Origin of the sequence: Bacillus cereus group sp. BfR-BA-01309 (genome assembly GCF_022664315.1) — a bacterium.
In the GTDB taxonomy this organism is placed as follows: domain Bacteria; phylum Bacillota; class Bacilli; order Bacillales; family Bacillaceae_G; genus Bacillus_A; species Bacillus_A mobilis.
Genome location: NZ_JAKUHE010000005.1, coordinates 286403 through 340678, shown reverse-complemented (window position 1 = coordinate 340678; position 54276 = coordinate 286403). Strand labels below are relative to the sequence as shown.

The following is a 54276-nucleotide window of genomic DNA, read 5'->3' as shown; positions in this document are numbered from 1 at the left end:
AGCAGAAGAAAGTAGAAGAGCAGAAGAAAGTAGAAGAGCAGAAGAAAGTAGAAGAGCAGAAGAAAGTAGAAGAGCAGAAGAAAGTAGAAGAACAGAAGAAAGTAGAAAAACAGAAACAAGTAGAGACAGCTAAAAAGCCTGAGCAAGGAACTCATGAACAGACTACTGATCATAATGAGAAGCCATCAAAATAAAGTAGCCTCTGTAATAAAAAAGAATGATATATATGAGTGTGAGGGAGTATTTGCCCTCGCACTTATTCCGTTTCTTAAAATATACACATTTAAATTCAGAAAAATCAAAATAATATTGAGAAATAAAAATAATTGAAAATATTGATAAATATTTGTTGTATTTATAGAGTTCTGTTCGTTATAATGAACTTAAGGTTTTTAAAAGAGAACGAACGTTAGCTAAGCTAATATAGTTTTCTTTATGTCCCTTATTGAAAAATAAGGGGTGAAAATATAAAAAACAGCTAGGGGGAATTGATTGTGAGTCTGAAAAAGAAATTAGGTATGGGAGTTGCATCAGCGGCATTGGGGTTATCTTTAATTGGTGGAGGAACATTTGCATTCTTTAGTGATAAAGAAGTATCAAATAATACATTTGCAGCTGGGACGCTAGATCTTACATTGAACCCTAAAACGCTTGTAGATATTAAAGATTTAAAACCAGGGGATTCTGTTAAGAAAGAGTTCTTATTAAAGAACAGTGGTACTTTAGCAATTAAAGACGTTAAATTAGCGACAAAGTATAGTATTACAGATGCAAAAGGTGATAATGCCGGTGAAGATTTTGGTAAGCATATTAAAGTAAAATTCCTTTGGAACTGGGATAAGCAAAGTGAACCTGTATATGAAACAACTTTAGCGGATTTACAAAATGCTGATCCTGATCTTGTTGCTAAAGATATCTTTGCTCCTGAGTGGGGAGAAAAAGGTGGCTTAGAAGCTGGAACAGAAGACTATCTATGGGTACAATTTGTATTCGAAGATGATGGTAAAGATCAAAATAAATTCCAAGGCGATGCATTGAACTTAGAATGGACATTCAATGCTAACCAAACAGATGGCGAAGAAAAATAATAAATAAAAAAAAGCGGGGAATCCCCGCTTTTTTTTATAAAGAAAAAAAGAAGTGCCCGTATTAAGCACTCTTTTATATGTATTATTGTTGATTTTTCTTCCATTGTGTAAATTCAAGAAACTCACGAAATTGTTCTTTGGAGACACCTGAGCTCATTGCATCTTTAACGAGTTGTGTCCATTCGGAGTCTAAGTGATTTTCCTTTGTTGTTTCATCATGAAGTAAAGTATCAACTGGAATTTGTAGAACTGCTGCGATTTTTTCAAGAAACTGAATGGAAGGGTTTTTTTGTAAATTTCGTTCTATAGAACTAATGTAAGATTTAGCAACGCCAGCTTTTTCGGCAAGTTCAGTTAATGAAATACCTTTTTGTAAACGAAGGCGTTTTATACGTTCTCCAATCATATTTGCGCACCTTTCTATCAATATGTCGTCGTCTTATGATGTCATTATTATAACATAAACTTCGTTAAAAAGAACAAACCTATTGAGCCTGACTTGATGTCTTCATACGTTGGAAAAATTGCTCGATGTCTTGCATTGCGATACCAGCGTCTAGAGCTTCAAGTATTAAATCAATCCATTCTTGATCCAGTGCGTCTGTCTTATCTTTGTACAAGTATAATTCCTCCCTAATTATCGGTCATAATTGCTGCTACAGAATACATGATAATGCAATCGAATTTTGTGTTTTATGCATCGAATTATCAAATATTGTGTAGATGAAACAAAGATAAAATCCCCATTAAACTCCCTCTATGGAAATTATAAATTGTTCGATAGAAACTTTCAATATTTTCAGAAAACATTGTTGAATTGTGATATATTCGTATGCTAACTATGGAATTTTTACAAATATATTAAAAACATTACATAATATGACTAAATATTGAAAAAATATTGAATTTTTAATAAAATTCAATTTGTAATACATATTATTTATTAGGGGAGGAAATAAGGGATGAACAAGAAACCGTTCAAAGTTTTATCATCAATCGCTTTGACAGCTGTATTAGGTCTTTCATTCGGAGCAGGTGGCCAGTCTGCATATGCTGAAACACCTGTAAATAAGACAGCTACGAGCCCAGTTGATGATCATTTAATTCCGGAAGAACGTTTAGCAGATGCGCTAAAAAAACGTGGGGTAATTGATTCGAAGGCTTCAGAGACAGAAACAAAGAAAGCTGTCGAAAAATACGTAGAGAACAAAAAGGGTGAAAATCCTGGGAAAGAAGTATCAAATGGGGACCCACTTACGAAGGAAGCATCTGACTTTTTAAAGAAAGTTAAAGATGCAAAAGCAGATACGAAAGAAAAGGTAGATAAACCTGCAACAGGAACACCTGCAGCGACAGGGCCAGTTAAAGGTGGTCTAAATGGTAAAGTACCAACATCTCCAGCAAAGCAAAAAGCGTACAACGGTGATGTTCGTAAAGATAAAGTACTCGTTTTACTTGTAGAGTACGCTGACTTTAAGCATAACAATATCGATAAAGAACCTGGTTATATGTATTCGGAAGACTTTAACAAAGAACATTATGAAAAAATGTTATTCGGTAATGAGCCATTCACATTAGATGATGGAAGTAAAATCGAAACATTTAAACAATATTACGAAGAGCAATCTGGTGGTAGTTACACAGTAGATGGAACAGTTACAAAATGGTTAACAGTTCCTGGTAAAGCTGCTGATTACGGTGCAGATGCTGCAAGTGGCGGTCATGATAATAAAGGACCAAAAGGACCACGAGATTTAGTAAAAGATGCATTAAAAGCAGCTGTAGATAGCGGTATTGATTTATCTGAGTTTGACCAGTTCGATCAATACGATGTAAATGGTGATGGAAATCAAAATCAACCGGATGGTTTAATTGATCACTTAATGATTATTCATGCGGGTGTTGGACAAGAAGCTGGCGGTGGTAAATTAGGTGACGATGCAATTTGGTCACATCGCTGGACAGTTGGACCAAAACCATTCCCAATTGAAGGCACACAAGCGAAAGTTCCATATTGGGGCGGAAAGATGGCAGCATTTGACTACACAATTGAGCCAGAAGATGGCGCAGTTGGTGTATTCGCACATGAATACGGTCATGATTTAGGTCTTCCAGATGAGTATGATACGCAATATAGCGGTCAAGGTGAGCCGATTGAATCTTGGTCTATTATGAGTGGTGGTAGCTGGGCTGGTAAAATTGCAGGAACAACGCCAACAAGTTTCTCACCGCAAAATAAAGAGTTTTTCCAAAAAACAATCGGTGGTAACTGGGCAAATATCGTAGAAGTAGATTACGAGAAATTAAATAAAGGTATCGGTCTAGCGACGTATTTAGATCAAAGTGTAACGAAGTCAGATCGTCCAGGTATGATTCGTGTTAACCTACCAGATAAAGATGTTAAAACAATTGAACCAGCATTTGGTAAGAAATATTATTACAGCACAAAAGGTGACGATCTTCATACAAAGATGGAAACACCGCTGTTCGATTTAACGAATGCAACGACTGCAAAATTCGATTTTAAATCATTATATGAAATTGAAGCAGAGTATGACTTCCTTGAAGTGCATGCTGTAACAGAAGATGGTAAACAAACGTTAATTGAAAGACTTGGTGAGAAAGCTAATAGTGGAAATGCAGATTCGACAAATGGAAAATGGATTGACAAATCATACGATTTAAGCCAATTCAAAGGTAAGAAAGTAAAATTAACATTTGATTACATTACTGATGGTGGTTTAGCATTAAATGGATTTGCTCTTGATAATGCTTCATTAACAGTAGATGGTAAAGTAGTATTTTCTGATGATGCAGAAGGTACACCACAATTAAAGTTAGATGGTTTTGTTGTATCTAACGGAACTGAGAAGAAAAAACATAACTATTATGTAGAGTGGAGAAACTATGCTGGTGCAGATAACGCGCTGAAATTTGCTCGTGGTCCAGTATTTAACACTGGTATGGTTGTATGGTATGCGGACTCTGCTTACACAGATAACTGGGTTGGCGTACATCCAGGACACGGTTTCCTTGGCGTAGTTGATTCTCACCCAGAAGCAATTGTAGGAACTTTAAATGGTAAACCGACAGTTAAGAGTAGTACACGATTCCAAATTGCTGATGCTGCGTTCTCATTCGACAAAACGCCAGCTTGGAAAGTTGTATCTCCAACGCGTGGAACGTTTACGTATGATGGCTTAGCAGGTGTACCGAAGTTTGACGATTCAAAAACGTATATTAATCAACAGATTCCAGATGCAGGACGTATTTTACCGAATCTTGGCCTGAAGTTTGAAGTAGTAGGACAAGCTGATGATAATTCTGCAGGTGCTGTTCGTTTATATCGTTAATACAGTAAAACTACCGAGAGATTTTCTTTCGGTAGTTTTTTTGTGAGCAATGAATTTTATATAAAAGAAGAAATTATATATAATGTAACTTTACGAATAGAATTTTATTATATATGAAGTCTATATAAATAATGAAAGAATTGGATAAAAATAGTGGGAGAAGGTGAATGAATGAGTGTTTCTTCTATTGTAAATAAACAAAAGGCATATTTTTATAATGGCCATACGAGAAGTATAGAAGTGAGAAAGAATAACTTGAAGATGCTTTATGAAGGCATTCAGCGCTTTGAAGAAGAAATATTTCAGGCATTGAAATTAGATTTAAATAAGTCAGTTCATGAGTCGTTTACAACGGAAGTTGGATATGTATTAAAGGAAATTTCCTTTCAATTGAAGCATATTTCATCGTGGAGTAAACCGAAGCGAGTTCGAACAGCACTTACTCACTTTGGATCAAAGGGGAAAGTCGTGCCTGAACCATACGGTGTGACACTTATTATTGCACCGTGGAATTATCCGTTTCAATTAGCAATTGCCCCACTTGTAGGAGCGCTGGCAGCTGGAAATACAATCGTTTTAAAGCCGTCAGAGCTAACGCCAAACGTTTCCAAAGTGCTTACGAGAATGTTAGAAGAATTATTCCAAGAAGAGCTTGTAGCGGTAGTAGAAGGCGGCGTTGAAGAGAGTACAGCTTTGCTGAAGGAACCATTTGATTATATTTTCTTTACAGGTAGTGTGGGCGTTGGGAAAGTTATCATGGAGGCAGCAGCAAAACAGTTGACGCCGCTTACGTTAGAACTTGGCGGAAAGAGTCCATGTATTGTACATAAAGATGCAAAAATAGATGTAACAGCAAGACGAATTGTGTGGGGAAAGTTTTTAAATGCAGGGCAAACGTGTGTAGCGCCTGATTATATGTATGTGCATGCTTCGGTGAAAGAACAGTTAATCGAGGCATTACGACACGAGATTGCGGAGCAGTATGGAGAAAATCCACTGAACAACGACAATTATGTACGAATTGTGACTGAACGTCATTTTGAACGTTTATGTACATTTTTGAAAGATGGTAAAACGGTAATCGGCGGGAATTATAAAAAAGAAACGTTACATATAGAACCAACAGTGTTAACGAATGTTACATGGCAAAGTACTGTTATGGAAGATGAAATTTTTGGTCCGATTTTACCAATTATAGAATACGACAATATAGAAGAGGTAATTGGCACAATTCAGCAACATCCGAAGCCGTTAGCGTTATATGTATTTTCTGAAGATAAAGAAGTACAAAAGAAAGTGACGAGTAATATTTCATATGGTGGAGGCTGTATTAATGATGTTGTCTATCATCTTGCAACGCCATATTTACCTTTTGGAGGCGTCGGAAGTAGTGGATTAGGTAGTTATCATGGGGAAGAAAGTTTTCGGACTTTTTCACATTATAAAAGCATTTTAGCCCAATCTACGGCATTCGATATGAAAATTCGTTACTCTTCTACAAAAAGTGCTTTAAAATTCATACGAAAGTTGTTAAAATGATGATGGTGTTTATCAGTAGGCGTAGCCGTATGATAATAGCCCCTTCGCAATGGAAGGGGTTTTTCTGTTCGACACATGTATCGTGCGAAAATGAATCAAACATACTACATAAAGAATAGAAGAGAACGCTGTTAAACAATCATTTTTGTTTGGATCGAAACAAAAAATAGTCTATAGAACATAAATATTTATTCATGAATATAAAAATTAAAATTTAAGGTAGATAGGACGGGAAAATGAAAAAGATTATTAAAGTTGAAGCAGTAGAAAAACATTTTGGAAATCAAGTGATTATCCCACCTCTTTCTTTAGACATTAAAGAAGGGGAATTTTTAACGATTTTAGGGCCGAGTGGTTGCGGGAAAACAACGTTACTTCGTATGATCGCAGGTTTTGAAACGCCAACTAAAGGGAATCTTTTATTAGATGATGAAAAGATTAACGATTTGCCACCATATAAGCGTCATATGAACTTAGTGTTCCAACATTATGCGCTATTCCCACATATGAATGTGGAGAAAAATATTTGTTTCGGTATGAAAATGCAGAAAGTACCGGCAGCAGAGCAGAAAGAGCGTGCTGAAGAGGCAATGCGTTTAACGCAGTTACTTGAGTTCCGTAATCGTAAACCTGCAAAGCTTTCTGGTGGACAGCAGCAGCGTGTAGCAATTGCGAGAGCGATTGTAAATAACCCGCGTGTATTATTACTAGATGAGCCACTTGGAGCGTTAGACTTTAAGTTAAGAAAAGATTTGCAACGTGAATTGAAAAACTTACAACGTAATTTAGGAATTACGTTCATATACGTAACGCACGATCAAGAAGAAGCGATGAGCATGAGTGATCGTATTGTCGTTATGAATAAAGGACATATTGAACAAATTGGAACGCCGAAAGAAATTTACAATAAGCCGAAAACAATGTTCGTTGCGACATTTATCGGTGAAAATAATATTGTGAAAAACGGGGAAGGCTATGTAGCAATTCGCCCTGAAAACGTAAAAGTACGTTCGGTTGAAGAGCCGATTTTAAAAGAATACCATCTTGGACATATTGAAGACGTTGAGTTTGTTGGAAATATGGAAAAGCTGTATGTACGTGACGAGAAAACATCAGAATTACTAATGGCATATCAAACTGCTGAAGAAGCAGCGCAGTGGAGCATTGGAGATAATGTATACGTAGGCTGGGAGCAAGAGGACGAGGTGACCTTAAATTGAAAAAAGGGAAATTACTCGCACTACCGACAGTCGCGTGGCTGTTAATCTTCTTCCTAATTCCCCTTCTGTTTGTATTGGCATTTGCCTTTATGCAGCGCGGGGCATATGGGACAGTGGAAATGCAATTTACATTAGAGAACATAGCGCGTGTGTTTGACCCATTATATATGGGGACGTTATGGGAAACAGTGAAAATTGCGGTTATTACGACAGTACTATGTTTACTGATTGGTTATCCATTTGCATATACAATTACAATTGTTGATCGTAAATATCGTTCCATTCTTTTATTATTGGCAACGATCCCGTTTTGGATTAACTTCCTTGTTCGTTCATACGCATGGATTGTTATTTTACGTTCACAAGGTCTTGTAAACACATTGCTATTGAAACTAGGCATTATTAGTGAACCTTTAAATTTACTATATAATACACCTTCTGTAGTACTCGGAATGGTTTATTCTTTATTACCATTTATGATTTTACCGGTGTATGCAGCGATTGAGCAGCTTGATAAGCGTAAGCTAGAAGCAGCTTATGATTTAGGTGCAACACCAGCAAAGGCATTTTGGAATGTAACAGTACCAATGACGATGTCAGGGATTGCTACTGGTTCTATTTTAGTGTTTGTTTCTTCTATCGGAATGTTTGTTGTATCAGACGTTATGGGTGGATCGAAGGTAGCATTAATCGGAAACGTAATTCAAAATCAATTCTTAGGAGCGCGTGACTGGCCGTTTGGATCTGCGTTATCTATGATTGTTGTTCTATTCTCTGTTCTGTTAATTTACTTATATTATCGTGCAACGAAAGTATATAAATATGATGGGAACGGAGGGGAATAGGCAAAGATGAAGAAGTTTTTAGTTTCTTATTCTTGGTTAATTTTATTGTTCTTGTATTTTCCAATGATGGTTTTAATGGTATATTCCTTCAATGATTCTCGCATTAATGCGGAATGGGAAGGCTTTACACTCCATTGGTATACAGATTTATTTCAAAAGCAAGATGTTATTGATGCGTTTATAAATAGTATGACGATTGCGATCGTAACGACGATTGTAACGACAGTTCTTGGTGTGATTTTTGCAATTGCATTACATCGTTATAAGTATCGTTATGAAGGGGCTATTAACGGTCTTGTGTATTTACCAATTTTAATTCCTGATATTTTAATGGGATTATCTTTACTTATCTTATTTAGTCAATTAGGTATGGAACTTGGCAAAACAACAATTATTATTGCGCACATTACATTTAGTATTTCATTTGTTGTCGTTATTTTAGCAGCACGTCTTTCTGGTATGGGACGTGATTTAGAAGAGGCTGCAAATGATTTAGGAGCAACGCCGTGGCAAACGTTCCGTTATGTAACGTTCCCAGCAATTGCACCAGGAGTTATTTCAGCCGCATTATTAACATTCACATTATCAATTGATGATTTTGTAATTAGTTTCTTCGTATCAGGACCAGGATCAACAACATTGCCATTATACATTTACAGTATGGTTAAGCGCGGAGTATCACCAGAAATTAATGCACTTTCTACAATTTTAATTGTAGCTATCGTAGGATTAATGGTTCTATCTGAAATCTTCCGTAACAAAGGTACAGATGGTGAAGAAAACTCTGGAGGACACCTTCCTTTATAATACGAACGATATAGAAAGTACGAGGGGGTAATAAACCGATGAAATTAATGAAAAGATTAGCCGGCGCAGCAATTAGCTTTAGCCTTGTTGCCGGTGTACTTGCTGGTTGTGGTGAAAAGAAAGAAGAATTAAACATTTATAGCTGGGCTGACAATTTTGATGAGCAAGTGCTAAAAGATTTTGAAAAGAAATATAACGTGAAAATTAACTATGATAAGTATGCAAGTAATGAAGAAATGCTTGCGAAATTACAAGCAGGTGGCGCAAAGTATGATTTAATTCAGCCGTCTGATTACATGGTTAAAACAATGGCGAAAATGGATTTATTAGCGCCGTTAGACAAAAAGAATATCCCGAATATCGAAAATATGATTTCTAACTTCAAAACACCGGCGTTTGATCCAGAGAATAAATATTCTTTAGTATATACTTGGGGTGTAACAGGGATTGCATATAATAAAAAGTATGTGAAAGAAGCTCCTACAAGCTGGGCTGACCTATGGAATGAGAAATATAAAGGGCATGTAACTTTATTAAATGATTCTCGTGAAGTGTTAGGAATGGGTCTTAAAAAGCATGGATTCTCAAACAGCACGAAAGATGATGCACAGTTAAAGACAGCAGCAGATGATTTAAAGAAGCTACTTCCAAACTTATTAGCATTTGATACAGATAATATTAAACAAAAATTCATTACAGAAGATGCTTGGATCGGAACAGTTTGGTCTGGAGATGCAGCATTTATCGCAAAAGATAATAAAGATGTAGAATATGTTGTACCAAAAGAAGGCGGCACAATTTGGGCTGATACGTTAGCAATTCCAAAAGGTGCGAAAAACAAAGAGCTTGCAGAGAAGTTTATGAACTACTTATTAGATGAAAAAGTAAGTGTGAAAAACTACGAGTCAATTGGATACAGTAATCCTAATGAAAAAGCTCATCCTCTACATAGTAAAGAATATCGTGACAACCATATGATTTTCTTAACGAAAGAGGAATTAGATCGTACAGAATGGCTTGTTGATGTAGACGATAAGCTAAAAGACTATGATCGTTACTGGACAGAGTTAAAAACAAAAGGTAAATAAGTAAGGAAATGCGGTTTCTAAAGTAGAAATCGCATTTTTTCATAGTAGGAGGAACTCGTTTGAACAAGAAGTTACATCAATATGAGGTAGTATGTATCGTTTTATTACTTGCTGTATTTGGCATTGTTGCTTGGCGAGTACATGTGGGTGGCGTTACAGTGATGGATACATATGTCCGAGGATTAGTAAAAGGATTACAAACAGAAGATTCGCTTACATTTTTCTCATACTATACAAAAGTAGGGTCTGCAATTGGGATCGTAACTACGCTCGTTATAAGTTTACTTGTTTTTTGGAGAAAACGTTATTACGCTGCGATGATCGTGTATCCAGTTGGTATTTTAATAACGCATCTTGTGAATAAAGGGATAAAAGAAATTGTGAAAAGAGAACGTCCGTCGTTAAATGAAGCATTGGATGCACTTGGATATAGTTTCCCTAGTGGGCATGCAATGTTATCTATTATGACATTCGGGTTTCTGGCTTATATCATTGCGGCAAATTTGAAGAGTGTAACAGGAAAATATGTTATAACGATCTTGATGGGAATAGTCATTGTATCGATTGGGTTAAGCAGAGTTATTTTAAATGTACATTATCCAACTGATATTTTAGCTGGTTATTGCGTAGGTGGTATTTTGTTAATTATAGCGATTTACTGTCATCGTTTACTTACCGAGAGATTGGGGCTTAATAAAGAGAGATAAAGTGAAACTTTAATCAGTGGGAGTTTTCTTCATCCCCTACTGATTATCAGCCCCACCAATCGGACTTTAATGGGCAGCCACCCCCGCCTAAATTCTTTGCTTTCGCTGAATTTTGAGGTGGGGGTCTTACTGCCCATTAAAGCGGGATAAAAAAACGTCTAGAAAAACTATCATTATAGTGTTTCTAGACGTTTTTTGTTTGTCTGAAGATGTGATACAGTATAAATGACAATTGAATTATTTAAAGTAGGTGAAAATGTGTGAAGACAAATGTACATAAAGTAGATAAGTGGGGGAAGTTAGGAGCTTTTTTGTATCAGTTTCGTTATACAGTAATTGTAGCGTTACTATTGCTTGCGATCGCACTTGGTATTTTTGCTCCAAAGCTACCAGGAGTATTAGGTGGTGACGGTTTCCAAACAGAAGGGGACTATCAAAAAACGAAAGAAATTTTAGATAAAGATTTTAAGAGGTCTCAAGATACACTTTTACTCGTTTTTGAGAAAAATAAAGGTGTTTCACATGAAGAATTTCAAAGGCAGGTAGAGGGAATTGTAAAAAATGTACAAGAGAAAGAGACTTATGAATCTTTCCATCACCCAGTGCAAAATAAAGAAATGTTACAAGATGATATCGGCTATGCGACAATTTTATTTTCCGGGAAAACAAATAAGGAACGAATGGAAAAGACATTACAATTTGCTGATAAAATCGAAAAGGAAAGTAATGCAGCGTTAAAAGTAACGCCTACAGGGTTTCCAAAAATTAATAAAGAGATTAATGAAAGAACGCAAAATGATTTAAAAGTAGCAGAGATGATTGGGTTACCGATTGCATTTCTCGTATTACTATTTTCATTTGGTAGCCTTTTGGCATCTATTTTACCAATTGTAAATGGGGCACTTAGTGTTATTAGTACGATGGGCATATTATACTTTATAGGTGTCGATAAGGAACTATCTATCTTTGTGTTAAATGTTGCACCGATGATTGGACTTGCGCTATCTATTGATTTTGCGCTATTATTTGTAAATCGTTTTCGAGAGGAAGTTGCAAAGCGAACGGTAAAAGAAGCGATAGCAATTACATATCAGACAGCAGGGCGTGCAATTGTATTTTCAGGATTATGTGTATTTGTTGGGTTATCGGGTTTGTTCTTCTTTAAAATTGATTATATTCAGTCTGTCGCAATTAGCGGAATGATTGTTGTGATTATGAGTATTTTATTCTCACTCACACTTCTTCCAGCGCTATTATCATTAATTGGGAAACGAATATTAAAAAAGAATCAAGTAGCACATACACCGGCAAAGGCGTGGCGTAAATTTGCACAATTTGTAATGAAACATCCAATTGCGATGATTATTGTTGTTACAACATTTATTGTTATTTGCTTATTACCATTACGTACAGCTAATTTGCAGTTCCCTGACGTGGAAGCTCTACCTAAACAAAGCGATACAAGAATTGCATATGAGAAGTATGAAGAAGCATTTAATAAAACGGCAAAAATACATGCTGATGTTACGTTAGTGGTAGAGACGAAAAAAGATATGAAAGAAAAAGAAAGTTTACAAAAGGTTGAAGAAGTCGTTCAAAAGTTAAAAGATGATAAGAAAGTGCATGAGGTAAGAAGTTTATATGACGGGTTAACAGATATGAAAGCAGATCAAGTTGCTGGAATGTTAGAGTTACCAGAAGCAGCGAAACTAGCTCCTGTATTTGAAGCATATACAAAAGGGAATAAGACGACGATAGAAGTCTTTCTAAAAACGAAACCACGTACTGAAACTGCTAAACAGTGGGTTCGTGATTTTAAACAAAATTATAAAGAAACAGATGTTACGTATTATTTAGGTGGGATGACGACGTTCCAACAAGAGTTAGAAGATGAAATTAAAGATAAAGTTGCAATTGGTATGTCTGTTATATTTGGATCGACCTTTGTTATATTATTATTTGCATTCAGATCTATACTCATTCCGATTAAGGCAATTATTATGAATATACTTAGTTTAAGTGCAACAATCGGAATTGTTGTTTGGTTATTTGAAGGTGGGCATTTTGGTTTAGAAGCGAGTCCGGTTCTATTTGTCTTACCAATCTTCATTTTCGGTCTCGTATTCGGGCTTAGCATGGATTATGAAGTCTTTCTTATTTCACGTATTCATGAATTGTATGAAGAAACAGGAGATAACGATCAAGCAACGTTAGAAGGACTTGTGTCAACAAGTAGGATCATTACATCAGCTGCGTTAATTATGATTGTTGTAACTGGTGCGTTCGCCTTTACTGATATCCTACCAGTAAGGCAAATGGGGCTTGGCGTTGCATTAGCGATATTCCTTGATGCAACAATTATTCGTCTTATGCTCGTACCAAGTTTAATGAAATTGTTTGGAGACTGGAACTGGTGGTTACCATTTCGAAAGAAAAGAGAAGAGAAAAATCATCGTAAAAAATACTCATCTATAAGATGAGTATTTTTTTATGAATAGCAAGGCCTACATTTTGCAAATAGTATGTGATAAGAAGATTACATATAAGTAGGTGAAGGCAATGTTTCGTTATTTTAAGTTTAAGCTAAATGATACAGTACAGTTTGCAGAAAACGATGGGCATATGTATCGCATTGTCGGTTATCGGTTAGAAAAAGGATTTTATCCAAAAGATGAATGGACTCATATTATTTATGAATTACTGAGAGATTTTGATGGATATACGATGGATGCGGAAGAGGAGGAACTTGTAAAGGTCATTCAAGTAGAGGATGAGTATTACAAAATACAAGAGGTATCGGGCTATCGTTATCCAGTAAAAATGAAGCAAAAACAACACGTGATGAAAGTAGAAAAGATGGATGATTTATTAGATACGTATAATGATTATAAAAGACTGGCGGATTTCTTTAAAGATTTATCGTATGAACAAAAAGCGGAAGAAGTATTGCAAGAAATGAAAAGGCGTAGAGCGTGAGGGGCAGTCTACTATAAGACTGCCCTCTATTTTTGACGGTGCATCAAAGTGTATTTTCCGTTACAATGAGAGAATCAATAGAAATAAGGTGATACAGTATGGAAACGAAGAAAAAGGGCGAATGGTGCGAAATTACTGTTCCAGCTATATGGAATGGCATAAGTATTGATTCGTTATTAAAAATAGAATGGGAAATACCGAAAAAGTTGTTACATCAGCTTCGTATGGAAAAAGGTGTTACCGTTAACGGAGAACAAAGAAGATGGAATGAGCTTTTAAATGAAGGCGATAAGTTGCAAGTTCATATGTTTGTGGAGGAAGAATACGATGTAGAGCCTGAATATGGTGAATTACATGTAGTATATGAAGACGATCACGTACTCATCGTAAATAAGCCTGAGAAGATGGATACACATCCTGCTGAAAAAGGTGGAACGGGAACACTTGCAAACCTTGTTGCCTTTCATTTTCAAATGCAAGGTTTAGAGACGAAGGTTCGTCATATTCATCGGTTAGATAAAGATACGACAGGCGGTGTCGTGTTTGCTAAACATAGAATTGCTGGTGCAATTATGGATCGTTTATTAATGGAACGAAAGATTAAAAGAACATATGCGGCGCTTGTGGAAGGAAAAGTAAAAGGTAAGCAAGGAACCATTGATGCAGCGATTGGAAGAGATCGTCATCATGCGACGAGACGACGTGTTTCTCCAAAAGGAGATCAAGCAATCACATATTATAAAGTAGAGAAGTATTTTAAAAAACAAAATGTTACGCTCGTAACGTTACAATTAGAAACTGGTAGAACTCATCAAATTCGTGTTCATATGAGCTATAATGGTAATCCATTAGTTGGAGATGTATTATATGGTGGACAAACGAAACATATGACAGGGCAAGCATTACATGCGATGAAGATTCATTTCTTACATCCAATTATGAAAGAAGAGATCGAAGTGGATGTACCATTTCCTGCAAAATTAAATAATACAATGAAAGAATTTCAAAGAATGAATGCGTAAAGTGTAAGTTTAAGTTTGAGAAAAGTAGATTTTTGCAGGAATTTCTCTAAAAGAAGCGAAGCCGTTAAGAGAAAAGAGAGGTGAAAATCACTTGATCAAATATAAATATATATTAGGAATAGCTTTCGTTTGTCTTTTAGTTACTCTATGCCTCTATCCATATTTACCGGATCTTATGGCAATACATTGGAATGAAAATGGTGAGCCAAACGAGTTTATGAGTAAACAAGTTGTTATAGCATTTATTCCTTGTCTTATTATTTTTTTACATGGCTTCGTGTATATTATTTCACATAATATATATAAATTTAATGAAGGTGAGCATGTCATTATAAGTGGATTTCTAAAGACGATTACTTTATTTATGGTGTTTATCCATACGCTCATTCTCTTTATTAATTTTGGAAGTAGGATAGCCTTTCAGACAGGACTAACGATTGGAATTAGTATGTTTCTTTTTATGCTTAGTAAAGGCTTTAAAACAGTTAAGAGTAAGGAAAAAGACCCAATTAAATTACAAAAAATTCGTTTAGTGAGTAGGCGGATTTTTCAAGTGATGGCATGTAGTATATTGTTTTCATTGTTTTTGAACTTGAAATGGGGATTTTATGTGTTACTTAGTGTAATAAGCTGTGGCTCTATTTTGTTTATGTTTTACATAATGTACTCATACATAATAGAAAGTTATGAAACGTAAAAAAGAGTCTTCTCATTATGAGAAGACTCTTTTAATCTATTTACTTCGTAATAAATTGTTGTGTCCAGTAGTTGCCGCTTTCTACATAGCCAACACCGATGTGAGTGAAGCTGTTATTTAAGATGTTTGCACGGTGTCCAGCACTGTTCATCCAAGCTTGTACTACTTCTTCAGGTGTACGTTGGCCTTGAGCGATGTTTTCACCTGCAGATGTATAAGAAATACCAAATTTCTTCATCATGTCAAACGGAGATCCGTAAGTAGGGCTGTTATGATCAAAGTAGTTGTTTTTTTGCATATCTTCAGATTTAATACGTGCTACTTTGCTTAATTCAGTGTCGATTTTTAAAGCTGATAAACCTTGTTTTGCACGCTCAGCGTTTGTTAATTCAACAACACGTTGTTCGAACTCGCTTAAAGATTTTGCTTCTTCAGCAGGCTTTTGCTCAGCTGGTTTTTGTTCAGCCGGTTTTTGAGTATTGTTGTTTTCAGCCGGTTTTTGAGCTTCTGGTTTTTGAACTTCTTCAGCAGGCTTTTGCTCAACTGGTTTTTGCTCAGCAGGCTTTTGAGTTTCTGGCTTAGCTGTTGGTTGCTCAGTTACAACATTTTCAGTAGGTTGTTGACCAGGAATATAGCAATTTGGTTGGAAGTTTCCTTGTTGCCATTGTGCTAATGATTCTACGCCCATAGATTGTAAGAATGCTTGTAATTCTTGTTGGCTCATTTGCTTCATCATCACTTTTGAATGCTGAATATTTTGAACCTTTATGTTGGATGGTTGTACTGTTGCAGCTTGTGCATCTAGAGAAGATACTCCTAATGTAAGAGCTGTTGCAGCAGCTACAGATAATAAAACACGCTTTTTCATGATGTGTGTCCCCCTATGTAAAGTTTTAATTTGTTTTCACACGATTTGTTTTTGACAGCCTGTCTGACTGACAAATTCATCGTAGCATAAAATTTGCGAGAAAAAAGATGGAAAAAAATTCATAGTCTTTAAAATTACCTAATTTATCCTAAGAAGGGAAAAGAGAAAAAATAAGAGAAACATAGAGTATAAAAGGAATTTTCAGCATTTTTATACTATGTTATAGGAGGGGATTTTTGGATGGATTTACCTAAATAGAAAATGAAGAATCCTATTGTATCAATGGTTTGAGAGGTTTTTTGAGGAATATACTGGATTGTTTTTTACAAAACTGTAATGTTTTTGTTGTTCTTTTTTATAATAAAGTAACATATTTTTAATGTTGTAGAGGACAAAAAAGCGGCTATCTCTTTACGTAGACGAAGGAGATAGCCGTTTTCTTATTATTACGTATGTTACGAGTTATTACGAGTTGGTTTCAATTGCTTCTAATAATAAATCTACAATGTGAATTCCTCTCATTTTATGAGAAAGACCTTCTCGTTCAATGCCTAATTTCATTTGTAATAAACAACCTGGATTGGCAGTAACAATGGTTGCTGCTTCTGTTTCATGCACGCGATCCATTTTATAATCTAGAAATTCCATGGATAACTCTGAATGAACAATATTGTAAATACCAGCAGAACCACAGCAGCGATCCGCATCTTTCATTTCACGGTATGTTGCGCCTTGAATTGCTTCTAGTAACATACGAGGTTCTGAAGATGTTCGCATAACATTGCGTAAATGACAAGAGTCTTGATACGTAATAATTTGCGGCTGGAGTCGTAAATTATTACGTTTATGGAAATCTAGTTCTACTAGAATAGCAGTAATATCTTTAATTTTAGAAACAAACTGCTTTGCACGTTCAGCCCACTGAGGATCGTCTTTTAAAAGATAATCGTAGTCTACGAGGTAAGCTCCGCAACCACCAGCATTCGTAATGATATAGTCGATGTTTAAATCTTCGAAGGCTGTTATATTACGTTTCGCTAATTCTTTTGCTCCACTTTTCTCACCAGCATGTCCATGTAATGCCCCGCAGCAACTTTGTGTTTTCGGAATAACGATATCACAACCAGCTAACTGAAGTAGTTTCATCGTTGCATTATTTGTTTCTAAAAACATCGTATCCATTAAACAACCTGTGAAGAATGCAACTTGTTTCTTCTTTGTACTTTCAGCAGGTAAAAATGCAGGACGATCTTTCATTGCTTTCATTTTTGGGACTTTTGGTAAAACGAGATCCATCGTTGCAAGTGTTTCAGGGAATAACTTCATAATCCCTGTTTTATGTGTTAGTGTTTGTAAACCGGAACGTTGGTAAAATCCGATTAATCCTGTTAATGTTCTCATTCGATTTTGATGCGGGAATAGTCCTTCAAAAACGACTTTACGAACAGCTTTCACTGGCATGGAGAACTTTTTGTTTTGATTTATAATATCACGAGTTTCTTCTAATAAATGTCCATAATTCACACCTGATGGACAAACAGGTTCACAAGCGCGGCAGCCAAGACAAACATTTAATGTGTTTTCAACATCTTCATCTGGCTCAATTAAACCGTCAACGACCGCTTTCATTAATGCGATACGTCCACGTGGTGAATGTGATTCTTTATATCCAGATTGAATATAAGTAGGACAAGTTGGTAAGCAGAAACCGCATCTCATACAGTTTAGTAGTTCATCTTCACTTAATCGTTCTTTAAATTCCTTTTGAATGTTTTCTTTATTTAATGTTGTCATCGCTCAACCACCACTCTTTTACGAGTGTCCTTCGCGAACATCTTTCCTGGATTCATAATGTTATTTGGATCGAAGGCTTGTTTAATCCCCTGCATAGCAGCAATACCTTCTTTACCTAATTTCATTTCTAAATACGGAGCTTTCATCGCACCAACACCATGTTCACCAGTAATCGTGCCGCCAAGTTCAATTGCTTTTGCAAATATTTCAGCAAAAGCTTGTTCAGCCCGGTGCATTTCTTCTTCATTACGAGCATCTGTCATACAAGTAGGATGTAAGTTACCATCACCAGCATGTCCAAATGTACAAATAGGAATATTATATTTTTTTGCAATGGCATTAATCGCTTCAACCATTGGAGCGATTTGTGAACGTGGTACCGTTGCATCTTCCAGTATTGTAGTAGGCTTTAATCTTGCAAGTGCTGATAGTGCACTACGGCGAGCTGTTCGAAGCGCATCTGCTTCTGCTTCATCTTTTGCAACGCGAACATTAACTGCATTCATAGAGCGGCAAACGTTGGCCATTTTTTCAATATCTCGATTGACAACTTCAGGCGGACCATCTTGCTCAATTAATAAAATTGCTTTTACGTCAGTTGGTAAACCGATTTGAGCAAACTCTTCTACTACTTCAATTGTCGGTTGGTCTAAAAACTCAAGTGTCGCTGGAATGATTTTATTTGCAATAATAGAAGAAACAGCACGTGCAGCTTCGTTAATATCTTCATAGAGCGCAAGCATCGTTTTCTTCGTTTCAGGCATAGGAACAAGTTTTAATATTGCTTCTGTTACGACGCCAAGTGTTCCTTCAGAACCGATAAATAACCGAGTTAAATCGTAACCAGCTACATCTTTTGCTAATTTACCGCCAGTGCGAATAATATCGCCATTTGGTAAGACAAGTTCAAGACCCATCACATAATCACGTGTTACGCCGTATTTTAATCCGCGTAATCCACCTGAGTTTTCATTAATGTTACCGCCGATTGTAGAAATTTTCATCGAGCTTGGATCTGGTGGATAAAATAAACCTTTTTCTTCTACCGCTTTAATAATATCAAGCGTAATCACACCAGCTTGTACTGTGATTGTTAAATTCTCTTCATCAATTTCTAAAATGTTATTCATATGACGGAAGATAAGGACGATACCGCCCTCAAGTGGACATGTTCCTGCGCAAAGGTTTGTTCCAGAGCCACGAACATATACAGGAATGTTGTGAGTGTTACATACTTTTAACACTTCTGCTACTTCATTTGTATTACGAGGAGCAATGACTGCATCAGGCATTGCTTGGAAGTTTGGAGTGGCATCATAACTATACGTTAAACGCCCCATATTGGATGTATCTACATTATCTTCGCCAACAATGGATACGAATGAATGAATAATTTGCTTTTCTAACATTGGAAATCCCCCTCAAACTGTTAACGTATTTAGTCATTATAAAAAACGTTGTCACAGTGCTTTCATTATAATGATAAAAAAGTTGGGGGATTCTTTCTATGTATAATCATCTAAAGATTACTCTATTTTATCGTTCTTTTTTGTGTGATTATCTAATAAGAGGAGCGAGAAGTATAGAATATGTAAGTCTTTGAATTGTTTCGGATCAAGTCCTGTATGCTCCTCGACCTTTTTAAGTCTGTAATGCAATGTGTTAATGTGTATATGTAATTGTTCAGCTGTTTGTTTATAGGATTGGTTATAATCGATAAATAAGCGTAAAGTGTGCATAAGCTCAGGAGATGATAGTAAGTTTTCAATCGTGCGCCTTAGAAACTGTTCCCGCGTTTCTGCAGAAATATCTTGTAAGCACATTTCTAAACGTAAATCTTCATTAAATACAATTTGTTTCGTTTCAAGTGATACGGAAAGAGCTTGCAATGCTTGTTCGTACGATAAGTTCATATTGCTTGGCGTAACGGACTGTCCAATCCCGATATATAAAGGAATAGAAAACGAATTTTCACAGTCTTGTTTTAATCGTGTTAAAAATTGATACGTTTGTTCTTTGGAGCCCGTGGCTGTAAATAAAATGAACCGATCATTTCCCCAGCGAACAAATAGATGCTCCTTTGTTAATAGATTGCGTACGTGTTGCCAAATTTTACGCTGAAGCATCGTGTCATTTTGATCGATAGAGAACAAAATAAGTTGTTTCTTCTTATATAAATCAATACCAAGTGTTTTTGCGCGATCGAGAAAGCTTGGAGACCAGTCTGTATTTTGAAGCCAATCAAAGACAAATGCTTCATAAGAACGGTGTTCAAGTTCTAGTTGTTCTAAAAAGTAGTTTTCGTGAATGAGTAGTTCGGTCATTTTACGTAATATTTCTCCGTATTGTGAAATGTTTTCAGGTTCGCCTGTAATTCCAATGACACCAATTACTTCGTCATGGAATAGTAAGGGGAGGTTCATACCCGCCTTTACACCTTGCAAACGTCGTTCATCTTCTTTTGTAATAATGACAGTTTTCTTTTGTTTTGCACAGCGGAGTGCGCCTTCATGAAATTGACCGATTCTTTCTACATCTGTACTTGCGATAATAACGCCTTCTATATTAATGATAATAATATTTTCTTTAATTAGTCTGCGTACTTCTCGTACAATTTTATTCGCTAAATCAGGAAAAAGCATAATTTGCACACCTCAAATTCTATTTGTTGTACATTATATATGTAAATGAAGTAAGAAAGGAAAATTTCACACTTTCCACACATTTATTTGTTATTTTACAATTATAACGAAATCATCCGAAGATGGAGGGAATCTTTTGAGAAAGTATGTTTTTCTTCTCTGTTTTTTATTTCTATTAGTAGGGTGTCAAGGAAGTACATATACACCGATTGCTAAAGATAAAAGTGTTATGATAACAACGAATATAAAAGAAGGTAGTATAAGTTTTGTTGATAAGCAAACTAAAAAGTTAATTACGACATGGGAACTTAATGAACCAATGGCAGGAGTTGCACTACTTCCAAACGGCGAGGATATACTTGTATATGGCAAGCAGTTAGAGTATATGTATGTATATTCACTAGCAGAAGGAAGGCAAGTGGACAAGTATAAAACTGGAAAAGGCATTGTAAATGTGATTGTATCCGAAGATAAAAAGCAATTATTTGCTGCCGATCAAACTGCTCAAAAGGTAAGGTTCTTTACGATAAAAGGGAAAGAGACAGGGGGTGTATCAACAGGAAAAGGACCGATATCGATGGTAGAGTACCATAACCAGTTATCTGTATTAAACTTTTATGATACGAAGCTAACGACAATTGATACAAAGAAAAAAGAAGTGATACAATCCTTTATGATTCCCCCAGCATCAACAGGAGCGACAATTAGCCCAGATGGGAAAGAAATATGGATTGGCGGACATGGTGATGGAAATCAAGTCAATGAAAAAGTATTAGTATATTCATTGCAGAGCGGAGAAATGGTACGTTCTTTACATGCTCCGTTTATGCCTGTGAATATAACGAAGGATAATAAGTATGTATATGCATTAAGTCACGGTTCGAATACGCTTAGACAGTTTGATGTTAGCACGTATAAAGAGGTAGCTTCTGTAGAAATAGGGTCGAACCCATTTGCATTTTTGAAGAGCGGAGCAGAAGGATACGTAGCAAGCTATGATAGTGATGAAGTGTGTGTCATAGATATGAAGAATTTGAAAATAAAACAAACAATTAAAGTCGGAAAAGGGCCGTTTCAACTCATAGAGAGGGAAGGGAAGAACAATGAGTAAATATAGGGTGCTAGTTGTAGATGATGAAAGTGATATGAGGCAGCTCGTTGGAATGTATTTAGATAATTTCGGATACGAGTGGGGAGAAGCTGAAAATGGAAAGGAGGCGCTAAAAAAATTAGAGACGGATCATTATGATTTCGTTGTATTAGATATTATGATGCCAGAGATGGATGGACTTTCAGTTTGTAAAGAAATTAGAAAAACATCAGATGTACCAATTATATTTTTAACAGCAAAAGGTGAAGAGTGGAATAGGGTGAACGGCTTACGTATGGGAGCAGATGATTATATTGTAAAGCCATTTAGTCCTGGAGAACTAATTGCTCGTATGGAAGCTGTGCTAAGACGTTATACAAAGCAAGAGCAACAAGAGGAGATTCAGTTTGGACCGATCCTTATTAATGAAAAAAGTAGGAAGATTGAGGCAGGTGGTGAGTCGATTTCTCTTACAGTAAAAGAGTTTGATTTACTCTATTTTCTTTGCCAACATACAGGGCAAGTATTTAGCCGGGAACAATTGCTGGAAAAGGTATGGGGATATGATTATGCCGGAAGTACAAGAACAGTAGATACGCACGTGAAAACGATGCGTTTGAAGCTTGGAGAAAGTGGAAACTACATTCAAACTGTTTGGGGTGTAGGCTATAAATTTGAGGTGTAACGTATGTTTACGATGGTACAGAAGCTTTGGCTGACAGTAGTATGTGCAGTATTTGTAACAGTTTCCTTCCTTTATTTTGTATCTTTATACTCGTATGAAAAACTATACGTTGATAATTTAAAAGATTCATTAGTAATGGAAGGAAAGCGTCTTGCTGCGCAATATGATAAGCGTGAAGGGATAGCAACTTTTGAAGAGAAAGTAAGAGCATTTGATCAAATATCTAGTTCAGATGTTCTTTTCGTATCAAACCCACGTGATTTAAGCGCATGTTTACCTTTTGATGTGCATCATCATTCTCTTATAAGTGAAGGGGACAGGCAAGCATTATTAGATGGAAAAACGGTGACAAAGATAGGGTATGAGGAACATTTTGATCGTAATATTATGGGGGTTGTCATCCCTGTTTTAGAAAATAAAAAGTTAGTTGGCATTGTATATTCTTATATTCCTTTAAAAAGTATAAAAGACTTAATATATGATATGGGCCTTATTTTAGCACCGTTAGCGCTTGCTATGACTTTACTAACAATATGGATTGGTAGAAAAATTATTATCGCTATTACGAGACCGCTTTCGCAAATGGAACGAGTGGCCAATCATTTAGCTACGGGAGATTTCTCAGAACGAATTACAATTTCTTCCGAAGATGAAATTGGACGATTAGGAAAAGCATTTAATAAAATGGCAAATTCTTTAGAGACAGAAGACGTAAAGCGAAAGGAATTTTTAGCTAACGTTTCGCATGAACTAAGAACGCCGCTTAGTTATATAAAAGGATATAGTGAGGCTATTTTAGATGGTGTAGCGAAGGGACCGCAGCAGGAAAAAGTAACCCAGCTCATTCATAAAGAAGCGGGGCGTATGCAGCGTCTTGTTCATGATTTATTAGATTTAGCACAATTAGAAGGTGAACATTTTCCGCTAAAGAAACAACCTATCGTTTTTTCACAACTCATTGAAGATGTGTTAGATACGTATGAGATTAAGTTTATAGAAAAGAAAATTCGTATTTCAACAAATTTAAATCCAGAAATCATTGTAATGATTGATGAGGATCGTATGCAACAAGTGCTTCATAACGTGTTAGATAATGCGATACGGTATACAAATCCAAACGGGGATATTATGATAACGCTCATGCAGATAGATGATTACTGTGAATTGAACATAAAAGATACAGGAATTGGTATTGAAACAGAGCATTTAGAAAATCTTGGCGAACGTTTTTACCGCGTTGATAAAGCGAGAAGTCGTCAACATGGTGGAACAGGTTTAGGCCTTGCTATTGTAAGACAGATTGTTCATATACATGATGGACAATGGCGAATTGAAAGTGAAAAAGGGAATGGAACGACGGTTAGCATTAAATTAAAAATACAAGTTGAAGAAAGCATGTTCTAACGTGAAGGACATGCTTTTCTTCATGAATACATATAAATTAATATCAAATAAATATTAAAAATTTGACGATTTTATGAACAAAACATTTGTACTTCTTACCAATTCGTTCTAAAATAGTTATGATGCAAAGTTCTTATAAATCGTTTCAATTGTTGTTTGGAAGATACTGAGGTGATTTAACTGGAGTACAAATCTATTAAACCGAAAAAAATTTACGAAGAAGTATCTGAAGCTATTTTAACAATGATTAAAAATGGTACGTTAAAACCAGGTGACAAACTACTTCCTGTACATCAATTAGCTGAGCAGTTTCAAGTTGGTAGATCTGCTGTTCGTGAAGCGTTAAGTGCGCTAAGAGCAATGGGCCTAATTGAGATGAAACAAGGAGAAGGTACATATGTGAAGAATTTCGATTCTTCTTCATTAACAAAATCATTAAACAATAAATTATTAATGAAGAAAGAAGATATTTTGAACTTATTAGAAGTACGAAAGGTGCTTGAAGTGGGGGCAGTTCGAGCAGCTGCGGCAAAGCGTACGGAAGCTAATTTGCAAAATATGAAGCATTGGTTAGATGAAATGGCAAAGAACATTGGAGATGAAAAGGCTGGCGAAAAAGCAGATTTTCAGTTCCATATGGGAATTGCGGAGTCTTCGCATAATAACATTTTGCTTGAACTCATGAATCACGTTTCAGAGATGATTGCTGAAACAATTGGTGAATCAAGACGCATTATTTTATATGGTGAACAAACAACATCAGAACGACTTATAGAAGAGCATCAAGTTATATATGATGCAGTGTTAAAGCAAGATGTAGAATTAGCGCAGCGAGCAATGCTAGATCATTTAACAAATGTAGAACATATTGTCACAGGCAAAAGCGATATAAATTCGTAATTTAATCTTTTAAAAATCAAATTTTTTGATAAAATAGAGAGAGATTAAGTAAGCGTTTTCTTTAGAAGAGGGAGAGGATAGGCCATGGTTGAGCCTACTTCTTCTTTCCTTAGTCATCTGATGACCATATGTTTGTTGGTGGAGTTGTAAAAAGGGGGAGTAATAATTATGAAAGTTACTTTATTTGTTACTTGTTTAGTCGATATGTTTGAAACAAACGTCGGCAAAGCAACAGTTGAAGTGTTGGAGCGTTTAGGTTGTGAAATTGAATTTCCAGAAGCACAAGTTTGTTGTGGGCAGCCTGCTTATAATAGCGGCCATGTAGAAGCAGCAAAAGAAGCGATGAAACATATGATTGAAACTTTCGAAGATGCAGAATATATCGTTACACCATCTGGTTCTTGTGCGACAATGTTTCATGAGTATCCGCATGTTTTTAAAGATGATCCGAAGTGGGCTAAACGTGCACAAAAGATTGCTGATAAAACATATGAATTGACACAATTTATTGTAGATGTTTTAAAAGTGACAGATGTTGGTGCAAGCTTACCAGGGATCGCTACTATTCATAAATCTTGTCATATGACACGCCTGCTTGGAGTAAAAGAGGCGCCAGGAATTTTATTATCAAACGTCAAAGGATTAACTGTGAGGGAACTGCCAAACGAGCAAAATTGTTGTGGGTTTGGGGGAACGTTTTCAGTGAAGATGACTCCAATTTCTGAGCAAATGGTAGATGAAAAGGTAGATAGTGCAATGGAAACAGGTGCTGATTATTTAATCGGTGCAGATTGTGGGTGTTTGTTAAACATTGGCGGACGTATTGAGCGTTTAGGAAAAGAAATAAAAGTAATGCATATTGCTGAGGTACTGAATAGTCGCTCATGAAGGGGGAACATAAGCTATGTCTATGAAAATCAGTGAGAAAAAATTTAATGATCGCGTTGGCGATGGAATTCAAGATTCGTTTATGCGCGGAGCAGTATCTTCTGCACAAACGCGCTTATATACGAATCGCTTAAAAGCAGCGGACGAATTAGGAAATTGGGAAGAGTGGCGTGAACTAGGTGAACAAATTCGCCAACATACGTTAGAAAATCTTGATTATTATTTAATGCAGTTAAGTGAAAATGTATCAAAAAGAGGCGGACATGTGTACTTTGCGAAAACGAAAGAGGAAGCAGCAAAGTATATTCAAGACGTTGCAAAAAAGAAACAAGCGAAGAAAGTTGTAAAATCAAAATCAATGGTAACTGAAGAAATTAGTATGAATCATGCCCTTGAAGAGATTGGATGTGAAGTGTTAGAAAGTGACTTAGGAGAGTATATCTTGCAAGTAGATAACGATCCACCTTCACATATTATTGCGCCTGCACTTCATAAAAATAGAACGCAAATTCGTGATGTATTTAAAGAAAAACTTGGCTATGAAAATTCTGATGATCCATACGAAATGACAAAGTTTGTTCGTAAACAACTTCGTGAGAAATTTATGGATGCGGAAATTGGTGTGACAGGTTGTAACTTCGCCGTTGCAAATACTGGCTCTCTTTGTTTAGTAACGAACGAAGGTAATGCAGACCTTGTCATGTCGATTCCGAAAACACAAATTGCAGTAATGGGTATGGAACGTATGGTTCCGACAATGGAAGAATTAGATGTTTTAGTTGGTTTACTATGTCGTAGTGCAGTAGGGCAAAAATTAACAAGTTATGTAACTGTAGCGGGACCAATTCAAGAAGAGGAAGTAGATGGACCTGAAGAATTCCACTTAGTTGTTGTTGATAATGGCCGATCTCAAATTCTTGGATCGGAATTCCGATCAGTATTGCAATGTATTCGTTGTGCTGCTTGTGTTAACGTATGTCCTGTATATCGTCACGTTGGTGGACATTCATATGGCTCTATATACTCAGGACCAATTGGTGCAGTATTAACTCCACTTTTAGGCGGATATGACGATTACAAAGAGCTTCCTTATGCATCTAGTTTATGCGGAGCATGTACAGAAGCTTGTCCAGTAAAAATACCATTGCATGATTTATTATTAAAACATCGTCAAGTAATTGTTGAGCAAGAAGGACGTGCTCCACTTGCAGAAAAATTAGCAATGAAAATGTTTAGTATGGGTGCTTCTTCAGCTGCTTTATATAAAATGGGATCAAAAATGGCACCAGCAGCAATGAGTCCATTTACATCTGGTAACCGTGTATCAAAAGGTGTTGGGCCACTTAAAAACTGGACAGATATTCGTGAATTCCCGGCTCCAAGTAAAGAACGATTCCGTGATTGGTATAAAGATCATAAGAAAGGCGGGGACAAATAATGACAGGATTAATTCAAAACCGTGAGTCCTTTCTAGATAATATTGCAAAAGAACTTGGACGTGAGCGGAAAACGGAAGGCGTAAAGCGTCCAGCGTGGAAAAGTAATGTGAATGTAGAAACGCTAAAAGATTATTCACAAGAAGAATTGTTAGAAGTATTTAAAAATCAATGTACAAACATTCATACAACTGTAGTGGAAACGACAAACGACCGTTTACGTGAAGATATTCAAAAAGTAATCGTGGAAAACGGCGGGGGACCTATTATGTTATCGGCAGATGAACGTTTTGATTCTTATGGATTGACTACTTTATTTAAAGAAGAGCTTCCAAAGCAAAATGTTGAAGTGAATGTATGGGATCCTGAGAAAAAAGAAGAGAATATGCGTATCGCAGAAAGAGCGAATATTGGAATCGCATTTAGTGATTATACTTTAGCTGAATCTGGTACGATTGTTGTACAAAGTCATAAAGGTCAAGGGCGTTCTTTACACTTTTTACCGACTGTATACTTTGCTATTATTCCACGTGAAACACTTGTGCCTCGTATTACACAAGCAGTTCAGGATATGAACACACGTGTAGAAAATGGTGAGGCGGTCGCATCTTGTATTAACTTTATTACAGGGCCTAGTAACTCGGCAGATATTGAAATGAATCTTGTTGTCGGCGTACATGGACCATTAAAAGCAGTATATTTCATCGTATAAAAGAGGGGAAAGCAGGCCAGAAAATGGCCTGCTTTTTTAATAGAATAGAGATAATATGAAGTAGAATTTCTCTCCTTTTTTTGCTATGTTCTTCTGGAAAGGAGAGGAAGGGATGTTCACTTATTTATATGCATTGTTAGTCGGGATGGTGTTTGGTTCTTTTTTTATGGTAATTGCAATGAGAGTTCCACTAGGTGAGTCTATCATTACCCCGCGTTCACATTGTCATTATTGTAAGTATGTGCTCAAGCCAAAAGAATTGATCCCGATCATTTCGTTTTGTATACAGAGGGGACGTTGTACGAATTGTAAGAGGACGATTTCAATTTTGTACGTAGTATTTGAACTTGTAACCGGTATGATATTTCTTCTTACTGTATATATGATTGGGATGGAACGAGAGCTTATCATCATTTTATCGCTATTTTCATTACTTCTTATTATTTCAGTTACAGATTACATATATATGTTAATCCCGAATCGTATTTTAGGTTGGTTTGCCTGTTTACTCATTTTAGAATGTATTTTTGTACCGTTAGTTACTTGGACAGATAGTATAGTTGGTAGTGGCGTTATATTCATTTTGTTATATTGCATGCAAAAGATATATCCAGAAGGGCTTGGTGGAGGGGATATAAAATTACTTTCGCTGCTTGGATTTATAGTGGGACTGAAAGGGATTTTTATGATTTTATTTTTAGCATCTTGCTTTAGTCTTTGTTTCTTTGGAGCTGGTATAGTATTAAAACGTATGAAAATGAGGAGCCAAATTCCGTTTGGTCCTTTTATTAGCCTTGGGGCAATATGTTACATGCTGGTCGCATATGCAAAATAGAGAGGGGATAGAACATGAATGTATATATGGATGATCAAAGAAGTTGTCCGTACGGGTATGTACCCGCCACTACAGTAGAATGTGCTTTGCAAATGGTTCGGGATTATGAGGTAAATATTCTTTCCCTTGATTTTAATATGGGATGGGGAGAAAGAAATGGATTAGATTTTGTAGAAGCTTTTTGTAAAGAGGGTTTATATGTAAATGAAATGCACCTTCATACGAATGATGTCATCGGTATGCACAAGATGAAACAGAGGATTAATAAGGGAAAGGAAGAAGGGGAAATTCAGCCTCACCTTGTTGTTAAATATGTAGGGAGCTAAAAACTCCAAAGTAAAACTTTGGAGTTTTTAATGTTTCATATGAGCTTGCAACGGAATGATCTCTTCTTGTTGAGCTGCTACTAGTTCAGTTTCTTCTTGTTTCACGTCAGGTGCTTTCTTTGTTAAGTAATGGTAAACCATACCGACAAATACAGACCCGCCAATAATGTTACCGATTGTAACTGGAATTAAGTTATGAATAGCACCTGTAAAAGAAATTGTCTCCGGATGTGGTGAAACTAAAGATAAAGCAAACAGTGATAAGTTTGCAATGCTATGCTCGTAACCAGATAAGAAGAATGTGAAAACGAGTAGCATCATCATCATAATTTTTGCTGTATCACCTTTCACTTGAGAAGGTAAGAAACACGCAAGACATACAAGCCAGTTACATAAAATTGCTTTAAAGAATAATTGCATTGTAGGTGTATTCATTTTTCCTTCTACCACTTTATTCATGAAATGACCGTGATCAATTGCTTCGAAAATTCCAGTTGCATAAAATAGTAAGGCAAAGAATAAAGCTCCAGCTAAATTCCCTGCATAACAAGCGACCCAGTTACGAAGTGTATCAGAAATGGTTGTTTCTTTTCTTAAAGTTGCTACAGTGAAGTACATTGTGTTTCCAGTAAACAATTCAGCGCCGCCATATATAATTAGTACGAGGGCAATTCCGAAAAACATAGAAGCAGCTAAATAAGTTGCTGGTGAATCTGCAATGTGAAAAAAGTTACCTAATTTAAAACATAGTACAATAATAAAACCGATATAAATACCCGCAAGTGCGGCACGAATGAAATATTGCATCGGGTTTATATCTAGCATTTGTTTTTTGCTCTTAGCCAGTTTGACAACATAATCTAATCCTTGTTCTAGCATGAGTAATACGCTCCTTTAGTACATCATCTATAAATACTCCTTATATGAATAAAGTACATGGATTCGGTCGTAGTTTCAATAAGTTTGTGCAATGTTTCACAAAAAGGACATACATACGTTGAGAAAACGTTTACAAAAGATAGTATAATAGAAATTTTTCTGGACATGGAAGGGGAGAAGGGAAAAAGAAAAAGCGCTGTAATTACAGCGCTTTTTCGTCTAAATTCTTTTCTACTTTTACTTCTACCTCTTTTGAGAAGAACCAACCGCCAACTGCGATTCCAACTAATACAATCCAGAATGTAAGCTTCCATGGCGTAGATTCTGGGAATGAATGCGGAATTACATTTAATGCAGGGTGTGCTAATGTATAGACTGCTAGTTTCACACCAACCCAACCTACAATTAAGAATGCAGCAGTTTCAAGTCCTGGCTTACGTTTTAAGATTTGTACGAAAGCAGTTGCTGCAAATCGCATAATGATTAATCCGATAAGTCCACCTACAAAGATAACAACGAATTGCCCAGTATCAAGACTACCAATTGTACCTAATCCTGTTTTTGGTAAAGTCATTGCTAATGCAACAGCAGCTAAAATTGAATCAACTGCGAAGGCAATATCAGCAACCTCAACTTTAAATACAGTCCACCAAAAGTTCTCTTGTTTTTTCTTTGCTTCTTTTTCTTCTGTTTCTTCATCCGTATTCTTTTTAACATACGTTTTAAATAAATGATTACCAGCGATAAACATAAGGTAAATGGAACCGATTGCTTGCACTTGCCATACATCGACTAGGAACGAAATCATAAATAATGATCCGAAACGGAAAACAAATGCTCCCGCTAATCCATAAAATAGTGCTTTCTTACGTTTTTCTTCTGGTAAATGTTTTACCATAATTGCAAGAACAAGAGCGTTATCAGCTGCTAAAATCCCCTCTAGTGCAATTAGGATGAGTAATACCCAACCATACTCCAATAATAATGATACATCCATGTACATTCTCCTCTCATTTCAATAAGTACTAAATAAGTGAAGAATTTCCCCACTATTTAGTTTCCCCATACTCCTGCCTATTAACTTTGGAAGAATTTGGAAATGAATACAAAAAAGACCTCTGCCGTTAATAGGCAAAGGTCTTGCTAGACATATGTAATGAAAATGCCAACAAAGCCGGAAGAACTAAGTTCTACGTAATGACGACTTTGTTTCCAAGAAATAATTCTTGGACGCTACTCCCCTTTGGAGATATGCTATTGTACTCTCATTATATGGATAATTTATACGGTTGTCAACCTGTTAAAATATCTTCATTCGGGTATTTTATTTTTCGGTTCTTTTTACGTGCAAATGAAAAAGCCAATGTTAAAGGTCCCATCTTCCCGAAAAACATCATAAAGATAATAATAGCTTTTCCAATCATAGTTAAGTGTGGTGTGAAATTCATACTAAGACCGACAGTCCCAAATGCTGAAAATACTTCGAAAGCACTCATCAATAGAGGAACTCGCTCAGTAATACTTAAAATTAAAATAGCAAAAAAGATAAATGAAATGGAAATAATAGTGATGGTCAATGATTTGACAATGAGGGTATCTTTAATAGATTTTTTAAACACGACAATATCATCTTGTTCTTGTAAAAATTTAAATACCCCAAAAAACATGATTAAAAAGGTTGTTAACTTAATTCCACCACCGGTTGAAGCACTACCAGCGCCAATAAACATAAGGAGCATCATTAATAGTAGGGAAGGCTTTGATAATGCAGAAATATCAACTGTATTAAACCCGGCAGTACGCGTTGAAACCGCCTGGAAATAAGCGGCCATTCCTTCTTCAAATGGGGTAAATCCTCTCATAGAAAGAGAATTGTGGAACTCGAATATGAAAATAAAAATAGTCGCAATAATATTGACGATTAGAGTAGAAGAGAGCATAAGTTTTGAGTGTAATGTAAGGTTTTTAAAATTTTTCTTTCTTTTTATATCTATAATTACTGTAAAACCAATCCCCCCTAAAATAATAAGGGAAGAAATAACGAGATTGACAAGAATGCTATGGGAGTGGGACATTAAATTATCGCTCCATACAGAAAAACCAGCATTGTTAAAAGCAGAGATTGAATGAAAAAAGCTATAATAGATCCCTTTAGCAATACCGTATTTTGGTACCCATTCAAAAGAAAGAATCAAAGTAGCGATACACTCGACTGTAAAAGAGAATAAAAATAATGCTTTGGCAAGACGAATGACGCCACCAATGTTCGTTTGATTTAACGCTTGTTGCAGTAAAATTCGGTTTTGAAGACCAATTTTTCTGCCGAGCATAATCGCAATTAAAACGGCAAAGCTCATAATACCAAGTCCGCCCACTTGTATAAGCGTTAAAATGACACATTGGCCAAATAAGGTAAATACTTTCCCTGTGTCCACAACACCAAGCCCTGTAACCGTACAAGCAGAAACAGTTGTAAATAAAGCATCGAGCCATGAAATAGACGTTGTTGTAGCAATTGGTAGCTTTAATAAGCATGTACCGATAATGGATAACATAATAAAAGACAAAGTAAGAACACGGGGAGGACTCATGCGAATGTTAATCCGTTTCATGTCACGTATCGTTCCTTTCAGTTTACTCTTACTAGTATGTGAAAAAACACGATTATGTATGTTAACAATAGAAAGAGGCAGAGAATATCTGCCTCTAAGCCATATGTTATAGTATTATCCACGTAATTGTTGTTGAGCTAAAGCAACAAGTCGTTTCGTTACTTCACCGCCAACTGAACCGTTAGAACGAGATGCTGTATTAGAACCTAAGCTAACACCAAATTCTTGTGCAATTTCATATTTAAATTGTTCAAGCGCTTGTTCTGCACCTGGAACCAGTAATTTGTTTGTTTTTACCATGCTGATACACATCCTTATGAGTAGTCCAGTTCAGCTAAGTACTTATCTGAACTGGTAACGTTATTTTATGTGGAAACGACGTACTCATACGCGGAAGTAATCGGTGTGATTAGAAGTTATTGGATAGAAAAAAGAGTAGCAAATTTGCTACTCTTTTTTCAGTATTGTCGCTGTACCTTCCACGACAATATCATCTGATTGATTATATATGTTTGTTTGCAACGTAATGATTTTTTTATCGTCACGTTTTTTGATGACTTCTGCCACAACGCGAAGTGTATCGCCAATTTTGACAGGAGCACGGAATGAAACGTTTTGAGATAAATAAATCGTGTTTTTGCCAGGAAGTTTCGTTCCAAGAATCGTCGAAATGAAACTGGAAACGAGCATGCCATGAGCAATACGTTCTTTAAACATTGTCGTTTTTGCAAAAGAATCTAAAATATGAATAGGATTCACATCTCCGGTTAATTTTGCAAAATTGATAACGTCCTCATCTGTAATCGTTTTTGTAAGGGATGCTTGATCACCGACTTGAATCTCATCATAACGAAGCTCTGGAACAGTTTGTGCTTCTTGAAATGGATTCATTTGGGCCTCCTTCTTTTCCATATCGAAAAATGCCAGCCATCTTGATGTAGTAGGAGGAAGAAAGAGTTTTGTTTGTGCTGCAGTTAGCTCCCACATTTTTCTTACTTGATGGAAGTAAATAAATTTTTTGAGTTTTCCTCGAACTGCTTTGCGAGTTCTAGTTGTTTGGACTTGAACTCTCCCAAAAAAACTTCTAACTGTTTTTGAACCTCTTCACGTTGTACTTGTTGTTGTTCAATAAATTGTTTTGTTGTTTCTTCAAATTGACCACTAGTTTGAGTAATAATAGACAACGATGTTTTCGTAGGAGAAACAGTAAGTTGGTGCATTTGAGTAGAAAGTTCATTCCATTTCCCTTGCCACTCGTTAATTTGATCATTTAAGGAGTTTCCAGTTAATTGCTTCACGTAATCTGTATATTGGTTATTGAACTGAGCAGTGAACTGTTGTAGTTCTTTTTCTAGTTCATCTACTCCTGATGTTAATTTATGCAAAGCGTCTTGTTGTTGTTTTAAAGTTTCTAAAGTAAGTTGCTCCAATTGTTTCCCAGCTGAAGAGAAGAGGGAAAGAGATTGAGACCAGTTTTTCCAAAATGCATCGACTAATTCGTATGGCTTAGTTTCCATTGTTTGACCTCCAAATATTTTTTTGCATATTGTGAACGCAGATCACTCTGCTGTACCACCAGGTGAAGATGAAGAATCCTTTTCATCCTTTTCTGGAGAAGTAGAAAATGGAAAGAATGCATTGGTGTATAACGTAAAAAACGTCCGCAACATATTTTGATAATGTTCAAAAGAAGTCGCACATGTTGTTAAATATTGCTCTCCATATTCTGTTAAAGAATAAATTCGTTTCGCTGGCCCGCCTTCGCTTGTATCCCAAGTAGAAGAAATAAGGTTTTCTTTTTCTAACTTGCGCAATGTTCTATACACATTACCTTGGTCAACAGAAGAAAAGCCGATGTCCATTAGCATTTGAATGAGTTTGTAACCATGAAGACTCCAGTCTTTTAGACAGAGAAGTAAGAAAGGAACTAAGAAGTTTTTTGGCATGGAGTTTGGTTGTTTCGCTTGGTTTTTTTCCAAACCTTCTGGGTGTTCTGGTTCATTATGTAGCATGATTGTGCATCACCTCATGAATCAGTTAGATGGAATTTTTTGCTTATAAGTGCAATTTACACCTATCTGTTTTTAATGTCAACACATTTATTGGAAAATAAAGAAAAATAAAATATAGGCTTGAAGTTTTATTCAGAATATTAGAAAATAGTGAATAGGTTGAATTGTTTCAAAAACAAAAAAGGGAGTGTAGGCGAAGTGATTGATCAAAAATTCGATCCATTGCAAGCATGGAAAAATGCTTATGAACAAACCGAAACATTTTGGGGAAAAGCGCTCAATGAAACAATTAAAACAGAAGAATATTCTGCTTGGATGGGCAGCGTTCTAGACTTGAATTTGTTTTATCAAAAAGCGTTAAATGATACAACAAAAAGTTATTTAGAACAGGTGAATGTGCCTACGAAAGAGGATATCGCTAGAGTAGCTACGCTTGTTATTAACTTAGAAAATAAAGTTGATAATATTGAGGAAGTTCTAGAAGAGAAAGTGGATTCATTAGGACAAGCCCCTACATTAAAGCGTGATGTTACAAAAGTAAAACAAGATATTCGCACATTAGAAACGAAAGTTGATCAAATTTTGGAATTGCTAGAAAAGCAAAATGCAGTACTAGCGAAACTACAAGTACCTGTAAAAGAAGAAATAAAGCCTGCGAATAAGCCAGAAAATAAAAAATGATAATAGCGTTTGTTTATAACGTGTAAAAGGGAAGGGAGAATCTCTTTTTCATGTATAAACAACGAAACATAATTAATATATGGACTCTATTCATATGAGTACCAAAATGATTCATAACAATCGTTCACAAATTCATTTAAGGGGGAAAAGAAATGGTTCAATTAAATGGCAAAGTAGCAATCGTAACAGGTGGGGCAAAAGGAATTGGAAAAGCAATTACAGTAGCATTAGCACAAGAGGGAGCAAAAGTAGTTATTAACTATAACAGCAGTAAAGAAGCAGCTGAAAACTTAGTAAATGAATTAGGAAAAGAAGGACATGACGTTTATGCAGTTCAAGCGGATGTTTCGAAAGTAGAAGATGCAAACCGACTTGTAGAAGAAACTGTGAATCATTTTGGTAAAGTTGATATCCTTGTTAATAATGCTGGTATTACAAGAGATCGTACATTCAAAAAGTTAAATCGTGAAGATTGGGAGCGCGTAATTGACGTGAACTTAAGCAGCGTATTTAATACGACAAGTGCTGTACTTCCATACATAACGGAAGCTGAAGAAGGAAGAATCATTAGTATTTCTTCTATTATTGGTCAAGCTGGTGGATTTGGACAAACAAACTACTCTGCAGCAAAAGCAGGTATGTTAGGATTTACAAAATCATTAGCGTTAGAACTTGCAAAAACAAATGTAACTGTAAACGCAATTTGCCCAGGATTTATTGATACTGAAATGGTAGCAGAAGTACCAGAAGAAGTACGTCAAAAAATCGTTGCGAAAATCCCGAAAAAACGTTTTGGTCAAGCTGATGAAATTGCAAAAGGTGTAGTATACCTATGCCGTGACGGTGCGTATATCACAGGTCAGCAATTAAACATTAACGGTGGATTATACATGTAATGAAGTAAGAAAAAAGTGCATATCCATAGCAGGAATGCACTTCTTTTTTTTAGAAAGAAATCGACCAAAAAGGAGATAGAAAAATGACTACATTCGTAACGGAATGGGAAAAGCAATTGGAGTTGTACCCAGAAGAATATCGTAAAGCATATCGCCGTGTGAAAAGAGCGAGCGAAGTTTTATTACGCGAACCAGAACCACAAGTTGGTTTAACACCGAAAGAAGTTATTTGGACGAAGAATAAAACGAAGCTGTATCGTTACATTCCAAAACAAGAAAAAACACAGAGAGTTCCAATCCTATTAATATACGCGCTTATTAATAAACCGTATATTATGGATTTAACTCCAGGAAATAGTTTAGTGGAATATTTAGTAGATCGTGGTTTTGATGTGTATATGCTTGATTGGGGCACATTTGGTTTAGAAGATAGTCATTTGAAATTTGATGATTTCGTGTTCGACTATATTGCAAAAGCAGTGAAAAAAGTAATGCGAACTGCGAAATCGGACGAGATTTCTTTACTTGGTTACTGCATGGGTGGAACGCTAACTTCTATTTATGCAGCACTTCATCCACACATGCCAATTCGCAACTTAATCTTTATGACAAGTCCGTTTGATTTCTCTGAAACAGGATTATACGGTCCTTTATTAGATGAGAAATATTTCAATTTAGATAAAGCGGTTGATACATTCGGAAATATTCCGCCAGAAATGATTGATTTCGGAAATAAGATGTTAAAACCAATCACAAACTTTGTAGGTCCATATGTCGCTTTACTCGATCGTTCAGAAAATGAGCGCTTCGTCGAAAGCTGGAAATTAGTTCAAAAGTGGGTTGGTGACGGTATCCCATTCCCAGGTGAATCGTATAGACAATGGATTCGCGATTTTTATCAAAATAATAAATTAGTGAAAGGTGAACTCGTTATTCGCGGACAAAAGGTAGACCTTGCAAATATTAAGGCGAATGTCTTAAATATTTCTGCGAAACGTGATCATATCGCACTGCCATGCCAAGTAGAAGCGTTGCTAGATCATATTTCTAGTACAGATAAACAATACGTATGTTTACCAACGGGACATATGTCGATCGTTTACGGTGGAACAGCGGTAAAACAAACATATCCGACGGTTGGAAATTGGCTGGAGGAACGTTCTAATTAAAAATAAAAAATCCAACTAGCGTATGTTAGTTGGATTTTTTTATGGGAAATAACAAAACATAGAAAGGAGAAATTTATATTTTAGGAGTATAATTATGAAACTTATGACTGGTAAGTTGTTTTGGAATACAGGAGTTTCTATACCTTGTTATCCATCGTTAGAAAATGATATGATATGTGATGTGCTTATAGTCGGAAGCGGAGAAGCAGGTGCTCATATAGCGTATTCGTTAGCGAAAATTGGAATGCGTGTTACGCTTATTGAAAAAAGAGCAATCGCATGCGGTAGCACAGCTGCTAATACAGGTTTACTCCAATTTCTTCATGATAAATCGTTAACCTCACTGATCCATACATTTGGTGAAAAAAAGGGGGTACGAGCATATAAGCTTTGTTACGAAGCGTTACGGACAATGGAGCAAGTTGTACCGACTCTCGATATTGATCCCCAGTTTATTCCGCGAAGTAGTTTGTATTATGCAAGTAGCCATGAGGACGTATCGTTTTTACAAGAAGAATATAATACGTTACGCCATTATGGATTCCCGGTTGAATATTTTACCGATTCACATATGATGAAGAAGTATTCATTCACAAAACAAGCAGCGTTATATTCGCATGGTGATGCCGAGGTGAATCCGTATTTATTAGCGCATAGCCTTTTACATAAAGCAAATCAAATGGGTGCTATTATACATGAGCATACAGAGGCTGTACATATAAAAAAACACCAAAATGATTTAATTTGTTATACGAAAACAGGAAATAAAGTTGTAGCAAAGAATATTATTATGGCGACGGGTTATGAAGCACTTTTCGGAAAGAAAGAAAAAAATACAACAGTGGAAACATCATATGCAGTTGTGACAAATAAGGTAGATTCATTTGAAGGTTGGCACGAACGATCATTAATTTGGGAAACAGCACGGCCTTACTTATATTTTCGAACGTATGAAAACCGTATTATTGTAGGTGGATTAGATGAAGCGATGCAAATTCAAACAATCGGTGATACGAAATTATTGCATAAGCGTGATCTCCTTATTAACATTGTAAAAGAGATGTTCCCGCAGTATAAGAATATACAGGCAGACTACTATTGGGCGGCAGCATTTGGTGGTAGTCATGATGGTCTCCCTATTTTAAAAGAAGACAAAAAGATACATAATTTGTTTTACGCATTACCGTATGGAGGTAATGGAACTGTGTATGGAATGGTATTTGCCAAATTATTTGAGCAGTTATTTACAAATAAAGAAAGTGAAGATTTTTCTTTATTTAATCGATAGAAAAAAGGTAGCGAAGTGATGGAATGAGAGATATAAAAAATTTTTTACAAAAATTACGTCCTGTACAACTCATTGTTTTGTTTTATTTATTAGCAGTAGTTGTATCGGTGATATTGCTTAGTTTCCCGTTTGTTACGAAGGCTGGTGTGAAATGGACATTTATCGATGCCCTCTTTACATCTGTTAGTGCGGTAAGTGTTACGGGATTGTCTGTTGTTACGATTTCAGATACATTTACTACGGCAGGAATTATTATGTTAGCCCTTATTTTACAATTAGGCGGCTTAGGAATTATGGCACTTGGTACGTTCGTTTGGATTATAACAGGGAAAAAGATTGGTTTGCAGAGAAGAAGGCTCATTATGGCAGACCATAATCAAGGGAATTTATCAGGCCTTGTAGAATTGATGCGTTCTATTTTAATTGTAATTATTTCGATAGAACTTATTGGAGCAATATTATTAGGTACAAGATTCTTACTTTACTTTCCAACTTGGCAAGAAGCTTATTTTCACGGTTTCTTTGCGGCTGTTAGTGCAACTACAAACGGCGGATTTGATTTAACAGGACAATCACTAATTCCGTATAAAAAAGATTACATTGTTCAAATGATTCATATGTTGCTTATTATTTTAGGGGCAATTGGTTTCCCGGTATTAATGGAAGTGAAACAATTCCTTAGTAAAAGGAAACAGCAACTATTTCGCTTTTCATTATTTACAAAATTGACGACAACAACATTTTTTGCGCTCGTTGTCGTTGGAACAATCATGATTTTTTTACTAGAACGAAATCATTTTTTAGCAGGAAAGTCATGGCATGAAACAGTTTTCTATACATTATTCCAATCTGTGACGACGCGAAGTGGTGGACTTGCTACAATGGATATACTTGAATTGTCACAACCGACGCTTTTATTTATGAGCATATTAATGTTTATAGGAGCATCTCCAAGTTCGGTTGGGGGCGGAATACGGACAACAACATTTGCTGTTAGCATATTATCGTTATACACTTTTGCAAGAGGCGGAAGAACGGTTAGAGTCTTCAAACGTCAGCTACATGAAGAGGACGTGCTGAAAGCATCTGTCGTTATGACGATGGGGATTTTATTATGTGCCACAGCGCTATTTATTTTATCTATTACGGAAAACGTACCGCTTATGAGTTTAATTGTTGAAGTGTGTTCGGCTTTCGGGACGACAGGCCTATCGACAGGTATTACGCCAGATTTAACAACGGTTGGTAAACTTGTACTCATTGTACTTATGTTTATCGGGCGTGTCGGTATTTTAACATTTATACTAGCTAGTGGTGGAAGAGAACAGCCACCTCGCTATAAATACCCGAAAGAGAGAATTATTATTGGATAATATGAAACCATTCTACCTACGTTAGGTAGAATGGTTTTTTAGTCGTTAATGCCAAATTGCGGATGCATAAAAGCATCCTTCTTATTCGTTACTTCTTTTTTTAGCAGCTCTTGATTTTCTTCTGAAATCCACCCAATATCATTTGTAGGATGGATCCATTCTTCTCCAGCCATAATGGCAGGATCTACCTCATCACTCCAATTGTGAAGTGGACTATTCTCGGAATCATATTTACTGTCTCCGATTACGACGTCATATTGATTTATGAAAGGTTGTTGCATCTTCTTTCCTGTTCCTTTAAAAGATGGGAAATTCATTTGATGCGGGAGCGTTTCATCTAAAATTGGTGACTGAATTTTATCTTTCTTCTTCATAATAATCGCTCCTTTTTAGAATGCTTTCTTCATAGGTAGTATTTCCATCTAGCAGTTCTTATGTACTTGTTAACACTTGCCAGTAATAATTATTTCAGCTTGCTTCAAACTAGAGTAGAAAGTGAATCCTTGAGAGCAGGTGAATGTATTGGTAAAAAGAAAAGTGAAACAAAATGCGGCAATCAACAATAATAAAACTCCGAAAGAAAGCTTACCAGATGCAGAATTTGCATTAGAGTATGAAGGAGAAAATAGCGCGAAGTATGCAAATCGTAATTCAAAAAAAGGTAAACAAAAATGAGGCGTTTTTTACAAACGCCTCATTTTTTTGTGGGATTATAAAGGTTTTTTTAATTATTTGTAAATTTAGTGTTCATTATTAGCAGAAAAATGCGAAAAAACATAGAAGTAGCAACGTATTACACAAAAACAAACAACAAACAAAAGATTAATGTTGGTTTAATACTGCTTTTACACTAGTTGTTTATATTTGAGTTGTACATAAGATTTATAAAAGGAGAGAGAGACAGTGAAAAAAACAATCTTTAAAGCTGTAGCAACTGGAATGGTATTTTCGTTATTAATGGGGTGCGGTGCAAAGAAAGAAGAAAGCGCTGGGGCAAAAGTGAAAGATGATAAATTATCTGGATCATTGACTGTTTACACAGCGATTGAAGAAGAACTTGTACCCATTTATCTTGATTCTTTTAAACAGAAGTATCCAGATGTAAAACTGAACATTGTTCGTGATTCAACTGGAGTTATTACAGCGAAATTGCTAGCTGAAGGAAAAAATACACAAGCAGATGTTGTATGGGGAACAGCAGCGTCTAGTCTACTAGCTTTAGATAAAAAAGATATGTTAAAAGGATACTCTCCAAAAGGAGCAGATCGTGTTCTTCCACAATTTAAAGATGATAAGCAACCAGAAAAATGGGTAGGTAATACGGCATTTATGACAGGGATTGCTATAAATAAAGAAGAATTAAAGAAGAAAAATTTACCGATGCCAGAATCATATGAAGACTTAACGAAACCAGAATATAAAGGAACGCTTGTTATGCCACATCCGGCTTCTTCTGGAACAGGATTTTTAACAGTTTCTGCATGGTTACAAATTATGGGTGAAGATAAAGGCTGGGATTACATGAAGAAACTTCATGATAATATGGCAACTTATACTCACTCAGGATCAAAACCAGCGAAATTAGCAGGCGCGGGTGAATATCCAGTGGGCGTATCAATGGTTTATAGTGCTTTGAAAGAGAAACAAAAAGGTGCACCAGTTGAAGTTGTATTGCCGAAAGAAGGATTAGGATGGGAAGTAGAAGCGAACGCACTTATTAAAAAAGATAATGCAAAAAATGAAAAATTAGCGCAAGCATTTTTAGATTGGGCAATTACTGATGATGTAATGAAGTTATACTTCGAGAAAAATGGATTTGCGACAATTAAAAATGATTATAAACTTCCAGATGGATTCCCTAAAGATGTAACAGAAAAGTTATACAAAAAGAATGACTTTAAATGGGCAGCAGAAAATCGCGACAAAATTTTAGAAAAATGGGAAAAAGAATTTGGCCAAAAAGCAGAACCGAAAAAGTAAGTGAGTGGGAGAGAGAAAAAATGAGCGAATATTTATCAATTCAACACATTCAAAAGCAGTTTGATGCATTTACAGCGTTAAAAAATATTTCTTTTACTGTGAAAAAAAATGAGTTTGTATGTTTATTAGGCCCAAGTGGTTGTGGGAAAACGACATTGCTTCGAATTTTAGCAGGGCTAGAAGAGGCAACAACAGGTAGTATAGCTGTGAATGGAAAAGATATTACAGCATTACCTCCTGGAAAGAGGAACTTCGGAATGGTGTTTCAATCGTATGCATTATTTCCGAATTTAACAGCACTTGAAAATATTGAATATGGCTTAAAGACAAAAAAATATGGAAAAGCAGAAGTAAAAGAGAAAGCGCTAGAGGCGTTGGAACTAGTTGATTTACTGAATGTAAAAGATAAATATCCTGCTCAAATGTCTGGTGGACAACAGCAGCGAGTGGCACTTGCACGTGCACTCGCTCTGTCTCCGGATATTTTGTTACTGGATGAGCCGTTATCTGCTTTAGATGCAAAAGTACGTGAAAAGTTACGTAGAGAAATGCGTGATTTGCAAGAAAAAGTAGGAGTAACAACTATTATGGTCACGCATGATCAAGAAGAGGCATTAACGATGGCTGATAAAATTGTTGTAATGAATCATGCGGAAATTATGCAGATTGGAACACCAGAGGAGATTTATCAAAGACCAGCCAATCCGTTTGTGGCAGATTTTATTGGTTCTATTAATTTCTTTTCGAAAAATAATGAAGAACATGCAATTCGTCCTGAACATGTAACAATTGTACAAAATGATGGTATTAAAACGGTTGTGGAAAGCATGGAATTTCGTGGATCTGTATATCGGACAGAAGTGCGAGTCGTAGAAGAGAAAACACATCTTTATAACGAGAAAATTGTAGTGGATATATTGGCATCAGAAGTAGAAAAAACCGCTATTAGAAAAGGAAAGCCGATTCAAATCTCTTTCTCAGAAAATCATATGCTGTCATATGGAAAGAAGGTCATTGTATAGATGGAGATGTTAGAAAATTTCAAGGTAGAAAGTACGAAAAAAAAGATTAAGAGACGTATTGGTAAAGAAGAGTGGATACAAAGACTATTAATTATCGGTATGCTTCTTGCCTTTTTGATCATGCTTGTATTACCCCTATTACAATTGTTTACACAAGCTTTTTACGATAAAGATGGAGCTTTCATTGGTGTTGCGAATTTCAGTAAATATTTCACAACACCAACGCTAGTTCAATCATTACAAAATACGATATGGATTTCAGGTGCGACAACAATTATTGCAGTGACACTCGCTTTCGCTTACGCCTATGCGATTGCTCGTACGAATGTGTTTGGGAAGCGTGTATTTCAATACGTCGCGTTGTTACCACTATTCGCACCAACAATGATGCACGGTATCGCACTAACATATTTATTTGGTAATCAAGGGTTAATAACGAAAGGAATGTTTGGTTTGTTTGAAGGGATACAAATCCCTTTATATGGACCAGTAGGAATTGTAATAGCTGAGGTTATGTATACATTTCCGCAAGCTTTTCTTATATTATTAATTGCTTTTCAAGGCTCTGATTATCGTTTATATGAAGCTTCTAATATGTTAGGAGCGAGTAAAACAAAGCAATTTTTCACTGTTACTTTACCTAGTGTAAAGTACGGATTAATTAGTGCGATGTTCGTTGTGTTTACACTTAGTTTCACTGATTTTGGGGCACCAAAAATTGTTGGTGGACAATATAATGTACTTGCTACTGATGTATATAAGCAAGTAATTGGACAGCAAAATATGCCGATGGGTGCAACTGTCGGGATGATTTTATTAATCCCAGCTATATTTGCGTTTGCAGTTGATCGTATTACGCAAAGAAAGCAGGCAAATCTCTTGTCTTCTAAAGCAGTACCTTACAGAATAATAAATAATAAGAAACGAGATGTTATTTCATTCGTATATTGTAGCGTAGTAACGCTTATGATCATTCTATTATTTGTGGCAGTTGGTATTGCGGCAAGTGTGAAAGTATGGCCATATAATATGAGCTTTACATTTGAGCATTTTAACTTTTCTAGTTTAACAGGAGATGGACTTGAAGCGTTTAAAAACAGCGTAATTGTTTCAGCAATCACAGCGGTTATTGGAGCGGTTTTAACATTTATGTTCGCTTATGCGATTGAGAAAATAGATCAGCTACAATTTTTCCGAAAAGCAGGTTACTTTTTCTCTATCGTCCCTTTAGCGATACCAGGTTTAGTACTTGGGTTAGGCTATGTCTTCTTCTTTAGTCAACCAACCATACAAATCTTTGGACTTTCCGTAACGAATCCGTTTCATTCTCTATACGGAACAATCGCTGTGCTAGTATTAGTCAATATCATTCATTTTTATTCTGTAACATTTGTTACGGCAACGACAGCTTTAAAGAAATTAGATCGAGAGTTTGAACTTGTTTCACAGTCGATGGGAATTCCGTTTTATAAAACATTCTTTCGAGTAACAGTACCGATGTGTTTACCGGCGATTTTAGAAATGGTAATGTACTACTTCGTAAATTCAATGGTAACTGTTTCGGCAGTCGTATTCCTATACGCAGCTGATTTTAAACTAGCTGCTGTATCAATTGTAAACATGGATGATGCAGGAAATGTAGCACCAGCAGCTGCAATGAGTGTACTTATTGTTGTTACAAATATTGTAGTAAGAGTTGTATATGAATGGGGAACGAAAGCACTTCGTAACCGAACTTCACAATGGCAAAAAAGATAAATAAGAAGGGTGATGGATTGAATGAAAATAGAAGCAATTATTTTTGATTGGGCGGGTACGACAGTTGATTATGGATGTTTTGCACCACTGGAAGTATTTATGGAGATTTTCCATAAACGCGGTGTTGAAATTACTGCAGAAGAAGCTCGTAAGCCAATGGGGTTATTGAAAATTGATCATGTTAGAGCATTAACAGAGATGCCTCGTATTGCGAGTGAGTGGAATCGTGTTTTCGGACAATTACCAACAGAAGCAGATATTCAGGAGATGTATAAAGAATTTGAAGAAATTCTCTTCGCTATTTTACCGCGCTATGCTTCGCCGATTAATGGAATAAAAGAAGTGATTGCTTCTTTACGTGAAAGAGGAATTAAAATTGGTTCAACGACTGGTTATACGAGAGAAATGATGGATATTGTAGCAAGAGAAGCAGCGCTACAAGGGTATAAACCTGATTTTCTTGTAACGCCAGATGATGTTCCAGCGGGTCGTCCATATCCGTGGATGTGTTATAAAAATGCGATGGAACTTGGGGTATATCCAATGAATCATATGATAAAGGTTGGAGACACGGTATCGGATATGAAAGAGGGAAGAAATGCTGGAATGTGGACAGTTGGTGTCATTCTTGGCAGTAGCGAGCTCGGTTTAACGGAAGAAGAAGTGGAGAATATGGATTCGGTAGAACTTCGTGAAAAAATAGAAGTAGTTCGCAAGCGTTTCGTTGAAAATGGGGCGCACTTTACGATAGAAACGATGCAGGAACTCGAAAGCGTAATGGAACATATCGAGAAACAAGAACTTATTATTTCATAAAAGGGGAATAGGATCATGACTGAAAATCACTACTTATTATTAACACCAGGACCATTAACGACAACAAAAACGGTAAAAGAAGTTATGTTATACGATTGGTGTACGTGGGATGCTGAATATAACACGATGGTGCAAGATGTAAGAGCTAAACTTGTATCGTTAGCAACGAAGGAAGAAGAGAAATATACGACTGTTCTCATGCAAGGAAGCGGTACGTTTTCAGTTGAAGCAGTAATTGGTTCTGTTATTCCTAGAAATGGAAAGTTGCTTGTTTGTACAAATGGTGCGTACGGTAAGCGAATTGTACAAATGGCAGAGATGTTACATATAGATGTGGTGGTTAGTCAAACGGAAGAATGGGAGCCTACTAATATTGCAGAAGTAGAAAAGATATTACAACAAGATAAAGAGATTACACATATTGCAGTTGTTCATTGTGAAACAACAACAGGTATTATCAATCCAATTGTAGATGTATGTAAATTAGGGAAGCAATATGGAAAAGTAACACTAGTTGATGCAATGAGTAGTTTTGGTGGTATTGAAATAGATATCGCTGAGTTGCAAATTGATTTTCTAATTAGTAGTGCGAATAAATGTATTCAAGGGGTTCCTGGGTTTGGCTTTGTTATTGCAAAGCGCGATGAATTGTTGAAATGTAAAGGACAGGCACGTTCATTATCATTAGATTTATACGATCAGTGGGAGACGATGGAAAATCAAAATGGAAAATGGCGTTTTACGTCACCTACACATGTTGTACACGCTTTTTATCAAGCACTACTTGAATTAGAAAAAGAGGGCGGAGTAAAAGCGCGTTACAATCGATATTATAACAATCAAAAACTATTAGTGAATAGAATGAGAGAAATCGGATTTAAGTCACTAGTAGATGAAAAATATCAATCACCTATTATTACATCTTTCATTTATCCAGAAGAGTGGTTTGATTTTGGGCAGTTATACAATGAATTAAAGCGTGATGGATTTGTTATTTATCCAGGTAAAATTTCAAAAGTAGATACATTCCGTATTGGAAATATCGGTGATGTACATGAGGCAGATATCGATCGTTTAGTTGATAGTATTGCTAAAGGAGTTGTTATAGGTTGAAAGTATTTTGCTTAGGTGGAGCAGGTAAAATTTGTCGTGAAGCAATTTTAGATTTGGTGCAATTTTCATCTTTTGAGACGATTACAGTAGCTGATTTTAATGAAGAAGAGGGCCTGAAAGTAGTAGAATGGCTCAATGATCCTCGCGTTGATTTTGTGAAAGTAGATGTAACGAATCATGAGGATACGGTTGCAAAAATGAAGGGCTATGACATTGTAATGGATGGCACGACGATAAAGCTAAATGGTTTGTCAACTCGATGTATTGCAGAAGCAGGTTGTCACGGTGTGAATTTGAATGGATTTGGTGAAGAAAATGACTCACACTCTATATTTGTTCAAAACGGAAAAACATGTTTACCTGGTTTTGGTATGACGCCAGGGGTAACGCAAATGATGGCAATGCATGCAGCAAATCAGCTAGATACTGTAGAATCAGTTCGTGTCAGCCACGGTTCGTATCGTCCGATTGCTTTTTCTGCATCAATTACAGAAACAACGACATATGAATATGATCCACATTTACCATCGCGTACAGTGTATGAAGATGGTGAGTTTAAGCAAGTACCTCCGTTTGCGCGTCCGAGAGAAATTGAATTACCGGCGCCTTATGGTAAGGCAACGCAGTATATAATCCCGCATTCTGAAACGATTACGTTAGCAAAAGCACTGAAAAATAAAGGCGTCAAACTGATAGAGACGAGAGGGACTTGGCCAAAGCAAAATATGCAACTCGTACGTGCGTTATATGATTACGGTATATTGCGTAATGATCAAGTTGAAATAAATGGGGAAGAAATCGGCATTATGGATTGTATTTCGAAGTATTTATTGCAATCGAAAGAGGGACAAGAAACAGAAATTTACGGTTATGCACTTCATGTAGAAGTAATAGGTATGAAAAATAATGAGAAACAAAGGCACGTATTATATCATACACACCCGTTATCTGATGGATCTGTTGTAGGATGGGAAAAATTAAGAGCTTATACGAGAAACGTCGGTATTCCATTTGGGATTGCTACAGAGTTAATCGCAAAAGGGAATGTAAATAAAGTTGGCGTTGTGACACCAGAGGACGCTTTTGTAAATCCACAAATTATTTTTGATGAACTAGTAAAGCGTGGTATTCATATTCATGAAGAAGTTTTTACTGAAAAAGAAAGTTATAACTTTGTATAAGTAAGGCAGTTTATGAGGTAGAAATCAATGGGGTGAGGCTATGTCTGTAGTAGGTGAAGAAAGAAAGCGAACCATTCTTGAGAAGGTAGAGTTTAAAGGGAAAGTAAAAGTTTCAGAGTTAGCGAGAGAGTTTGCTGTATCGACAGAGACGATTCGCCGTTATTTAGAAGAATTGGATCGTGAAAAGAAGTTGAAGAAAGTGTATGGTGGAGCCGTCCAACTTCCGGGAGCTGGAATAGAGGCACCAATGTTAGAACGAGAGATGCTGCATATAGAAGAGAAGAAGAGAATTGGGTATAAAGCAGCAACGTTTGTGGAAGATGGAGATGTGATTGCGATTGATGACGGAAGTACACCACTTCAAATGGTGCCATATCTTGTTCATCGTAAAAATTTAACGATTGTAACAAGTTCATTTCCAGTAGCCACACAATTAATTTCTTCTATTAATAAAAAGATGTTTCATGGTGAAGTTTTATTTATTGGTGGAAAAATATCTCCAAAGCATTCACGTGTGTCAGGGTCTATTTCGCAGCAAGTAATCCAGCAATTTCATTTTCATAAAGCATTTGTGTCGATTGATGGATTGTTACCTGGTTTTGGGGTTTCTAGTTTTGAATTAGAAAAGGCGAAACTGTCAGAAGCGATGATGAAATTAGCAGAGAAAACATATATTTTATGTGATCATACAAAAGTAGGGGTAAAAGGAAATTACCGAATAGCAGCGTTTTCGCGTATTCAACATGTAATTTGTGATAAGAAAATGCCCTATAGTTTTGAAGAGGAAGTCAAAAGGCATAATATTCAATGGACAATTTGCTAAATAAATGGAACTCCCACCTGATTTTGAGGTGGAAGTTTTACTGTCCGCAAAAGTGGGATAAAAGATTTGGATTTATGCAAAAAGTGGACACATTTTCTCATCTCTTTCATATAATTTACCAATACAAAAAAAGTTGGTCGAAGGAAAGAAGGGGAAAGTATGTCAGAACGGATATATAATAAACTTGTATTGTATGCAAATATTTTGCAGAAAATTGGTTTTATTAATGAAAAAGAAAAAAGTGAAATTCTTCATACGATAAGTAAAAAGGCCCTCTGAATAAAGGGCCTTTTCATTATTTTCTTTGGAAATATAAATTTAATGTAATATTCTCATTGAAAATGATAATGATATTCATTATCATTTATTTGTAGATAATTGATAAATGTTGTCAATTAAAATATATATGATAGGGGATATTATTTTGAAAAAAAATATATGAAGGCGTTAGTAATAGCAACAACATTAGCAATTCCATTTGCTGCATACTCTACTCCAGCATTAGCAGCACTAAAAGTTGAAGCAAATCAATCGGTGGTAGCAGCTAGTGAACGTACATACGATACTGAGATTAAAATATATAAGGACAAAAAAGACGAGCCATCTATGGTTTCTCAATATATAAAAGATCCTAAAGTAGCGATTGCAGACGGGAAAAAAATTGTTACTGTAACAATACAAGATAGCGATTATTTTCAATATCTTAGAATAGAAGATAAAAACCAACCAGGTGTATTTCATGATGTGAAAGTTTTGTCAGAAGATAAGAGAAAAAATGGGACGAAAGTAGTTCAATTTGAAATTGGCGAGTTTGAGAAGAAGCACAATATGCAAATGCATATACTTATTCCAGCTATTGGATACGATCACAAATATCAAGTTCAATTTGAAATTAAAGATCCAACTGTAGGTGACAAAGAAACAGAGAAACCAGATGATAACTCTAATTCAGGCAATACGGAAACAGATAATCCAGTTGATAATCAAAATATGATAACAGATAACAAATTAAGAGAACTTGTTAATAAAAAAGTATTTAATAGAAAAGATGTAAATACACCAATTACGAAAGAAGAGTTATTACAAGTAAAGGACTTGTTTTTAAATACGAATGAGATTCTTGATTATAGTGCATTAAAATATATGCCAAATTTAAAATCTTTAACAGTTGCGAATGCGAAGATAACAGATCCGTCGTTCTTTGCGAACTTGAAGCAATTAAATCATTTAGCTTTACGTGGTAATGAATTTTCAGATGTAACGCCACTTGTAAAGATGGATAATTTAGAATCTCTTGATTTAAGTAATAATAAAATTACAAACGTTGCACCATTAGTTGAAATGAAAAATGTAAAAAGTTTATATCTATCAGGAAACCAAATAGAAGATGTAACAGCATTATCGAAAATGGAACAACTAGGTTACTTGAATTTAGCAAATAATAAAATTACGAACGTTGCTCCATTAAGCGCATTGAAAAATGTAACATACTTAACTTTAGCCGGTAATCAAATTGAAGATATTAAACCGTTATATTCATTACCTTTAAAGGACTTAGTATTAACGCGTAATAAAGTTAAAGATTTATCGGGTATTGATCAAATGAATCAATTAAATAAATTATTTATCGGAAAAAATCAAATAGAAGATGTGACACCACTTGCTAAAATGACTCAACTTACAGAATTAGATTTACCTAACAATGAGTTAAAAGATATAACGCCATTATCTAGTCTAGTAAACTTACAAAAACTTGATTTAGAAGCAAATTATATTTCAGACTTATCGCCAGTTAGTAAGTTGGATAAGTTAGTATATTTAAGTTTTGTTGCAAATGAAATTCGCGATGTTAGACCAGTAATCGAACTAAGTAAGAAAGCTTATATTAATGTTCAAAACCAAAAAATCTTTCTAGAGGATACAGAAGTAAATAAAGAAGTGAAAGTACCTATATACGAAAAAGACGGCGAGGTATCTACAAAAATCCGTCTGAAGAGCGATGGTGGTACGTATAGTAAGGGTATAGTGAAATGGAGTACACCAGGTGAGAAAGTATATGAATTTGGAGTGAAAGATCCATTTGCGGATACAGGCATTTTCTTCACTGGTTCTGTGATTCAAAAGGTTGTAAATGAAAAAGTAGCCGAAGAGGTAATAGAGTTTAAAGATGTACCAAAGGGTCATTGGTCAGAGAAAGCAATTAATCATTTAGCGAAAGAAAAATTATTTGTAGGCTATGGAAATGGAAAATTTGGATTTGGTGACAATATTACGCGCGGTCAAGTAGCAGTTTTAATACAAAAGCACTTGAAGCTGGAGCGTAATCTAGAACAGAAAGCGAAGTTCACAGATACGAAAGGGAATGCATATGAAGGGGCTATTGAGGCAGTTGCACAAGCTGGAATTATGACTGGATACGATAATGGTCAGTTCCGCCCAGATGGAGTATTAACTCGATATGAAATGTCAGTAGTATTACAAAAAGTATTCCAGTTAAAGGGAAATGAAAAGAGTGTAGAGAGCTTTATTGATGTACCGACTGGTCATTGGGCGGAAGGATATGTGAAAGCGTTAGCGGATAATAATATATCAAAAGGTGATAGAAAAGGAAACTTTTTAGGTGGTGATTTCGTAACACGTGAACAATATGCACAGTTTTTATATAACGCGATAACGAAATAAAAGATGAGAAAATACGTTATTCTTTGATTTAATAAGAATAACGTATTTTTTATGTACAAAATGAAATAGGCAATAGACAGGAGTATAGATAGATGAATGGCCCATTTTAAAGAAGAGCTGTGAAACTATATTGACAAAAAGGCGTTCTCGTGTGATAATTCAATTAAATTTTTAGAATAATCAAAAAATATTCCTTTTACATAGAAAGGATTCGAACATTATATAAATATTATGCCGGGGGTGACGAAATGTTATTTTTTCTAAAGAAATGGAATGAATTAAAAGATGTGAAATCTGAATTGGCACTTCGTGATTGGTTTTATGGTACAAAAATTAGTTTATCACTCTGTACGTCAAAAGAGCCGTTAACTTTTTTAGTAAACGTTGAGGGAAGAGATAAAGGGTTATTTTCAGAAGAAGACTTTATTGTTGTTAATTGTATGTGTGAGCCAGTATTTGAAAATGAAGAAAAACCAGCTGTAGAATCGTTTATGCATGCGGATATTTATAAAAAGAGTAGTGCAGAATGTATTTTACAAGTGCAGACTGTAGATAGCCATTTAATATCAGAGTTATATGGAGAAGAAGGGGAAGTAACATTTGATAAACGTAGTGTGGAACGTGTTTTTGGAAAAGAAGGTATAACAGAAATGACAATTCCCATTGTAGAAGATGAGAAGAAGTTTGCTGATTTATTAGAAAATAATGTGCCGAATTTTATTGAAGGTGGAGGAGTAGTTCTTGTTCATAATTATGGCATGATTGTGTGGGGGAAAACTCCAGAAGAAGCGAAAAAATGGCTAGAGGGTATAGAGTATTTAATGAATTACCATGTAAAATTGTTAATGATAAAAGGTGCAAAGAGCTCTGTTATATAAATGGTTTTTGATGTCGTTACAAGTCACCAAACAAATGAAAGCGTTTTAAAAATAATTTCACTCATAAAATATAGGTCTCCTTATTATATATAGATTACATGTTGACATGTAAGGAGGAACATATTTTGCGAGTTAAATATCATTTTCTGCCAAAACAGCAAGTAACATTTTGCAAAATAAACGATTCAGGTGAAGAGGCTTTGCACATTATGAATGAAACGGGATTTCGAGCAATCCCTGTATTAGCAGAAGATGAAAAGAAATTCATGGGGATTATTTATAAAGTAGATCTTTTAGAAAAGAAGTGTAATAGCGGATTAGAGAAATTAAGTACGGAACATATGCTGGAAGATTCCTCTGCATTTATTTTTGAAAAGGATTCTTTTTTTAGAGCATTTTATGTTATTCGTCGACTTCCATTTTTAGCTGTGCTAAATGACTATAATGAATTTGTCGGTATCTTAACGCATTCTAATGTATTTGATGTTATTGAAGATTCATTCGGTATGCGGACGGGTGGTTATATATTAACAATTGCAACACAAGATTGTAAGGGAACGATTAAAGAACTTGGGACATTGTTGAAATCTTTTAATATCGGTGGACTATTTACGCTAGATAACGGTGATCAATATATTCGCCGCGTTATCGTAAATATAACGGATGAGTTAAATGAAAAAAGATTGAAGCAATTAATCGGAAAAATAGAGAAAAAAGGATTCAGGGTGAGTCATGTAGATTATATTTAAGGTGGAAAGGGACCAATTTGCTATATGCAGATTGGTCCCTTTTTTAGTGTGAGTAATGAATCTTATTTTGAAACAGGAGGCGGAGATAATGCTAAATCAGATAAAAAAATAAAATCTGCATGGGCACGAATGTTAGGAATAGAAGACTCTATAACACGTGATGTAATTTCACCTGGAGGTCCAACATGTCCGATAGCTACCATAATTGGTTTTTCTTGAAGTTTTTTAATGAGTAATTGGGCCTGTTTTGAAATATGTGCCGCTGTATACACATCATCAAAAAATAATTGGTTTTCAATAATAGGCACTCCTAATTCTTTCCCGATTTTTGGGACAACACTCTTAGGATTTGTTTTGCTATCTAAATAAAATAAACCGTGTTTTTTACAAGCTGCAAGTATAAGCCTTACAATTCTTTCGTCTGCAGTCACTTTTGATCCCATATGATTGTTCATCCCAATTGCATGTGGTACTTCTTGAATCGCTTGTTCGAGTCGGTTATTTATTTCTTCGTCGCTTAAATCAGTTGTAATTGCTTTTGGTCCAAGCCATTCTTTTTTACCTTTAATAGGTTCCATTGGCATATGTATAATAACTTCGTGCCCTTTTTTATGAGCCGCTATCGCATCTTCCTTTGTAGAAGGGAGAAAAGGCATAACGGCAACAGTCAGTGGAATAGGAAGTGATAACATTTTATCAGTCCCCTTCATATTATTGCCGAAGTCATCAATGACAATAGCAACTTTGTTTGTATGAGCTTTTGCTTGAACAGGAAATAAGAAGGATGGTAAGAACATAGTAAATATAAGCAATGCAATCGTATATTTGCGCATATAAATATTTCCTTTCTAGTTTATCCGGCTATTTGCGAGCGGTGAGGAATGAACAAAATCCCCAATGATTAAATTGCACTTTATCAATCATCATTATGTTTTGCGTTTTTATATAAATTAAACAAAAAATGTCGAAGAAAAGTATATGGAAAATAGAAAATCCGCTATTTAATTGGTATTTGTAAAAAAAGAAGATGAAAAAAATGTCTATTATTGCGAATGTATTTACAAAGATAGAATAATTTGTAATAATTCTCAAAGTGAGGGTAAAGATTTGTAAATTACAGGGAGAAAATGTTAAATTTTCTGATTCTTCAAATTCAAATATGATGTAAGTAGTTAAAAGGCTGATGGAGAAGTGAAGTAGAGAGCATGGAATATAATAAGGGGGATATGAATGTTTACTGTAAAAAGGAAGTACACATTAGAAAAGCTTTCACGTGATATTCATATGAAACGTGAAGAAATGATTCAATTAGGTTTAACGAGTGGGTTAAATAGTATGGAGACGATTCAAGTGAGTCAAGAATTGGACAAGCTTATTTTACAGTACCAGTGTTATAAAGAAAAACAAACACCAAAATGGTTATCAATTATAAAGGTACCTAT

Annotated in this window: 53 protein-coding genes, 1 pseudogene and 1 riboswitch (1 of these 55 running past the window's edge); of the genes and pseudogenes, 39 read left to right on the top strand and 15 right to left on the bottom strand. The window is 35.7% G+C overall.

The window, feature by feature from the left end; translation table 11 throughout:
• Together MR115_RS12800 and calY are read left to right on the top strand one after the other, a co-directional pair.
• Positions 1-194: pseudogene (locus MR115_RS12800) on the top strand (DUF4047 domain-containing protein); the annotation flags it as partial.
• 300 nt (positions 195-494) lie between these two features.
• On the top strand, positions 495-1088 hold the full coding sequence (gene calY, locus MR115_RS12795; protein WP_097816658.1) for a biofilm matrix protein CalY: 594 nt from the start codon (positions 495-497) through the stop codon (positions 1086-1088).
• 82 nt (positions 1089-1170) lie between these two features.
• Here the strand turns inward: calY and MR115_RS12790 are convergent, their stop codons facing one another.
• Both MR115_RS12790 and MR115_RS12785 read right to left on the bottom strand, forming a co-directional pair.
• Positions 1171-1494, bottom strand: coding sequence for a helix-turn-helix domain-containing protein (locus MR115_RS12790; RefSeq protein WP_097816659.1), 324 nt, complete (start codon positions 1492-1494; stop codon positions 1171-1173).
• Positions 1495-1573: 79 nt separating this feature from the next.
• Positions 1574-1708, bottom strand: coding sequence for an anti-repressor SinI family protein (locus tag MR115_RS12785; protein WP_097816660.1), 135 nt, complete (start codon positions 1706-1708; stop codon positions 1574-1576).
• Positions 1709-2050: 342 nt separating this feature from the next.
• Between MR115_RS12785 and inhA1 the strand changes: the two genes are divergently transcribed.
• From inhA1 to MR115_RS12730, 11 genes are all read left to right on the top strand, one after another.
• A complete protein-coding gene (gene inhA1 / locus MR115_RS12780; protein WP_097816661.1) occupies positions 2051-4441 on the top strand; it encodes a M6 family metalloprotease immune inhibitor InhA1 in 2391 nt (796 codons plus the stop codon).
• Positions 4442-4612: 171 nt separating this feature from the next.
• Entirely contained in the window at positions 4613-5980 is a 1368-nt protein-coding gene (locus tag MR115_RS12775) for an aldehyde dehydrogenase (protein ID WP_242241548.1), read from the top strand.
• Between the two features lie 236 nt (positions 5981-6216).
• Entirely contained in the window at positions 6217-7200 is a 984-nt protein-coding gene (gene potA / locus MR115_RS12770; RefSeq protein WP_000720323.1) for a spermidine/putrescine ABC transporter ATP-binding protein PotA, read from the top strand.
• Positions 7197-8045 (top strand): spermidine/putrescine ABC transporter permease PotB, encoded by an 849-nt coding sequence (potB, locus tag MR115_RS12765; protein WP_061678818.1) that lies wholly within the window; start codon positions 7197-7199, stop codon positions 8043-8045. Before potA ends, potB begins: the two co-directional genes overlap by 4 nt.
• Before the next feature lie 6 nt (positions 8046-8051).
• Positions 8052-8852 (top strand): spermidine/putrescine ABC transporter permease PotC, encoded by an 801-nt coding sequence (gene potC / locus MR115_RS12760; protein ID WP_242241547.1) that lies wholly within the window; start codon positions 8052-8054, stop codon positions 8850-8852.
• Positions 8853-8890: 38 nt separating this feature from the next.
• Entirely contained in the window at positions 8891-9940 is a 1050-nt protein-coding gene (potD, locus tag MR115_RS12755; RefSeq protein ID WP_098596748.1) for a spermidine/putrescine ABC transporter substrate-binding protein PotD, read from the top strand.
• 59 nt (positions 9941-9999) lie between these two features.
• Positions 10000-10647 carry a phosphatase PAP2 family protein gene (locus MR115_RS12750; RefSeq protein ID WP_242241546.1) on the top strand — a complete coding sequence of 216 codons (648 nt, stop codon included), beginning with the start codon at positions 10000-10002 and terminating at the stop codon, positions 10645-10647.
• Positions 10648-10907: 260 nt separating this feature from the next.
• Complete coding sequence (locus tag MR115_RS12745) at positions 10908-13127, top strand: MMPL family transporter (protein ID WP_242241545.1); 2220 nt, start codon at positions 10908-10910, stop codon at positions 13125-13127.
• Between the two features lie 79 nt (positions 13128-13206).
• Positions 13207-13623, top strand: a complete 417-nt coding sequence (locus MR115_RS12740) for a hypothetical protein (RefSeq protein ID WP_061678834.1) — start codon at positions 13207-13209, stop codon at positions 13621-13623.
• A gap of 98 nt (positions 13624-13721) precedes the next feature.
• Positions 13722-14645, top strand: coding sequence for an RluA family pseudouridine synthase (locus tag MR115_RS12735; RefSeq protein ID WP_242241544.1), 924 nt, complete (start codon positions 13722-13724; stop codon positions 14643-14645).
• Between the two features lie 91 nt (positions 14646-14736).
• A complete protein-coding gene (locus MR115_RS12730; protein ID WP_242241543.1) occupies positions 14737-15342 on the top strand; it encodes a DUF1648 domain-containing protein in 606 nt (201 codons plus the stop codon).
• A 40-nt stretch (positions 15343-15382) separates the two neighbouring features.
• Here MR115_RS12730 and MR115_RS12725 read toward each other — a convergent pair whose 3' ends face one another.
• From MR115_RS12725 to MR115_RS12710, 4 genes are all read right to left on the bottom strand, one after another.
• Positions 15383-16210: a CAP domain-containing protein gene (locus MR115_RS12725; protein WP_242241542.1), complete on the bottom strand. Its 828-nt coding sequence runs from the start codon at positions 16208-16210 to the stop codon at positions 15383-15385.
• A gap of 465 nt (positions 16211-16675) precedes the next feature.
• Positions 16676-18004, bottom strand: coding sequence for a (Fe-S)-binding protein (locus tag MR115_RS12720; RefSeq protein ID WP_242241541.1), 1329 nt, complete (start codon positions 18002-18004; stop codon positions 16676-16678).
• Positions 18001-19413, bottom strand: a complete 1413-nt coding sequence (glcD, locus tag MR115_RS12715) for a glycolate oxidase subunit GlcD (RefSeq protein ID WP_242241540.1) — start codon at positions 19411-19413, stop codon at positions 18001-18003. The genes MR115_RS12720 and glcD overlap by 4 nt, the downstream gene beginning before the upstream one ends.
• A gap of 117 nt (positions 19414-19530) precedes the next feature.
• The gene (locus tag MR115_RS12710) at positions 19531-20646 is read right to left on the bottom strand and encodes a CdaR family transcriptional regulator (protein WP_242241539.1); all 1116 of its coding nucleotides are present in this window, start codon (positions 20644-20646) and stop codon (positions 19531-19533) included.
• Between the two features lie 136 nt (positions 20647-20782).
• Here MR115_RS12710 and MR115_RS12705 point away from each other — a divergent pair, with 136 nt between their 5' ends.
• The 9 genes from MR115_RS12705 to MR115_RS12665 all read left to right on the top strand — a co-directional run bounded on the left by MR115_RS12705 (position 20783) and on the right by MR115_RS12665 (position 28922).
• Positions 20783-21757, top strand: coding sequence for a YncE family protein (locus MR115_RS12705; protein WP_242241538.1), 975 nt, complete (start codon positions 20783-20785; stop codon positions 21755-21757).
• Complete coding sequence (locus tag MR115_RS12700) at positions 21750-22421, top strand: response regulator transcription factor (RefSeq protein ID WP_242241537.1); 672 nt, start codon at positions 21750-21752, stop codon at positions 22419-22421. The genes MR115_RS12705 and MR115_RS12700 overlap by 8 nt, the downstream gene beginning before the upstream one ends.
• 3 nt (positions 22422-22424) lie before the next feature.
• Positions 22425-23825 (top strand): sensor histidine kinase, encoded by a 1401-nt coding sequence (locus MR115_RS12695; RefSeq protein WP_242241536.1) that lies wholly within the window; start codon positions 22425-22427, stop codon positions 23823-23825.
• A 210-nt stretch (positions 23826-24035) separates the two neighbouring features.
• The gene (locus tag MR115_RS12690; protein ID WP_309243100.1) at positions 24036-24725 is read left to right on the top strand and encodes a FadR/GntR family transcriptional regulator; all 690 of its coding nucleotides are present in this window, start codon (positions 24036-24038) and stop codon (positions 24723-24725) included.
• Between the two features lie 168 nt (positions 24726-24893).
• Positions 24894-25613 carry a (Fe-S)-binding protein gene (locus MR115_RS12685; RefSeq protein WP_242241534.1) on the top strand — a complete coding sequence of 240 codons (720 nt, stop codon included), beginning with the start codon at positions 24894-24896 and terminating at the stop codon, positions 25611-25613.
• Positions 25614-25629: 16 nt separating this feature from the next.
• Positions 25630-27051, top strand: a complete 1422-nt coding sequence (locus MR115_RS12680) for a LutB/LldF family L-lactate oxidation iron-sulfur protein (protein WP_000061930.1) — start codon at positions 25630-25632, stop codon at positions 27049-27051.
• Positions 27051-27761, top strand: coding sequence for a LutC/YkgG family protein (locus MR115_RS12675; RefSeq protein ID WP_242241533.1), 711 nt, complete (start codon positions 27051-27053; stop codon positions 27759-27761). Before MR115_RS12680 ends, MR115_RS12675 begins: the two co-directional genes overlap by 1 nt.
• 112 nt (positions 27762-27873) lie before the next feature.
• Positions 27874-28596, top strand: coding sequence for a prepilin peptidase (locus MR115_RS12670; protein WP_242241532.1), 723 nt, complete (start codon positions 27874-27876; stop codon positions 28594-28596).
• 14 nt (positions 28597-28610) lie between these two features.
• Positions 28611-28922 carry a cyclic-phosphate processing receiver domain-containing protein gene (locus MR115_RS12665; protein WP_242241530.1) on the top strand — a complete coding sequence of 104 codons (312 nt, stop codon included), beginning with the start codon at positions 28611-28613 and terminating at the stop codon, positions 28920-28922.
• 27 nt (positions 28923-28949) lie between these two features.
• Here MR115_RS12665 and MR115_RS12660 read toward each other — a convergent pair whose 3' ends face one another.
• From MR115_RS12660 to phaQ, 7 genes are all read right to left on the bottom strand, one after another.
• A complete protein-coding gene (locus tag MR115_RS12660; protein ID WP_242241528.1) occupies positions 28950-29801 on the bottom strand; it encodes a formate/nitrite transporter family protein in 852 nt (283 codons plus the stop codon).
• A 202-nt stretch (positions 29802-30003) separates the two neighbouring features.
• Positions 30004-30798 carry a TerC family protein gene (locus MR115_RS12655; RefSeq protein WP_000383331.1) on the bottom strand — a complete coding sequence of 265 codons (795 nt, stop codon included), beginning with the start codon at positions 30796-30798 and terminating at the stop codon, positions 30004-30006.
• Between the two features lie 90 nt (positions 30799-30888).
• A riboswitch (yybP-ykoY riboswitch) is annotated at positions 30889-31055 on the bottom strand.
• 38 nt (positions 31056-31093) lie between these two features.
• Positions 31094-32413, bottom strand: a complete 1320-nt coding sequence (locus MR115_RS12650; RefSeq protein ID WP_061678854.1) for a TrkH family potassium uptake protein — start codon at positions 32411-32413, stop codon at positions 31094-31096.
• A gap of 114 nt (positions 32414-32527) precedes the next feature.
• A complete protein-coding gene (locus MR115_RS12645; protein WP_000241212.1) occupies positions 32528-32713 on the bottom strand; it encodes an alpha/beta-type small acid-soluble spore protein in 186 nt (61 codons plus the stop codon).
• A gap of 147 nt (positions 32714-32860) precedes the next feature.
• Positions 32861-33304, bottom strand: coding sequence for a MaoC family dehydratase (locus MR115_RS12640; protein ID WP_001067916.1), 444 nt, complete (start codon positions 33302-33304; stop codon positions 32861-32863).
• Positions 33305-33405: 101 nt separating this feature from the next.
• Positions 33406-33930, bottom strand: coding sequence for a polyhydroxyalkanoic acid inclusion protein PhaP (gene phaP / locus MR115_RS12635; protein WP_061678855.1), 525 nt, complete (start codon positions 33928-33930; stop codon positions 33406-33408).
• A gap of 42 nt (positions 33931-33972) precedes the next feature.
• Positions 33973-34425, bottom strand: coding sequence for a poly-beta-hydroxybutyrate-responsive repressor (gene phaQ / locus MR115_RS12630; protein WP_242241526.1), 453 nt, complete (start codon positions 34423-34425; stop codon positions 33973-33975).
• A gap of 198 nt (positions 34426-34623) precedes the next feature.
• On the opposite strand from phaQ, the gene phaR reads away from it, so the two are divergent.
• From phaR to MR115_RS12605, 5 genes are all read left to right on the top strand, one after another.
• The gene (gene phaR / locus MR115_RS12625) at positions 34624-35106 is read left to right on the top strand and encodes a polyhydroxyalkanoic acid synthase subunit PhaR (RefSeq protein WP_242241524.1); all 483 of its coding nucleotides are present in this window, start codon (positions 34624-34626) and stop codon (positions 35104-35106) included.
• A gap of 152 nt (positions 35107-35258) precedes the next feature.
• Complete coding sequence (locus MR115_RS12620) at positions 35259-36002, top strand: acetoacetyl-CoA reductase (protein WP_000250414.1); 744 nt, start codon at positions 35259-35261, stop codon at positions 36000-36002.
• A gap of 83 nt (positions 36003-36085) precedes the next feature.
• Complete coding sequence (gene phaC / locus MR115_RS12615; protein ID WP_000206842.1) at positions 36086-37171, top strand: class III poly(R)-hydroxyalkanoic acid synthase subunit PhaC; 1086 nt, start codon at positions 36086-36088, stop codon at positions 37169-37171.
• A 94-nt stretch (positions 37172-37265) separates the two neighbouring features.
• Complete coding sequence (locus MR115_RS12610) at positions 37266-38459, top strand: NAD(P)/FAD-dependent oxidoreductase (RefSeq protein WP_242241523.1); 1194 nt, start codon at positions 37266-37268, stop codon at positions 38457-38459.
• 23 nt (positions 38460-38482) lie between these two features.
• Positions 38483-39832 (top strand): TrkH family potassium uptake protein, encoded by a 1350-nt coding sequence (locus MR115_RS12605; RefSeq protein ID WP_242241521.1) that lies wholly within the window; start codon positions 38483-38485, stop codon positions 39830-39832.
• Positions 39833-39870: 38 nt separating this feature from the next.
• Here MR115_RS12605 and MR115_RS12600 read toward each other — a convergent pair whose 3' ends face one another.
• On the bottom strand, positions 39871-40206 hold the full coding sequence (locus MR115_RS12600) for a DUF3905 domain-containing protein (protein WP_061678858.1): 336 nt from the start codon (positions 40204-40206) through the stop codon (positions 39871-39873).
• A gap of 148 nt (positions 40207-40354) precedes the next feature.
• On the opposite strand from MR115_RS12600, the gene MR115_RS12595 reads away from it, so the two are divergent.
• From MR115_RS12595 to cbpA, 11 genes are all read left to right on the top strand, one after another.
• Complete coding sequence (locus MR115_RS12595; protein WP_000240799.1) at positions 40355-40507, top strand: hypothetical protein; 153 nt, start codon at positions 40355-40357, stop codon at positions 40505-40507.
• A 228-nt stretch (positions 40508-40735) separates the two neighbouring features.
• A complete protein-coding gene (locus MR115_RS12590; protein WP_000750910.1) occupies positions 40736-41812 on the top strand; it encodes a putative 2-aminoethylphosphonate ABC transporter substrate-binding protein in 1077 nt (358 codons plus the stop codon).
• 20 nt (positions 41813-41832) lie between these two features.
• The gene (locus tag MR115_RS12585; protein WP_242241519.1) at positions 41833-42834 is read left to right on the top strand and encodes a putative 2-aminoethylphosphonate ABC transporter ATP-binding protein; all 1002 of its coding nucleotides are present in this window, start codon (positions 41833-41835) and stop codon (positions 42832-42834) included.
• Positions 42835-44592 (top strand): putative 2-aminoethylphosphonate ABC transporter permease subunit, encoded by a 1758-nt coding sequence (locus MR115_RS12580; protein ID WP_242241517.1) that lies wholly within the window; start codon positions 42835-42837, stop codon positions 44590-44592.
• Between the two features lie 21 nt (positions 44593-44613).
• Complete coding sequence (phnX, locus tag MR115_RS12575; RefSeq protein ID WP_242241516.1) at positions 44614-45408, top strand: phosphonoacetaldehyde hydrolase; 795 nt, start codon at positions 44614-44616, stop codon at positions 45406-45408.
• A gap of 15 nt (positions 45409-45423) precedes the next feature.
• A complete protein-coding gene (phnW, locus tag MR115_RS12570) occupies positions 45424-46521 on the top strand; it encodes a 2-aminoethylphosphonate--pyruvate transaminase (RefSeq protein WP_242241514.1) in 1098 nt (365 codons plus the stop codon).
• A complete protein-coding gene (locus tag MR115_RS12565) occupies positions 46518-47702 on the top strand; it encodes a saccharopine dehydrogenase family protein (RefSeq protein ID WP_242241511.1) in 1185 nt (394 codons plus the stop codon). Before phnW ends, MR115_RS12565 begins: the two co-directional genes overlap by 4 nt.
• 40 nt (positions 47703-47742) lie before the next feature.
• Positions 47743-48525: a DeoR/GlpR family DNA-binding transcription regulator gene (locus tag MR115_RS12560; protein ID WP_097816688.1), complete on the top strand. Its 783-nt coding sequence runs from the start codon at positions 47743-47745 to the stop codon at positions 48523-48525.
• A 438-nt stretch (positions 48526-48963) separates the two neighbouring features.
• On the top strand, positions 48964-51207 hold the full coding sequence (locus MR115_RS12555; protein ID WP_242241509.1) for an NEAT domain-containing leucine-rich repeat protein: 2244 nt from the start codon (positions 48964-48966) through the stop codon (positions 51205-51207).
• A 248-nt stretch (positions 51208-51455) separates the two neighbouring features.
• A complete protein-coding gene (locus tag MR115_RS12550) occupies positions 51456-52085 on the top strand; it encodes a class II aldolase/adducin family protein (protein WP_061678866.1) in 630 nt (209 codons plus the stop codon).
• Positions 52086-52210: 125 nt separating this feature from the next.
• The gene (gene cbpA / locus MR115_RS12545) at positions 52211-52834 is read left to right on the top strand and encodes a cyclic di-AMP binding protein CbpA (RefSeq protein WP_242241507.1); all 624 of its coding nucleotides are present in this window, start codon (positions 52211-52213) and stop codon (positions 52832-52834) included.
• 62 nt (positions 52835-52896) lie between these two features.
• Here cbpA and MR115_RS12540 read toward each other — a convergent pair whose 3' ends face one another.
• A complete protein-coding gene (locus MR115_RS12540) occupies positions 52897-53667 on the bottom strand; it encodes a divergent polysaccharide deacetylase family protein (RefSeq protein ID WP_132131474.1) in 771 nt (256 codons plus the stop codon).
• A 397-nt stretch (positions 53668-54064) separates the two neighbouring features.
• Between MR115_RS12540 and MR115_RS12535 the strand changes: the two genes are divergently transcribed.
• On the top strand, positions 54065-54276 hold the 5' portion of the coding sequence (locus MR115_RS12535; RefSeq protein ID WP_000495532.1) for an aspartyl-phosphate phosphatase Spo0E family protein. It continues 70 nt past the right edge of the window; 212 of the gene's 282 nt are visible here — the first part of the coding sequence; the start codon lies at positions 54065-54067; its stop codon lies off the right edge, out of view.

Bases quoted from the DNA above. Each gene is read 5' to 3' on its own strand.
- MR115_RS12790 (WP_097816659.1), bottom strand. From the start codon at position 1,494: ATGATTGGAGAACGTATAAAACGCCTTCGTTTACAAAAAGGTATTTCA.
- inhA1 (WP_097816661.1), top strand. From the start codon at position 2,051: ATGAACAAGAAACCGTTCAAAGTTTTATCATCAATCGCTTTGACAGCT.
- MR115_RS12775 (WP_242241548.1), top strand. From the start codon at position 4,613: ATGAGTGTTTCTTCTATTGTAAATAAACAAAAGGCATATTTTTATAAT.
- potA (WP_000720323.1), top strand. From the start codon at position 6,217: ATGAAAAAGATTATTAAAGTTGAAGCAGTAGAAAAACATTTTGGAAAT.
- potC (WP_242241547.1), top strand. From the start codon at position 8,052: ATGAAGAAGTTTTTAGTTTCTTATTCTTGGTTAATTTTATTGTTCTTG.
- potD (WP_098596748.1), top strand. From the start codon at position 8,891: ATGAAATTAATGAAAAGATTAGCCGGCGCAGCAATTAGCTTTAGCCTT.
- MR115_RS12740 (WP_061678834.1), top strand. From the start codon at position 13,207: ATGTTTCGTTATTTTAAGTTTAAGCTAAATGATACAGTACAGTTTGCA.
- MR115_RS12735 (WP_242241544.1), top strand. From the start codon at position 13,722: ATGGAAACGAAGAAAAAGGGCGAATGGTGCGAAATTACTGTTCCAGCT.
- MR115_RS12725 (WP_242241542.1), bottom strand. From the start codon at position 16,210: ATGAAAAAGCGTGTTTTATTATCTGTAGCTGCTGCAACAGCTCTTACA.
- MR115_RS12720 (WP_242241541.1), bottom strand. From the start codon at position 18,004: ATGACAACATTAAATAAAGAAAACATTCAAAAGGAATTTAAAGAACGA.
- glcD (WP_242241540.1), bottom strand. From the start codon at position 19,413: ATGTTAGAAAAGCAAATTATTCATTCATTCGTATCCATTGTTGGCGAA.
- MR115_RS12710 (WP_242241539.1), bottom strand. From the start codon at position 20,646: ATGCTTTTTCCTGATTTAGCGAATAAAATTGTACGAGAAGTACGCAGA.
- MR115_RS12700 (WP_242241537.1), top strand. From the start codon at position 21,750: ATGAGTAAATATAGGGTGCTAGTTGTAGATGATGAAAGTGATATGAGG.
- MR115_RS12695 (WP_242241536.1), top strand. From the start codon at position 22,425: ATGTTTACGATGGTACAGAAGCTTTGGCTGACAGTAGTATGTGCAGTA.
- MR115_RS12685 (WP_242241534.1), top strand. From the start codon at position 24,894: ATGAAAGTTACTTTATTTGTTACTTGTTTAGTCGATATGTTTGAAACA.
- MR115_RS12680 (WP_000061930.1), top strand. From the start codon at position 25,630: ATGTCTATGAAAATCAGTGAGAAAAAATTTAATGATCGCGTTGGCGAT.
- MR115_RS12675 (WP_242241533.1), top strand. From the start codon at position 27,051: ATGACAGGATTAATTCAAAACCGTGAGTCCTTTCTAGATAATATTGCA.
- MR115_RS12670 (WP_242241532.1), top strand. From the start codon at position 27,874: ATGTTCACTTATTTATATGCATTGTTAGTCGGGATGGTGTTTGGTTCT.
- MR115_RS12665 (WP_242241530.1), top strand. From the start codon at position 28,611: ATGAATGTATATATGGATGATCAAAGAAGTTGTCCGTACGGGTATGTA.
- MR115_RS12660 (WP_242241528.1), bottom strand. From the start codon at position 29,801: ATGCTAGAACAAGGATTAGATTATGTTGTCAAACTGGCTAAGAGCAAA.
- MR115_RS12655 (WP_000383331.1), bottom strand. From the start codon at position 30,798: ATGGATGTATCATTATTATTGGAGTATGGTTGGGTATTACTCATCCTA.
- MR115_RS12650 (WP_061678854.1), bottom strand. From the start codon at position 32,413: ATGAAACGGATTAACATTCGCATGAGTCCTCCCCGTGTTCTTACTTTG.
- MR115_RS12645 (WP_000241212.1), bottom strand. From the start codon at position 32,713: ATGGTAAAAACAAACAAATTACTGGTTCCAGGTGCAGAACAAGCGCTT.
- MR115_RS12640 (WP_001067916.1), bottom strand. From the start codon at position 33,304: ATGAATCCATTTCAAGAAGCACAAACTGTTCCAGAGCTTCGTTATGAT.
- phaP (WP_061678855.1), bottom strand. From the start codon at position 33,930: ATGGAAACTAAGCCATACGAATTAGTCGATGCATTTTGGAAAAACTGG.
- phaQ (WP_242241526.1), bottom strand. From the start codon at position 34,425: ATGCTACATAATGAACCAGAACACCCAGAAGGTTTGGAAAAAAACCAA.
- MR115_RS12620 (WP_000250414.1), top strand. From the start codon at position 35,259: ATGGTTCAATTAAATGGCAAAGTAGCAATCGTAACAGGTGGGGCAAAA.
- phaC (WP_000206842.1), top strand. From the start codon at position 36,086: ATGACTACATTCGTAACGGAATGGGAAAAGCAATTGGAGTTGTACCCA.
- MR115_RS12610 (WP_242241523.1), top strand. From the start codon at position 37,266: ATGAAACTTATGACTGGTAAGTTGTTTTGGAATACAGGAGTTTCTATA.
- MR115_RS12605 (WP_242241521.1), top strand. From the start codon at position 38,483: ATGAGAGATATAAAAAATTTTTTACAAAAATTACGTCCTGTACAACTC.
- MR115_RS12600 (WP_061678858.1), bottom strand. From the start codon at position 40,206: ATGAAGAAGAAAGATAAAATTCAGTCACCAATTTTAGATGAAACGCTC.
- MR115_RS12585 (WP_242241519.1), top strand. From the start codon at position 41,833: ATGAGCGAATATTTATCAATTCAACACATTCAAAAGCAGTTTGATGCA.
- MR115_RS12580 (WP_242241517.1), top strand. From the start codon at position 42,835: ATGGAGATGTTAGAAAATTTCAAGGTAGAAAGTACGAAAAAAAAGATT.
- phnX (WP_242241516.1), top strand. From the start codon at position 44,614: ATGAAAATAGAAGCAATTATTTTTGATTGGGCGGGTACGACAGTTGAT.
- phnW (WP_242241514.1), top strand. From the start codon at position 45,424: ATGACTGAAAATCACTACTTATTATTAACACCAGGACCATTAACGACA.
- MR115_RS12560 (WP_097816688.1), top strand. From the start codon at position 47,743: ATGTCTGTAGTAGGTGAAGAAAGAAAGCGAACCATTCTTGAGAAGGTA.
- MR115_RS12555 (WP_242241509.1), top strand. From the start codon at position 48,964: ATGAAGGCGTTAGTAATAGCAACAACATTAGCAATTCCATTTGCTGCA.
- MR115_RS12550 (WP_061678866.1), top strand. From the start codon at position 51,456: ATGTTATTTTTTCTAAAGAAATGGAATGAATTAAAAGATGTGAAATCT.
- MR115_RS12540 (WP_132131474.1), bottom strand. From the start codon at position 53,667: ATGCGCAAATATACGATTGCATTGCTTATATTTACTATGTTCTTACCA.